Annotated in this window: 58 protein-coding genes, 1 tRNA gene and 1 pseudogene (1 of these 60 cut by a window edge); 17 read left to right on the top strand and 43 right to left on the bottom strand. The window is 50.5% G+C overall.

Annotated elements, in window-relative coordinates:
• The 3 genes in view from bioH to bioB are tightly spaced (at most 13 nt apart) and all read right to left on the bottom strand, a layout consistent with a single transcriptional unit that may run on beyond the window.
• Positions 1–654: the 5' portion of a pimeloyl-ACP methyl ester esterase BioH gene (bioH, locus tag L3J94_05355; protein ID MCF6218180.1), read on the bottom strand. It extends 120 nt beyond the left edge of the window; 654 of the gene's 774 nt are visible here — the first part of the coding sequence; the start codon lies at positions 652–654; the stop codon falls past the left edge of the window.
• The gene (bioF, locus tag L3J94_05350; protein ID MCF6218179.1) at positions 651–1802 is read right to left on the bottom strand and encodes an 8-amino-7-oxononanoate synthase; all 1152 of its coding nucleotides are present in this window, start codon (positions 1800–1802) and stop codon (positions 651–653) included. Before bioF ends, bioH begins: the two co-directional genes overlap by 4 nt.
• A gap of 13 nt (positions 1803–1815) precedes the next feature.
• Positions 1816–2850, bottom strand: coding sequence for a biotin synthase BioB (bioB, locus tag L3J94_05345; protein MCF6218178.1), 1035 nt, complete (start codon positions 2848–2850; stop codon positions 1816–1818).
• Between the two features lie 92 nt (positions 2851–2942).
• Between bioB and L3J94_05340 the strand changes: the two genes are divergently transcribed.
• Positions 2943–3644, top strand: a complete 702-nt coding sequence (locus L3J94_05340) for a ComF family protein (protein ID MCF6218177.1) — start codon at positions 2943–2945, stop codon at positions 3642–3644.
• Between the two features lie 43 nt (positions 3645–3687).
• Positions 3688–4047: a hypothetical protein gene (locus tag L3J94_05335; protein ID MCF6218176.1), complete on the top strand. Its 360-nt coding sequence runs from the start codon at positions 3688–3690 to the stop codon at positions 4045–4047.
• A gap of 101 nt (positions 4048–4148) precedes the next feature.
• Here the strand turns inward: L3J94_05335 and L3J94_05330 are convergent, their stop codons facing one another.
• From L3J94_05330 to rpmB, 12 genes are all read right to left on the bottom strand, one after another.
• Positions 4149–5081 (bottom strand): AgmX/PglI C-terminal domain-containing protein, encoded by a 933-nt coding sequence (locus L3J94_05330; protein MCF6218175.1) that lies wholly within the window; start codon positions 5079–5081, stop codon positions 4149–4151.
• Between the two features lie 6 nt (positions 5082–5087).
• Entirely contained in the window at positions 5088–5594 is a 507-nt protein-coding gene (locus L3J94_05325; GenBank protein MCF6218174.1) for a biopolymer transporter ExbD, read from the bottom strand.
• Positions 5595–5605: 11 nt separating this feature from the next.
• On the bottom strand, positions 5606–6118 hold the full coding sequence (locus tag L3J94_05320; protein MCF6218173.1) for a biopolymer transporter ExbD: 513 nt from the start codon (positions 6116–6118) through the stop codon (positions 5606–5608).
• A 2-nt stretch (positions 6119–6120) separates the two neighbouring features.
• Positions 6121–6762, bottom strand: coding sequence for a MotA/TolQ/ExbB proton channel family protein (locus L3J94_05315; GenBank protein ID MCF6218172.1), 642 nt, complete (start codon positions 6760–6762; stop codon positions 6121–6123).
• Between the two features lie 52 nt (positions 6763–6814).
• On the bottom strand, positions 6815–7102 hold the full coding sequence (locus L3J94_05310) for a hypothetical protein (GenBank protein ID MCF6218171.1): 288 nt from the start codon (positions 7100–7102) through the stop codon (positions 6815–6817).
• A 4-nt stretch (positions 7103–7106) separates the two neighbouring features.
• Entirely contained in the window at positions 7107–7721 is a 615-nt protein-coding gene (locus L3J94_05305) for a tetratricopeptide repeat protein (protein ID MCF6218170.1), read from the bottom strand.
• Positions 7705–10536, bottom strand: coding sequence for a tetratricopeptide repeat protein (locus L3J94_05300; GenBank protein ID MCF6218169.1), 2832 nt, complete (start codon positions 10534–10536; stop codon positions 7705–7707). The genes L3J94_05305 and L3J94_05300 overlap by 17 nt, the downstream gene beginning before the upstream one ends.
• A 3-nt stretch (positions 10537–10539) precedes the next feature.
• Positions 10540–12312 carry a hypothetical protein gene (locus tag L3J94_05295; protein MCF6218168.1) on the bottom strand — a complete coding sequence of 591 codons (1773 nt, stop codon included), beginning with the start codon at positions 12310–12312 and terminating at the stop codon, positions 10540–10542.
• 93 nt (positions 12313–12405) lie between these two features.
• Complete coding sequence (locus L3J94_05290; GenBank protein ID MCF6218167.1) at positions 12406–12954, bottom strand: AraC family transcriptional regulator; 549 nt, start codon at positions 12952–12954, stop codon at positions 12406–12408.
• 21 nt (positions 12955–12975) lie between these two features.
• Positions 12976–13536 carry a YfaZ family protein gene (locus tag L3J94_05285; GenBank protein ID MCF6218166.1) on the bottom strand — a complete coding sequence of 187 codons (561 nt, stop codon included), beginning with the start codon at positions 13534–13536 and terminating at the stop codon, positions 12976–12978.
• A 159-nt stretch (positions 13537–13695) separates the two neighbouring features.
• On the bottom strand, positions 13696–13863 hold the full coding sequence (gene rpmG, locus L3J94_05280; GenBank protein MCF6218165.1) for a 50S ribosomal protein L33: 168 nt from the start codon (positions 13861–13863) through the stop codon (positions 13696–13698).
• 11 nt (positions 13864–13874) lie between these two features.
• The gene (gene rpmB, locus L3J94_05275; protein ID MCF6218164.1) at positions 13875–14111 is read right to left on the bottom strand and encodes a 50S ribosomal protein L28; all 237 of its coding nucleotides are present in this window, start codon (positions 14109–14111) and stop codon (positions 13875–13877) included.
• 282 nt (positions 14112–14393) lie between these two features.
• Between rpmB and rph the strand changes: the two genes are divergently transcribed.
• The 4 genes from rph to L3J94_05255 all read left to right on the top strand — a co-directional run bounded on the left by rph (position 14394) and on the right by L3J94_05255 (position 17738).
• A complete protein-coding gene (rph, locus tag L3J94_05270; protein MCF6218163.1) occupies positions 14394–15110 on the top strand; it encodes a ribonuclease PH in 717 nt (238 codons plus the stop codon).
• 2 nt (positions 15111–15112) lie between these two features.
• Positions 15113–15718, top strand: a complete 606-nt coding sequence (rdgB, locus tag L3J94_05265; protein ID MCF6218162.1) for an RdgB/HAM1 family non-canonical purine NTP pyrophosphatase — start codon at positions 15113–15115, stop codon at positions 15716–15718.
• A 98-nt stretch (positions 15719–15816) separates the two neighbouring features.
• Entirely contained in the window at positions 15817–16974 is a 1158-nt protein-coding gene (gene hemW, locus L3J94_05260; protein ID MCF6218161.1) for a radical SAM family heme chaperone HemW, read from the top strand.
• A gap of 89 nt (positions 16975–17063) precedes the next feature.
• Positions 17064–17738, top strand: coding sequence for an FKBP-type peptidyl-prolyl cis-trans isomerase (locus L3J94_05255; GenBank protein MCF6218160.1), 675 nt, complete (start codon positions 17064–17066; stop codon positions 17736–17738).
• 56 nt (positions 17739–17794) lie between these two features.
• On the opposite strand, the gene L3J94_05250 is transcribed toward L3J94_05255, so the two are convergent.
• Positions 17795–18625: a hypothetical protein gene (locus tag L3J94_05250; GenBank protein MCF6218159.1), complete on the bottom strand. Its 831-nt coding sequence runs from the start codon at positions 18623–18625 to the stop codon at positions 17795–17797.
• A gap of 261 nt (positions 18626–18886) precedes the next feature.
• Here L3J94_05250 and moaC point away from each other — a divergent pair, with 261 nt between their 5' ends.
• From moaC to L3J94_05235, 3 genes are read left to right on the top strand one after another with little or no spacing between them, the layout of a single operon-like run.
• Complete coding sequence (moaC, locus tag L3J94_05245) at positions 18887–19378, top strand: cyclic pyranopterin monophosphate synthase MoaC (protein ID MCF6218158.1); 492 nt, start codon at positions 18887–18889, stop codon at positions 19376–19378.
• Positions 19368–19604 carry a MoaD/ThiS family protein gene (locus tag L3J94_05240; GenBank protein ID MCF6218157.1) on the top strand — a complete coding sequence of 79 codons (237 nt, stop codon included), beginning with the start codon at positions 19368–19370 and terminating at the stop codon, positions 19602–19604. The genes moaC and L3J94_05240 overlap by 11 nt, the downstream gene beginning before the upstream one ends.
• Position 19605: 1 nt before the next feature.
• Entirely contained in the window at positions 19606–20055 is a 450-nt protein-coding gene (locus L3J94_05235) for a molybdenum cofactor biosynthesis protein MoaE (GenBank protein ID MCF6218156.1), read from the top strand.
• 21 nt (positions 20056–20076) lie between these two features.
• Here L3J94_05235 and L3J94_05230 read toward each other — a convergent pair whose 3' ends face one another.
• From L3J94_05230 to L3J94_05220, 3 genes are all read right to left on the bottom strand, one after another.
• Positions 20077–21111 (bottom strand): carotenoid 1,2-hydratase, encoded by a 1035-nt coding sequence (locus L3J94_05230; GenBank protein ID MCF6218155.1) that lies wholly within the window; start codon positions 21109–21111, stop codon positions 20077–20079.
• Positions 21112–21128: 17 nt separating this feature from the next.
• Positions 21129–22451 carry a YihY/virulence factor BrkB family protein gene (locus tag L3J94_05225; protein MCF6218154.1) on the bottom strand — a complete coding sequence of 441 codons (1323 nt, stop codon included), beginning with the start codon at positions 22449–22451 and terminating at the stop codon, positions 21129–21131.
• Positions 22452–22613: 162 nt separating this feature from the next.
• A complete protein-coding gene (locus tag L3J94_05220; protein MCF6218153.1) occupies positions 22614–23060 on the bottom strand; it encodes a DUF721 domain-containing protein in 447 nt (148 codons plus the stop codon).
• A gap of 83 nt (positions 23061–23143) precedes the next feature.
• Here L3J94_05220 and L3J94_05215 point away from each other — a divergent pair, with 83 nt between their 5' ends.
• Positions 23144–24073, top strand: a complete 930-nt coding sequence (locus L3J94_05215; protein ID MCF6218152.1) for a M23 family metallopeptidase — start codon at positions 23144–23146, stop codon at positions 24071–24073.
• Between the two features lie 71 nt (positions 24074–24144).
• Positions 24145–26892, top strand: coding sequence for a preprotein translocase subunit SecA (gene secA, locus L3J94_05210; GenBank protein MCF6218151.1), 2748 nt, complete (start codon positions 24145–24147; stop codon positions 26890–26892).
• Between the two features lie 39 nt (positions 26893–26931).
• Here secA and L3J94_05205 read toward each other — a convergent pair whose 3' ends face one another.
• From L3J94_05205 to L3J94_05195, 3 genes are all read right to left on the bottom strand, one after another.
• Complete coding sequence (locus L3J94_05205; GenBank protein MCF6218150.1) at positions 26932–27243, bottom strand: hypothetical protein; 312 nt, start codon at positions 27241–27243, stop codon at positions 26932–26934.
• Between the two features lie 187 nt (positions 27244–27430).
• A complete protein-coding gene (locus L3J94_05200) occupies positions 27431–28780 on the bottom strand; it encodes a sigma-54 dependent transcriptional regulator (protein ID MCF6218149.1) in 1350 nt (449 codons plus the stop codon).
• A 1-nt stretch (position 28781) separates the two neighbouring features.
• Positions 28782–29894 carry an ATP-binding protein gene (locus tag L3J94_05195; protein MCF6218148.1) on the bottom strand — a complete coding sequence of 371 codons (1113 nt, stop codon included), beginning with the start codon at positions 29892–29894 and terminating at the stop codon, positions 28782–28784.
• 331 nt (positions 29895–30225) lie between these two features.
• Here L3J94_05195 and argJ point away from each other — a divergent pair, with 331 nt between their 5' ends.
• Together argJ and L3J94_05185 are read left to right on the top strand one after the other, a co-directional pair.
• Positions 30226–31446, top strand: a complete 1221-nt coding sequence (gene argJ / locus L3J94_05190; protein MCF6218147.1) for a bifunctional glutamate N-acetyltransferase/amino-acid acetyltransferase ArgJ — start codon at positions 30226–30228, stop codon at positions 31444–31446.
• Positions 31427–32404, top strand: coding sequence for a Nudix family hydrolase (locus tag L3J94_05185; protein MCF6218146.1), 978 nt, complete (start codon positions 31427–31429; stop codon positions 32402–32404). The genes argJ and L3J94_05185 overlap by 20 nt, the downstream gene beginning before the upstream one ends.
• On the opposite strand, the gene yacG is transcribed toward L3J94_05185, so the two are convergent.
• From yacG to L3J94_05095, 18 genes are all read right to left on the bottom strand, one after another.
• Entirely contained in the window at positions 32405–32587 is a 183-nt protein-coding gene (yacG, locus tag L3J94_05180; GenBank protein MCF6218145.1) for a DNA gyrase inhibitor YacG, read from the bottom strand.
• Entirely contained in the window at positions 32584–33342 is a 759-nt protein-coding gene (gene zapD, locus L3J94_05175; protein MCF6218144.1) for a cell division protein ZapD, read from the bottom strand. The genes yacG and zapD overlap by 4 nt, the downstream gene beginning before the upstream one ends.
• Before the next feature lie 45 nt (positions 33343–33387).
• The gene (coaE, locus tag L3J94_05170) at positions 33388–34014 is read right to left on the bottom strand and encodes a dephospho-CoA kinase (protein ID MCF6218143.1); all 627 of its coding nucleotides are present in this window, start codon (positions 34012–34014) and stop codon (positions 33388–33390) included.
• Between the two features lie 19 nt (positions 34015–34033).
• A complete protein-coding gene (locus L3J94_05165) occupies positions 34034–34912 on the bottom strand; it encodes an A24 family peptidase (GenBank protein ID MCF6218142.1) in 879 nt (292 codons plus the stop codon).
• A gap of 2 nt (positions 34913–34914) precedes the next feature.
• A complete protein-coding gene (locus L3J94_05160; GenBank protein ID MCF6218141.1) occupies positions 34915–36144 on the bottom strand; it encodes a type II secretion system F family protein in 1230 nt (409 codons plus the stop codon).
• 5 nt (positions 36145–36149) lie between these two features.
• On the bottom strand, positions 36150–37868 hold the full coding sequence (gene pilB / locus L3J94_05155; protein ID MCF6218140.1) for a type IV-A pilus assembly ATPase PilB: 1719 nt from the start codon (positions 37866–37868) through the stop codon (positions 36150–36152).
• 167 nt (positions 37869–38035) lie between these two features.
• Complete coding sequence (locus tag L3J94_05150; protein MCF6218139.1) at positions 38036–38923, bottom strand: flippase-like domain-containing protein; 888 nt, start codon at positions 38921–38923, stop codon at positions 38036–38038.
• Positions 38924–38998: 75 nt separating this feature from the next.
• Positions 38999–40117: a polysaccharide pyruvyl transferase family protein gene (locus L3J94_05145; GenBank protein MCF6218138.1), complete on the bottom strand. Its 1119-nt coding sequence runs from the start codon at positions 40115–40117 to the stop codon at positions 38999–39001.
• Positions 40083–41030 (bottom strand): FkbM family methyltransferase, encoded by a 948-nt coding sequence (locus tag L3J94_05140; protein MCF6218137.1) that lies wholly within the window; start codon positions 41028–41030, stop codon positions 40083–40085. The genes L3J94_05145 and L3J94_05140 overlap by 35 nt, the downstream gene beginning before the upstream one ends.
• Positions 41031–41037: 7 nt before the next feature.
• Positions 41038–42093, bottom strand: a complete 1056-nt coding sequence (locus tag L3J94_05135; protein ID MCF6218136.1) for a glycosyltransferase family 9 protein — start codon at positions 42091–42093, stop codon at positions 41038–41040.
• Complete coding sequence (locus L3J94_05130) at positions 42090–43271, bottom strand: hypothetical protein (GenBank protein ID MCF6218135.1); 1182 nt, start codon at positions 43269–43271, stop codon at positions 42090–42092. The genes L3J94_05135 and L3J94_05130 overlap by 4 nt, the downstream gene beginning before the upstream one ends.
• The gene (gene asnB, locus L3J94_05125; protein MCF6218134.1) at positions 43261–45111 is read right to left on the bottom strand and encodes an asparagine synthase (glutamine-hydrolyzing); all 1851 of its coding nucleotides are present in this window, start codon (positions 45109–45111) and stop codon (positions 43261–43263) included. The genes L3J94_05130 and asnB overlap by 11 nt, the downstream gene beginning before the upstream one ends.
• A 1-nt stretch (position 45112) precedes the next feature.
• Positions 45113–46177, bottom strand: coding sequence for a DUF354 domain-containing protein (locus tag L3J94_05120; GenBank protein MCF6218133.1), 1065 nt, complete (start codon positions 46175–46177; stop codon positions 45113–45115).
• Positions 46174–47049 carry a glycosyltransferase family 2 protein gene (locus tag L3J94_05115; GenBank protein ID MCF6218132.1) on the bottom strand — a complete coding sequence of 292 codons (876 nt, stop codon included), beginning with the start codon at positions 47047–47049 and terminating at the stop codon, positions 46174–46176. The genes L3J94_05120 and L3J94_05115 overlap by 4 nt, the downstream gene beginning before the upstream one ends.
• Positions 47050–47245: 196 nt before the next feature.
• On the bottom strand, positions 47246–47680 hold the full coding sequence (locus tag L3J94_05110) for a pilin (protein MCF6218131.1): 435 nt from the start codon (positions 47678–47680) through the stop codon (positions 47246–47248).
• Between the two features lie 342 nt (positions 47681–48022).
• Positions 48023–49402, bottom strand: coding sequence for a sigma-54 dependent transcriptional regulator (locus L3J94_05105; protein ID MCF6218130.1), 1380 nt, complete (start codon positions 49400–49402; stop codon positions 48023–48025).
• A complete protein-coding gene (locus L3J94_05100; GenBank protein ID MCF6218129.1) occupies positions 49399–50997 on the bottom strand; it encodes a PAS domain-containing sensor histidine kinase in 1599 nt (532 codons plus the stop codon). The genes L3J94_05105 and L3J94_05100 overlap by 4 nt, the downstream gene beginning before the upstream one ends.
• On the bottom strand, positions 50997–51998 hold the full coding sequence (locus tag L3J94_05095) for a polyprenyl synthetase family protein (GenBank protein MCF6218128.1): 1002 nt from the start codon (positions 51996–51998) through the stop codon (positions 50997–50999). Before L3J94_05095 ends, L3J94_05100 begins: the two co-directional genes overlap by 1 nt.
• Positions 51999–52248: 250 nt before the next feature.
• Here L3J94_05095 and rplU point away from each other — a divergent pair, with 250 nt between their 5' ends.
• From rplU to proB, 4 genes are all read left to right on the top strand, one after another.
• Complete coding sequence (gene rplU, locus L3J94_05090) at positions 52249–52560, top strand: 50S ribosomal protein L21 (GenBank protein MCF6218127.1); 312 nt, start codon at positions 52249–52251, stop codon at positions 52558–52560.
• Positions 52561–52582: 22 nt separating this feature from the next.
• The gene (gene rpmA, locus L3J94_05085; protein MCF6218126.1) at positions 52583–52840 is read left to right on the top strand and encodes a 50S ribosomal protein L27; all 258 of its coding nucleotides are present in this window, start codon (positions 52583–52585) and stop codon (positions 52838–52840) included.
• A gap of 125 nt (positions 52841–52965) precedes the next feature.
• A complete protein-coding gene (gene obgE / locus L3J94_05080) occupies positions 52966–54015 on the top strand; it encodes a GTPase ObgE (protein ID MCF6218125.1) in 1050 nt (349 codons plus the stop codon).
• Positions 54002–55129, top strand: a complete 1128-nt coding sequence (proB, locus tag L3J94_05075; protein ID MCF6218124.1) for a glutamate 5-kinase — start codon at positions 54002–54004, stop codon at positions 55127–55129. The genes obgE and proB overlap by 14 nt, the downstream gene beginning before the upstream one ends.
• 143 nt (positions 55130–55272) lie before the next feature.
• Here proB and rpsT read toward each other — a convergent pair whose 3' ends face one another.
• From rpsT to L3J94_05060, 3 genes and pseudogenes are all read right to left on the bottom strand, one after another.
• The gene (gene rpsT, locus L3J94_05070) at positions 55273–55536 is read right to left on the bottom strand and encodes a 30S ribosomal protein S20 (GenBank protein MCF6218123.1); all 264 of its coding nucleotides are present in this window, start codon (positions 55534–55536) and stop codon (positions 55273–55275) included.
• A 285-nt stretch (positions 55537–55821) separates the two neighbouring features.
• Positions 55822–55944: pseudogene (locus L3J94_05065) on the bottom strand (IS4 family transposase).
• A 387-nt stretch (positions 55945–56331) separates the two neighbouring features.
• Positions 56332–56418 (bottom strand) — tRNA-Leu (locus L3J94_05060).
• Positions 56419–56521: the final 103 nt, after the last annotated feature.

Here is a 56521-nt window from a genome sequence, read left to right as displayed (position 1 = left end):
TAACAGGCCGGCGATACGGGCGGGTGCGAGCGTGTCTCGGCTACCTAATATGAGCTTTATCGGGCAGTGCAGTTCGGCAAGTGACTGACGCAAGTCGCTCTGCTGCAACAGGCGCAGCCCACCTTGCAGTGCTTTGTGGTGTGGGTTTCCATGGCGTAGTATTCGTTCGCGAAGTGTGCAGATTTCGGATTTTGCATGAGCACTCCCCATCGCTTGAATGGCGATGAAGCGCTTGAGCGTGGCCTGATAATCATCTTTCAGGTCACGGGCAAATTTATCAAAGATCGCGGCGTCTACCCCGTAGGGCCAGTTACTGGCTTGCACAAACCGAGGTGAGCTGGCAACCATTACCACGGCCTGAATTTGCTCTGGATATTGATGTGCTATCTGTAATGCAATTAAGCCCCCGAGTGACCAGCCAACCAGAATAGCGGCTTGGGGTATTACCTCGATTAACTCTTCTGCCAGCTGCTCAAGTTGATAGCTGTGCTGGGTGAGTGTGCTGCGACCATGCCCTGGCAGGTCGATCAGGGTAACCGCATAGTGCTGGCTCAGTTGGGGTGAAATATCTTCCCAGACATCGCTGTTCATGCCCCAGCCATGCAAAAATACTAATGGTGGTCCCAGGCCTTCGCTCTGAATATGCAGGTTCATAAGAGTCTTTCCAGTGCTGTCAGGAGTTGCGCTACCTGCTGCTCTGTGTGATTAGCCGAGAGGGTGATGCGTAGTCGAGCGCTGTTTGCGGGCACTGTGGGCGGGCGAATGGCGGTGACTAAAATACCACTAGCCAACAACTGCTGGCTCACAGCGGTTGCTTGGGCGCTATCACCTATCAGCAGGGGTTGAATCGGGGTATCAGAGGGCATCAGGGGTAAGCCCAGTTGGGCCGCACCGGTTTTAAAGTTGCTGATGAGCTGCTGTAGCTTCTCCCGTCGCCATGACTCTGTTTGTAGAAGGGTTAAGCTGGTGCGGGTCGCCTCTGCAATAGCGGCCGGCATGGCGGTGGTGTAAATGTAGCTGCGTGCTTGTTGGATTAACGCCTCAATCAGCAGTTCGTCACCCGCCACAAAGGCACCAAAGGTGCCCAGTCCTTTGCCTAACGTTCCCATTAAAATGGGAGCTTGTTTGGCATCCAATCCAAAATGAGACAGAGTGCCCGCGCCGTTGTGGCCCAAAACCCCGAGCCCATGTGCATCATCAACCATTAACCAGGCATCGTGTTGCTGGGCAATCTGGGCGAGCTGTGGCAGCTCGGCAAGGTCACCATCCATACTGAAAACCGCATCGGTTGCGATCATTTTAGGCGTGTTTGCAGTGCACTTTGCGAGCAGGTTCTTACTGTCGAGGTGGCTGTAGCGCTGTTGCCGTGCCCCTGACAGCTTGCCGGCATCCAGTAGTGAAGCGTGATTGAGCCGATCTTGATAGAGGTGATCACCGGTACCACAGAGTGTGTTGATGACGCCCAGATTAGCCATGTAGCCGGTAGAGAAGAGCAGGGCGCGTTGTCGCCCTGTAAAATCAGCCAGCTCCTCTTCCAGTGCGTGGTGTGCGTGAGCGTGCCCGTTGATGAGGTGTGCCGCCCCGGAGCCGACACCATAGTGGTCACTGGCTTTTTTAAAGGCCTTGATCACTGCGGGGTGGTTGGCCAGACCAAGGTAGTCGTTGCTGCAAAAACAGAGGCAAGGCTTACCCGAGATCATCATCTTGGGTGAGCTGGGTGAGTCACTGATTTTACGCTGTCGATAGAGCGCTTGACGGCGGCGATCATCCAGTGCCGCCGCAAGTGGTTGCCATTTATCCATGGTTTCGTGCGGACTAGGCGGCGTTAATCGGGATGATTTTGCGTGATTTCTGGGTATCACCACGGATATTTAATTTCAGGTCATTCAGCATCTTTAAATCATCATCAACGCTGCGCCCTGATGTGGTCAGGTAGTCACCGACCATAATACCGGAAGCACCGGCAAAGAAGATCATCGACTGCATATCGCGCAGGTGTTGGCGGCCCCCGGCAATACGAATTTCAGCTTTTGGCAGCAGGTAACGATAAGTGGCGATACTCAGCAGGATCTCATGGGGCCGCATGGCTGGAATATCTTGCATCGGTGTTCCCTCCGCTGGGCTGAGGAAGTTCATCGGTACAGATTCTACGCCAATTTTACGCAGCGTGTCCGCCAGCTCAATGCGTTGATCAAGGCTCTCACCCATGCCCAGAATACCACCAGCACAAACGCGCAGCCCGGCATCGGCGGCATGTTTGATGGTATCGATATTTTCTTGATAGGTGTGTGTGCTACAGACGTTATCGAAGAAGCTCTCTGCCGCTTCCAGGTTGTGATGATAGTTCTCAAGGCCTGCCTTTTTTAGCTTGAGGGCGCTCTCTCGGGTCAAGACGCCGAGACTTGCACAGCGGCCAATATCGCTCTCTTCTGAGAGTGTTTCGAAATATTTAGCCAGCTGTTGCTGCTCTTTGTCGTTACGCACTCCCCAGCCCTTGGAGACAATGCCGAAATCACTCACGCCCCACTCACGGGCGCGCAGCGCTTGAGCCTTGAGTTCATCACTTGAAATATAGTCATAAACCGGAGCTTCTGTTTTATGGTGGGCGCTTTGTGAGCAGAAGCTGCAATCCTCAGAGCAGTTACCTGAACGAACATTTGAGATGGCACAGGACTCGATTTCATCGCCACGAAAAGTCCGACGCAGGCGATCAGCACCCGCCATTACCCAAGGTAGATAGCGATGGTCGAGGGCGATCATCCAGCGGCCTTCATCCGCACTCATCTCTCCGCCATTAAGCACCCGCTGGGTAATTTCATCAATGCGGTCATAGGTTTCGTTCTGTACCATGGGTAATCCTCTTGCAGATTGACATCTGTCGACATTTCGATGCACTGTAGTTCGCTATTATAAAGGATTTCTGTCAACCGAAAAGGATTGTTATGGTTAACGGCTGGTTAAATTATCTGCATCGCGCCTCTCTTTCGTCACGTTGCGTGCTCTGCGGTGGTGCAGGTGAGCCAGCACTTGACCTCTGTATTGGCTGTCAGGGTGACCTTGTTCGCATTAACAATCCATGTCGTCAGTGTGGCTTACCGTTGACAGGTGATTTGCGGATGCAGTGCGGGAGGTGTTTGAAGCAACCGCCTGCCTTCGACCGGGTGATTTCAGCTTATCTTTACCAAAAACCGTTCTCGACGCTGGTGCAAGCACTTAAATTTAATGCCCGCCTGCACTACTCTCGGGTAATATCACACCTTATGCTTGAGCAGATTGGCCACCCATTAGCATCATTGCCTGAACTGCTTATTCCGGTGCCCCTGCATGTGACACGCACGCGGGAACGAGGCTTTAATCAGGCGCTGGAGCTGGCTCGGGATATTTCCCGACAACTTAAAATCGAGCTGGACTTTAAATCCTGTCAGCGGTTGCAGCGTACCCAGGCACAAAGTGATTTGGATGCCGTAGAGCGCCTGGCCAATATGAAAAATGCTTTTAGCCAGAAAAATTCACTTACCGCACGTCATGTTGCTATTATTGATGATGTTATGACCACCGGCAGCACAGTGAATGCCCTTGCCATCCTTCTGAAAAATTCAGGTGTTGAATATGTGGAGGTATGGGTAGCGGCACGAACCGTGTGATTAGGGTATTATTGGGTTTGATCATATATTTGACGGGGATGTTATGGAACGGGGTATTCACAATGCAGGGGTGATTGATGAAGTCGCCTTTGATCATGATAGCGATGAACTTGCGCTGATAATGTATGCCACAAAAGAGTGGGGTGATATTGATACTCGAATTGCCGAGCTGCAAGATAAAATGAGTAAGTATGTCGAGTTTGCCGCCGGAGGCCAGTTGGCCGAAGAGTTTCCTGATCGTGCTGATAGTAAGGTGCGCTTTCAGTTGAATTGTGACTACCTGCCTAATGAGAAGATGATGCTGTTTCTGGAGCGTATCAATACGGTTCTCATGAAGGGTGGTATGCGGTTAGTGGTGAACTGTACTGAAGCGAAAGATGTGAGCCCCGAAAAAGATAAATAAGCGGTGTTTCTTCAAGCGCTTATGGCCTGAAATCCGTGCTTAATAAAAAAGGCGAGCTTCAACTGAAGCTCGCCTTCTCTATTTTTGCATGCCACTTTAGATCAGGATGGGTAGAAGTCGATGGGTACGGTGACAATCATGACTTCAGCATCTTTTTTGGCTCCGAACTTAAACATCTTGATTCGGGTTGAGAGTTTTTTCTCCAAGCCTTCATTTTTGAGGTCACTTGAGAGCACGGTGACGATACGTACTTTTCCGGTCGGCTCAATGGTGATTTCGAAAACAACTTGACCACGCAGTGTAGGATCCTCACGCAGTGCCCGTTGGTAGATGGCCAGCAGACGACTCTTATAGCGGTCGATAACCAGCGCAATCTCCTCATGGCTGCGTATTGACTTCCTATTGTCATCTTCAGCTATGACAGCTTCCACGGGCGCTTCAACCTTGGTAACACTGCGTTCGGCCAGTTGCGTGGCTCCCCCAGTGCTCCGACTAAGGCTGGCGGTGTTGATGCCACCACTGCCTCGCATGGCATTTGAGGTGATCAGTGAGCGCTCTTTCGACATTGCACTCTCTACTGGAGTGTTGAGCAGGGTGTTGTCGGTATCCAGCCCCTCGAACAGTGAATCATCACGCAGGTCTGCAAGGTCATCCATCATGGCCAAAATGCCGGTACTTTGAACCTTTTTACGGATCTCTTCTTCAGTACGCTTTTTAGGCTCCTCTTTTTTCGGCTCAGGTTTTTTCTCCTCTTTCTTAGGCTCCTCTTTCGGCTTCTCCTCTTCCTTTGGTTTTTCCTCTTCCTTCTTCTCCTCTTTAGGAGGAGGTGGCGGCGGGGTGCGCTTCTCCAGCATCATTTTAGTGATGCGGGGAGGGAGCTCATTGGCTGCTTTACGATCAATTTCAGGGGTTGGCATAAGGTTAAAGCTGATGTTGGCTATCAGAAAAATGGCGATAATTATGGCCGCAATAACCTTAAGGCGCTGATCGCTGTAGTCATAAAAAAGTTTGGGGTTCAGGGGCTGTTTGTTCATCTCACGCTACCCCTCGCCTTCAGTTTTTTTCAACACGGCAAGTGAAATATTGCTGTAATTGCTTTTGGAGCTGGTGAACATGATTTTTTTCAACAATTGATAGGGGATCTCTTTGTGTCCCATGATAGTGATGGGACGCCCTATCTCACGCAGCTCACTTTCAGAGAGTTGCCTGCGGCTATTATCCGACTGGAATTGCAGCTCCTCTTTGAGTGCGGGAATAATGTTACCTTTCATCGCCATGATCTCATCGACAGTAGCCACTAGGCGGCCTTGCACTAACACCTGGTCACCGCTGACCATGATCACCAATGTTTCGTTGGGCAGCTGGTTTGCTTTGGATTCAGGTAGCTGAACCTTTTCACTTTGTGTGAGTTGTACATCGGATGAGTTAACCAGTAGGAAGAAGACCAAGATGGTAAATATATCCATCAATGAGACCATGTTTAGCGAAGCACCTTTGTTCCGCTTATGGCTCTTCTCCATACGTTTTGCTCGACGTGACATCTTCATTAAGTACGCCTTTACTTACCTTTGCCAAGTATGGGTGCGTCACCGATTGACATGTCGGGGAACAGTTCAGCCTGTATCAGGCCACCATCCTCTTTCATTTCAAACAGGCGCACAGTGTCCATCACTTGCACGAGGGTATCGTAGTTAATTTCGGGCTCTACCAGGATCATAGAGGTGGTCTCTTCTGCATAACGGGTTTTGAGCTTTTGCAGGTAGGTGGATATTTCTGCGTAGTCAAATTGCCCATCGCTCATCTTGTAGCGTTGTAGCAGTCCCGCTTTACCGCCATGTATTTCAATGGTTGAGGCACGAATAACAATCTCTAGATCAAGCTTCTCTTTTTTATCCTCATTATTCTGTTGAGGATCATCAGAGGGGGGCGGCATATTGAGTTCGATCACTGTTATCTGAGTGAAGACGGCGCTAACCAGTAGAAACGGAATCAATACCACCATCAGGTTGAGGAAGGCGGTGATATCGAGCTCCGGAACCTCTTGCTTATGACGGCGATTGCGAATGCTCATGGTTATGCATTTCCATTCTTGCTGTTTTCACCGCTAATTAAATTAACGATTTTGACAGAGGCCATCTCGAGGCTATCAACCACTTCGGTGGTTTTAGTTTGCAGCAGTGCAAACATTAGCAGTAATGGAATGGCAGCGATCAAGCCATAAGCGGTGGTGTTCATGGCGACCGAGATAGAAGCAGAGAGTAAATTGGCTTTTTCAGCTGGATCAGCATTGGCTACCGCAGTAAAGGCCTGAATCAGGCCGATGATGGTGCCCAGTAGGCCCATTAAGGTGGCGATGTTGGCATAGGTTGCGACGTAGTGAGTGCGCTTTTCGAGTTTGGGTAGTACCTCCATTAGCCCCTCTTCCATCGCAGTTTCAATATCTTCGCGGTGTTTTGAGGTTTTGCGCTGGTTGAGGCCATAAGCAACCACATGTCCAATGTGGGATTTGGTCTTTTCAACCACTTTAGTTGCTGCCGCAATGTCGCCTTGATTAATCAGCGGAATAAGTTGATTCCAAGTCTTATTGTTTTTCGATTTTGCACTACTCAGGAAGAGGTAGCGCTCCAGAGCGATCGCCATGCCCAGTGCCAAGATAAGGGTGATTGGGTACATGAAAACCCCCCCCTCCTGGAAAAAACGAATAATAGTGTCCATAGTATGCTCCTCACTCAAATAGCATTAATTTCTAAATTTTTTAAAACGGGAATTATTGTTTATTATTTTCAGCGCCAAACAGTAGCTCGTAATAGCTGATTTGGCGCTGAAACACATCACGATCTAGCGGGATCATCCGATTATCATGGTTGCTCTCAAGCGACTGCTCGAGAATATCGCCTTCAGGGGCATCACGCCAAGCGATCAAATAGACAATCCGCGGTAATTCGCGGTTGCCAATGATTGACGTGGCATCAAGGTCTAGTCGCACTTCGGCGTGGCCAATGCTGGCGACCAATACGAGACTAAACATTAATAGTGAGATGCTCTTTTTCAACATGGGACTATCTTACTGGATTTGTTCGGTTTGTTAAATCGATGATCCACTTATGTATGGGGTCTTTTTCGGCTGGGGCTGCCAGTTCTTTATATTTTATGTAGTGGGTTAGCGCATTTGTGAGGTCCATCAAATAAAGGTCGTAAAGAATGCCAAGGTTACGGTGTGCATCGGCGTAGTTAGGGTCGAGTTCAATGGCTTTTTTGTAGGCGGTTTCTGCTTCTTTAAAGCGGCCATGCTCGCGGTGCAGCAGGCCCAGCTGATTGTAGACTTGAGGGAAGTTCTCTTTTCGCTCAAGTGCTGCTTTAAAAGACTTTTGTGCCTCTTCATCTTCGCCCAGATTCATCTGCGCGATGCCAAGGTTGGCATATATTCCTGCATATTCAGGATATTGGCGCGCAAGACTAGTCAGAATATTGCGTGCTTTTTGATACTCTTTTTCGTTGAGCTCTTTCAGTGCCTGGGAAAATGCTTTACCCGCGGTATCAAGCCGCAGTTGCTCCTCTTTGTTGGCATCATCTGAGAGTGTAATAACCGCTTTTGGGGTCGGTTTTCCGGCGCAACCGGATAGCAGTACCAAGATGAATACGATTGCCAAATAGTTGCTAGTTGAATATTTCAATGTAGCCTACCTCTTTTTCTGACTTATCATAGCGCCCTGGAATGATCTCACTGAGTATGCCCAGGCTATTTTCAACCCATTGATCAAAGACACCCTCGTTAATGCGGTGGTAATTTTTCTCGTGCAGTTCGATCGCTTTCTCTTCGAACGGGAAGGCTTGCTCTTCAAGCATGATGTCATACATCTCCAGCTCATCATCATCCAGCCCTTTTGGCCGCTCTGATGTCATCAGGGCGTAGGAAAAATCACGATAGATCTCAGCAATTTTGAAGGTTGCATTGGTAATGAGCTCGGCGATAGCGTATTCAGAGACCTTGCCATAACCCTTGATAACGGACTGCATCTGATCTTTCTTGCGCTTCAGGTTTTTCTTGATCGGCTCAACCAGTTTGATGCTCTTATACTCCTCATAGGCGAGATCTGCCAGCGCCAGTGAAGAGATGCCTGCGAGATACTTGGTACGCGAGGTACGCTGATCCAGTGCTTTGGCATCGTGTTTAATAACATCCTTAAGGCGTGCGATATGAAGGCGCTCGTTGTTTTGTTGTTGATGGAGCTGTGCCAGCTTGTAGCGCGCTTCAATGTTGGCATCAACTGGGCTGGGGTAGCGCTTTACATAATCTTCAAATGCTTTAATCGTTGCTACGATATTGCCCTCTTTTTCATAAAGCTCGGCAGCACGCCAGACGGCCTCTCGTTGAACGTCATAACTGGGTGCGAGTAGCGCCAATGTTTCAAGCTCTGCGGCGGCATTTTGGTTTTGATCGGTTTCCAAATAGGCAACGGTTAGTTTTTGGGTGATGTCCATGGCGTGCTTTTTGCCGAATGCGCTATTTCTCATTTTTACCAAGATATCGATAGCACTCTGCCACTGTTTGAGCTGTAGGTGCGCGGTTGCCATGTCAAACTCAGTGGTTTCACGGATTTTGCTGCGTGGAGTGACGATGACCAGTCGCTGGTACTCACGTATGGCCGCTTGCAGGTTGCCATTTGTTTGCTGGTGCTCGGCTTGTTTGTAAATGGCCGCTGCAATTCGCTCATAGGTGCCGTCGTAATCCTTATCATTTTTCTCCATCAAACGTAGGGCAGCGTGATAGGCATTTTCAGAGCGCGGATAATCTCCCTTTTCAAAATAGGAGTGGCCAATAACAAGTTGAGCACTACGCTCTTTTTGCGGGGTAAGCCCCTTCAGGTTCAGGATGATGCTGGCGGCTTTGATTGCGGTGTCGTAGGCACCCACTTCAAACAGATCTTGAGCTGTTTTGGTGATGATGCTGGGGACTCGCTCATCATCACTGAATACCTTTGCAAAGTGCAACGCATTTTCAAGTGACTGTCTGCGCCATATGTTTAGTGCTTCTCCCTCTAGCCCAGCCCGCTGCTTGTCAAAAGCCAGAATGGCGGCATAACCCGCCTCGCGGGACTCGTCATGGTAACCGTAGTCATAAGCGGTTTTGTTGTACTCGGCTGCTGCTGCCTTATAGTCGCCCGTCTCATATAATAGCTCTGCCAGCAGGAAGTTTATGTGAGCGGCTTCACTATCCTTGGAGAAGGATTGAAGATAGGTGCGGTACCAATGTAGTGCCTGCTGCTTGTTTGTCGCGTCAGGTTTTTTCTGCAGCGCGGCATGGTATCGAAGGGCAAACATGGAGAGGTATTGACGAAGATAGGGTTCTAGTTGCTGCTTGAGCCGGGTGGTTTTGTCCGCTGTCCAGAAGCGGGTCTGATAGCCAAAGTTATTGGAGAAGTCGCGAATGCCTTCATCTTGAAGTGCGCTAAACCGCCCTTTTCGGTAGGTCTCAATGGCCATGATTTGGAAAAAAGGTGCTTGAGGATGTAAGTTAAATCGCTGGGCAAAGGCTGCGAATGTTTGTCCTGCATCCTGATAGAGCTCTTGGTAGTAATACATATCCCCCAGCGCCTGATATAACATGAACTCGTATGGGCGTGGTTCGCTTAGGGTTGTCAGGTAATTTTGCAGATAAGGCAGAGGCTCTTCTTGGTGGGTTATTGCGATACTCATTACCCGTAACGAGTCCTTGATCATCTCTCGTTCGCCAATGGTGTATTGGGGGAGTTCTGCCAGCATATCGTCGAGGCTAGCATCAAGCGTCATGTGGTCGAGCAGTTCGATAAACTGGTCAAGGGACTCTTTGTAGCTTTTGTTTTTGAACAGCGCCCAGCCCGATTTATACATTGCAACACGGTAGAACTGGTTTTCCACGCCCAGGCGAGTCAGCTCGCTGTAGTATTTTGTTGCCTGGGGGAATTTTTGTGTTAAAAAACTGAGCTCGGCAGCACGAAAGTGTGCTTCGTCGATGTAGTCAGAGTCACTATGGTTTTGAATCAGCTGCTGCAATGCCCAGATGGCTTGCTTAGGTTCGCCATTAGCCTCATAGGCGCGTGCCAACTGATAGTATATGTGCTCATTACCCGGGAAGTCAGGGTAATTGTTCACTGCTTCATTGTAGTGCTGAATCACTTTTTCGTAGCTGGCATCCTCGAATATAGTCTCTTCATCCGGCATTACCTCGCCCGAGACCATGCGATCTTCATCTTCTTCCAACTGCTGTTGCATCCGGTCAGCGACACGGCGCAAAGCTTCCCGGCGCATTGCACCACCGAGCGGCGAGTCAAGAAATTGCTGATAACCTTGAGTGGAGCGTTTGAGGGCTTGATCAGGGCGAGCATCTTTCTCCATCACATAGCTGCGCTCTCGTAGGTCTTTCAACGTCAATTCATTTGCCGGGGTTTTGGCAGCGAGAGGTGAGAGGGTTAGCAGCAGTAGCCCAGTGAGGATAATTCGCAATATCATCGGTTAGCGCTTCCCATCGTAAGAGACACCAACAGAGAATGATACCTGTGCAATAAAGGCTTCCAGCTGGGTTCGGCGCTCTTCCAGGGCGAAGACAGCAATATTGATCAAGTGTGCCTCGGTCTCTCCTATGGCGTCGGCTATTTTAGGCTGCAAGGTGTTTATTTTTCCGTTGACACGGCTTATTTTTCCATCAAATGTGCGGGCGTGAGTAACCGCATCCTGAGCCAGCGTTGTGAGTGCCTGGTGTCGTTGTGTCGCTTGTGTAATTGTATTGACAACCTCGTCAAGATCCAGCTTTGCCTTGCGCAGACGTGAGCTGAATTTGCTGTGAATGCCCCAGAGAATCTGCCGCTCCAGCAAGCTGAGTTGGCGGCGTTGTTGTTGGGCACTGGGGTTGCTGCGGGCACCCAGTTCCAGTGAGGCTTTTAGTTCAACTACCTTGGCCAGTTGTCGCTGCTCCTTGCTGCTGGCGAGCGCCATAGCATCCCGGTTGGCCTCAATTACGGCCAGTTGTGCCATGAACTGTGTACGGGTATCTTTGAGCTTCTGAGATGTTTTTGTAAACTGCTGCTGGCTAAACCCTTTGGCACGATTCAAGAGGTTATCTATCCAGTAGTGGTTTGTATCATCAAATGTCGCCAGATCGCGCCGCCATTCGGTAAGTTTGTTTTGCAGATAGCGGAGGTCACGGTAGTTTTTCAGCGCCTCTTGGTAATCGTGGCGTGCCAACATTTGGGTGAAGTAGTAACTTTCACTGCTTTTTGGCAGCGTGTAGACATCCCCGTTCCAGCCTTTTTCGCCCTCACTGATGTCGGTTAGAAGCTTGTCGAAAAAAGCACCTCTCTTGACAGATTTGATGGTGCTTTCAATGCTTTTAATCTCGCGGTTGAACGCCTGTAGGGCGAGATTGTAGAGATCAGCTGAGCGTGCGAAGCTTTCATTTTTTGCCAGCGTAAAAGGGACTGCAATCATCGCTTCTTGTACGTTTGGATCTGAGGTGTTGCGGGTGGTCAGCTCTGACCAGGCAACCAATGCAGGCTCATATTGATCGAGGGCATAGTGCGCCCAGCCCAGTCCAAGAAGCGCTTCATTGGACTCCACTCCAAAGAGGTGAACTTTCTCAAAATAGCTAATCGCCTTTTCAGGATCCTCCTCTTCGAGCAGCTGATAATAACCAAGATAGATATTCGCTCTGTCATGCAGATACTTCTCTTGCTCTGTACTGAACTCCATTTCGGAGACCTGTTGCAGTGCGGCCAGTGCCTCTTCCATCTCTTCATTTTGCACCAGGCTGACTGCACTATTGAAGCGCGCAAAAGGGACCGCGCCCGTATTGCCTTTTATCTGCCCAAGTACTTTGCTGGCGGGCGAAAACTCGCCCCTATCCATTAGCAATAGTGCCATGAATAGCTGTAAATCTTGCTCAAGCTCCCAAGGAAGAGCGCCACTAATTTGTGACAAGGCACTCTCAGCCATGGCGAAATAGCCACGCTGGTAGCGAATTTTTGCAATATAGAACCAGATGTGGTTGCTAATATCTTTGTTTACACCGCCTCGCTTCTGTAGCGTAACCATGTCGCTGGCTGCTTCACGGTGTAGCCCATATGAGAGGTTGAGCATGGTAAGTACCAGCTCGGCTTCTTTTTTTTGTAGTTTGACCCGACCCAGTTGCTGGTCGGCAGAGAGCTGGATAATGCCGCTGAAGTTTTGGTCCTGGTATAGGTGAAAGAGCGCATCTCCCAGAATAGGGTCTTCGACGTTTTTCCATTTCACCTCGGTACCAGCACTTAAAGTGCTGCAGTAACAGAGGCCAATGAAAGTCAGGCTGATAAATCGGTTAACAGTAGTCATAATAAAAACAGCCGACTAGCTCCACTGTTTCACGTTAATTGTCGGCTCTTTTGCTTGGCCAGATTTGCCGAGCTGTTTCCCGCTGATATTGAGCTCAATAAAGATTGGTTTATCACCCTTCTCGAACTCATGGGTATTGGTCAGTCGCGTCATGCGAGAGCCAACTTTACCCATGTAGGTGATGCTAAGGGTGTGTTTGCCGGTTTTTAAGTTACCTTTGTGTAGCTGGTGGACGGCGCCATTTGTCAGTGCATTCAACTCACTGACATCATACATGTAGTTGTTAACTACATTGCCATCCAGTTTAACGATGACGGTAATTAATTTATAGCTCTCATCAGTATCCATGGAGAGGTAGAGGCCATACTGGGTGCTGGCTGGGAAGAGCAGCTCCTCCTCCAGTATCGCAATCTCTTTGCCGAGTTCTACAGCGGAGCGTTTGAGATTTTGAATTCGATTATCCAGGCTTTTAAATTGCTCCTGGGTGTCAAGCGTCTCTTCGGCCCAGCAGAGGCTGACAGAGAGTGACAGAATTAAGGCGAAAATGAGTTGTTTATAATTCACGTTCAATATCCCTTGCTAGGGTTAAAAAGTTATGCGCAGCCCGATGTGGCCACTGTCATCCAGTTCAAACGAGAGGTTTTGATCTTCGATGTCAAATTTTCGGTAACCAATGTAGACATCAGCCTGGGGTAGTAGCGAGTACTCGATGGCGAACCCATATTCGCTTAGTCGATCACTGTCCATATAGCTGGTTATGCTGGGTGCGTGGTGGCCGTGAATAACAAAGTTGACTCGTTTCAGTTGCGGTGCGCGGTAGCTGATAATGCCGCCCAAGGCGAGCGCAAGGCCATCATGATTGGTTAGGTGAGAGTAGTAGGCCTGAAAGCCCACGCCAATCTGTAGGCCGGGTGTTTTGCTGCCCACTACATCGATCATGTGCAGGCCGGCACTCACCACACTGTCATTTTCGGTATTGTAAAATATACTGGTATTCATGAGGGTGCGCCCCTCTGAAAAGCCACCCACAAAAGAGCTGAGTGCAAAGCGTGCACTTTCATCGCTGAGTGCAACATCGACGGTGGCAGCCTGGGCATGCCCTGTGACAACAAAAAAAATTGCAGCAGTGAGTGCGCGCAGTTTCATAATGGTACCTATATGGTATAAAGAAAGCCCTACAGTTGATGTTACTCTCTTTAGGGAGGCGTTAAAAAGTTGTTATCTTGAATGCTGGCGCAGAATAAATCAAGTGCGGAGAGGCTGAATAATCAAAAGCCCAGTATCTAACTGGGCTTTTGTGATTAATTACTTAATCTTCGCTTCTTTGTAGGTGACATGACGACGAATGGTAGGGTCGTATTTGTTACATTCCATTTTTTCAGGATTGTTGCGCTTGTTTTTGGTCGTGGTGTAGAAGTGACCGGTACCGGCACTTGAAACCAAGCGTATTTTTTCACGTACAGACTTAGCCATGGTTTAGCTCCTTATACTTTAATGCCGCGTGAACGGATATCTTTTAGTACTGAGTCAATACCATTCTTGTCGATAATACGCATGCCTTTGGTTGAGGTGCGTAGACGAACCCAGCGGTTCTCACTGCTAACCCAAAAGCGATGCGTTTGCAGGTTTGGCAGAAAACGACGGCGGGTTTTGTTGTGGGCGTGAGAAACATTGTTCCCCGCCATAGGGCGCTTGCCTGTTACCTGGCATACACGTGACATTGTTGAGCCTCCGAAAAATCTTATAATCTGAATATCTGTTCGCCCAGACTGCGGGTCGAGGCGCGAATTTATACCATAGCGTTGTTGCAATGTACAGTTCGGGTGCAAGATAAATTATTTCTCCTGCCTCTAGCAAGATGCCGCTATAATTCCCGCCATCGATTAAACGATACCCTAAAGAAGCTCTGAATAAGTCATGAATTTTTATACTGGCTGAAATGGCCTAAATTGATCCAGACTTAAATCAGAGCCGCCCTAAATTAATTAAAAGTGAGGTTTTCCATGCGTCCCAGTGGCCGTAATCCCGACCAGATGCGCGAAGTTTGTCTGACCCGTCACTATACCAAACATGCTGAAGGTTCGGTGCTGGTAGAGTTTGGCGATACTAAAGTGATCTGTACGGCTTCTATTGAAGATCGTGTGCCGCGCTGGTTGAAAGGTAAGGGCAAGGGTTGGGTGACAGCGGAATATGGAATGTTGCCTCGCTCTACCGGCTCCCGCATGCAGCGCGAGGCTGCGCGTGGTGGCCAGGGCGGTCGCACCATGGAGATTCAGCGTTTAATTGCCCGTTCACTGCGTGCTGTGGTCGATTTAGAGGCGCTGGGCGAGCGTATTATTACGGTGGATTGCGATGTGATTCAGGCGGATGGCGGCACCCGTACAGCGTCCATTACGGGTGCTTATGTTGCGATGGTTGATGCGATTGATTACCTGATAAAAAACGGTAAGCTGAAAAAGTCGCCTATTCATGGACATGTGGCTTCGGTTTCGGTTGGTATTTTCGAGGGCGTGCCGGTGCTGGATTTGGATTACGACGAAGACTCCAATGCAGAAACCGATATGAATGTGGTAATGAATGAAGCGGGCGCTTTTATTGAGGTGCAGGGTACGGCAGAGGGGCACGCTTTTCGTAAGGATGAACTTGATGCGATGTTGACACTGGCGACGAGTGGAATTGAGCACTTAATTGTCAAGCAAGTCGATGCGCTGGGTAGCTGATTATGCGGCAGCGTATTGTGTTGGCAACAGGTAATCAGGGGAAGGTTTTCGAACTGAACGGAATGTTGGAGAGTGTCGGTATTAATGTGATCGCCCAAACTGAGCTTGCAGTGTCCGAAATAGTGGAGAATGGCCTCACCTTTGTGGAAAATGCCTTACTTAAGGCACGCAATGCCGCTAAATGCACCGGTTTGCCTGCTATTGCAGATGACTCTGGATTGGAGGTTGATGCACTAAAAGGGGCGCCGGGCATCTACTCGGCACGCTTTGCTGGCCCAGATGCGGGCGATGTGGATAACAATATGAAGTTACTGGCTGAGCTTGAGGGTGTTGCAGATGCACAGCGCAGCGCACGGTTTCAGTGTGTTCTGGTCTACTTGCGCCATGAGCATGATCCTGTGCCTCTGATCTGCCAAGGTAGCTGGGAGGGTTCGATTCTTCACACCCCACAAGGTGAAAACGGCTTTGGCTATGATCCTCTTTTTTACATAAAGGCGTCGGGGCGTAGTGCGGCTCAGTTATCTGCGGAACAGAAAAGCCGGCTCAGTCATCGTGGCCAGGCGCTACGCCAATTGGTTGATGTGCTAGAGTTGCAAGAGAAGCGCTGAGCGCGCCAGGATTGTTTTAGGTTGCTGGAAATTACTCTTATTTATCTCAGGCTATGCGGCCGAGCTAATCACTTTATTATTGGGTATCAGAATACAGAATGTTTAATTTTACCACCCTGCCCCCGCTCTCCCTCTATATACATATTCCTTGGTGTGTCAAAAAGTGCCCCTATTGTGATTTTAACTCACACGAAATGGGCGCGGGCCTATTACAAGGCGACTATATAGAGGCGCTGCTGAGCGATCTGGAACAAGAGCTGCCACGAATTTGGGGGCGTAAAGTGGTCTCAATCTTTATTGGTGGCGGTACGCCCAGTCTCTTCTCACCCGAGTCGTTGGATCTGCTGCTATCGGGAGTACGTGCACGGGTTAATCTGTTGGCTGATTGTGAGATCACCCTGGAGGCGAACCCTGGTACCGTTGAAGCGGGTAAATTTTCCGAGTTTCGCAGCGTGGGCATCAACCGGCTCTCCATTGGCATTCAAAGCTTCAATGATGATATGTTGCGTCGCCTGGGGCGCATTCATGGCCGCAGAGAGGCGATAGCGGCGGCTGAGCAGGCCCATGATGCAGGCTTTGAGTGCTTTAATTTCGATCTGATGTTTGGCTTGCCGGGGCAAAATATCAAAATAGCAGCGCAAGATATCGCAACTGCGATTGACCTGCAGCCCGCACACCTCTCATATTACCAACTGACCCTAGAGCCAAATACGCTATTTCATCACCAACCTCCAGTGCTGCCGGTAGATGATGCCGTCTGGGCGATGCAGCAGCAAGGCCAGCAGGCCCTAGCGCAAGGGGGCTTTGGTCAATATGAGGTGTCGGCTTATGCACAAAACGGTATGCAGTGCCGCCATAATAGTAACTACTGGCAGTTTGGCGATTACCTGGGTATTGGTGCAGGTGCCCACGCTAAAATATCTGATGCAAACCAGCAAAGCATCACTCGAAGTTGGAAGATAAAGCAACCCGCAATGTACCTGGGGGTTGCCAGCTCTCCTGCGGTACTGGGTGGTGAGCAGGTGCTTGGCCGGGCTGATGCAGGCTTAGAGTTTATGATGAACGCTCTGCGTCTTAAGGCTGGTTTTAATACAGAGCTGTTTGCACAGCACACCGGCTTGCCCATCACACAGGTTGAAGGGGCGCTCAAGCGACTGGAGCAAAAAGGGTTGATTGAATGGGGTCTAAATACAATTAAAACCACTGAGCACGGCTGGCGATATCTGGATAGTGTTGTTGGAGAGTTTCTCGAATAGGGAGCGGCAGAGAGAGGAGTGCGGAACAATTGAGGTACTTAAGGGTCTCTCTGCGGTACGTCATCGAAAATATTTTGGAGTAATCACTGATGAAAAGTAGGGTTTTTATAGCGATATCGCTACTGCTTGCGTTGCCACTACAGGCGGAGATAGCGCTGGATACTCAAGATAAAAAAATCAGCTACACGGTGGGGCAGCAGATTGGGCAGCAACTGCTTATGGAAAAAATACCGGTTGATCGTGAGGCACTGTTTAAGGGGATTGCTGATTTTCTCGACAGCAATGAACCGCAGCTGGGCTTCTCAATACAGCAGCAAACGGTGGCTGAGTTTAGGGAAAGAAAAGAGCGTTTGATAGAAGAGGAGCGTCGGAGAAACCTATTACAGGGGCAAGCTTATATGAAGGCCAACGCTACGAAACGTGGTGTTGAGATAACAGAGAGTGGCCTGCAGTACCGTATTATTACGCCTGGCTCGGGGCCGAGGCCGCATGCTAAAGATCGTATCAGCGTGCACTATGAAGGGCGGCTTATTGATGGCACTGTGTTTGACAACAGCTACTCGCGTGGTAATCCGCTGGTGATGCAGGTTGAACAAAACATGCCGGGCTGGCAAGAGGTGTTGCCCTTGATGTCTGCGGGTAGTAAGTGGCAGGTGACTATTCCGGCGCACCTTGCCTATGGAGAGGAGGGCTTTGATGAGCAAATCCCACCTAACGCGGTATTGGTTTTTGATATTGAGCTTTTTGAAGTGCTAGCTCAGTAGCGCACGGGGTGGTGGCCGGGCTGAGCCTCTCAGCCCGGCTTTCATCTATATTATTTTCAGGCGGTGTTTTTTCTGGCTCGACCACTGGCGATCAGTCCCAACAGACCCGCCATGAGCAACATTAACGGAGCGGGAACTGGAACAGCGCTTGCTGGAATGTCCAGTTGCAACCAGTCGTTGTTGCAGTTCGCAGTCCAGTGAATAGAGAAGCCATCATCCATAAGATTAGCGCCACCCAGTAGGTTAAGATCGATAACCGCAGAGATGAAGTAGTGTTCATCATTTGCCCAATTACCGTATCCGCTACCTATTGAGTCGTAGGAGAAGCTGGTGGCAGTACCGATAAGGCTACCTGAAGCGACACTGGTGGGGTGGCTGGTGTCAACCAGTGGGCTGTTGGCCCCTACATAGTTACCAGCACTATCCCAAATGCCATTATTCCAGCTGCTGACAGCGTATAAATCAGCCGCTAAGCCTATGCCTGCAGTGGCGGGATTGTCGCCCGTGGCACTGGAGGTGACCATGCCAAATTCATAGCTGCCGTTAGAGCCAATGTCGATTGCGATATCACCTGGCGCCCAGCCATCACCTGGGTTTTGCTCGCGGCCTGTCATGACACCGATATAGAGGTAATTGCTGTCCCATGTGGTGTAAATTGCTTCTGCATCATAGTCTTGCCCGCCATAGCCTGGATCTAGGAAATCGGCGTGTTGATCTTCCGTAATATAGTTAACGGCGCTATTGCCGCTGGAGAGATTTGAGCTATTAATTTGCCAATCACTAAAGTTGGTAATGGTTGCAGCGCTTGCTGAGCTGATAGCCAGCAGCGCAACACTGAAAGCAGACGCGACTAGCGGGTTAAGAAATTTTGATTGGTGCCCTATCATAATTTATATCCTATTAATTATTAAGTGATACATCGAGCTGCGATTACCGCAATTAAAAAGAGACATTGCAATGGGCGTGCCATTTGTTATTTAATTTATTTAACAGTGAGTTGTGCGGGATGGTTTGTTTTTACATTTTTATTTGTAAGGTTTTTCGACGGTATTTATGGGTTGGTTAGCCGTGCAAAGGCCACAAGTTGTGTAAGCTCCTTGGGGTACCCTGTATACTGTCTGCCACACTCACTAAATGAAAACAGCCCCATGCCTCAAAAACTTACACACTTCAATAATCAGGGCGATGCCCATATGGTGGATATCGGTGCCAAGGCGGTCACCCAGCGTATTGCTGTTGCCGAAGGGTCGATTATCATGCGGCCGAAAACCCTTGCCATGATTCAACAGCAAGGGCATAAAAAGGGTGATGTTTTAGCGATTGCTCGTATTGCCGGAATTATGGCTGCCAAAAAGACCCCTGAGTTGATCCCGCTGGCCCATCCCATTGCCCTGTGTGGGATTAAAGTAGAGTTTGAGGCACGAGGTGAGGGCGCAGTGCACTGTCTTGCTACTGTAAAATGTAGCGGCCAGACAGGGGTAGAAATTGAGGCCCTGAATACCGTGCAGGTGGCGCTGCTGACTATCTATGATATGTGTAAGTCTGTGGATAAAGGTATGGAGATTAGTGGGGTTAAGCTGCTCTCTAAAGCGGGCGGAAAGTCGGCTGACTGGTCGCGAGAGTGTGAAAATGCAGATTAATGTGAAGTATTTTGCCAGCATGCGCGAGCGTATGGGCTGTGCTGAGCAGCAAGTTCAGGTGAGTGAGTCATTACTGACGGTAGAGGGGTTGTGGGGAGTCTATCTTGCGAATGAACCGTTGCCAGCTAATACCTTGGTAGCGGTAAATATGGCGTATTGTGACTTGGCAACACGGCTGGCTGAAGGTGATGAAGTCGCTTTTTTCCCACCAGTAACCGGTGGTTAATATGTCGGTTGTTATTAAACCCCACTGCTTTGACCCCTATGCAGCTCTGGTTGAATATCAAAAGGGGCTGCGTGCCGGTAGCTATGGCGCGGTGGTGAGTTTTGTGGGGGTGATGCGGGATTTCAATGATGGGGGTGAAGTCTCAACCATGACCCTTGAATATTACCCCGGCATGACCGAAAAGCAGATCGAATGCAGCTGCCAGAAGGCGTTGGAGCAATATTCGGTGGATGATGCTCTGGTGATTCACCGGGTGGGTGAGATCACCCCCGATGAGCCGATTGTGCTGGTGGCGGTCTGGTCGGCCCATCGCAGCGCCGCGTTTGATGGTTGCCGTAGCATTATCAATGATCTAAAACAGTACGCACCCTTTTGGAAAAGTGAGCAGGGTGAGCAAGGTACGCGCTGGGTGACAACCAACACGCCTGATATCATAAAAGAGGGCGCTTAACCTCTTTATTGCGACTACTCACTATTTTTTACAGTAACCATTTAATTCGACATAGGCTTTGCCCTTACTGTCACCGTTACTGCTGGCTACGCTGCTGGCACCCTCCCAGTATTTAGGGCCAACCCAGAAGTGGTGCTCAGCCTGAAGTTCTTGGTCTTTTACCAGTGGCTCAATAATCCACTCCTCACTACCAATCTTGACTCGCCAGCCGCTTGGATAGGTACAGCCGGTGCTGGGGCTTGTCCAGTGGTCGAGAATAGTCATTGTAAACTCGTCCGGCCCTAGGTTTCGGGTTTTGCCCTTCGCATCGGTAACCGATGCATAGCTTTCGACTCTATTTTGTTGACCGTTGATGTCGTAGAGCATGATCTGCCGGCTGTCATCCAGCTCAATAGCAAACCACTGCCACCCTTGTTCGATTGCCTGGTAGAGCTCGCCATATTGACGATCAAACCAGCTACTGCCCGTGACTTTGTAGGATTTACCTTTGATTGTAATGGTGCCGGTTGTTTTCATCGATTCCCGTGAGTAGTAATAGGTAAAGCCGCCAAAACGATAGGGGTGGGGCCCGCCGCCGTAGTGGATCACCGGCTCTTTGTCGGCTTTCAGCTGCAAATCCAGCACATAATCCCCCACCTCGCTATGCAGGGTGTCGTTACCACCACCACCCATGGCGGTTACTTTGTTGTCCCCTCCAGAGCTGAGGTTGAATGCGTTGGGGACTCTTTTAGGTAGCGAAAGGGTTCTGACATGCTCCTCAAAGTGGAAACTATTATTATTTATGTCGGTGACTGCCGCTTGAATTAATTGATCTTTGAAGATGAAAAAGCTGTCGAAAGTGAAAAAGACCACCTCAAAGCCGAATGTCATTCCCTCTTCACTCTCAAGGTGGCCGGTCCAATACCACCACTGCACATTTTCATCAGGTAAAAAGGCATCATCGTGGGGAAGCTGCACTGGGCCGATAAGTCCCTTTGTTGGGGTGAATGCCATATAGAGCACCAACAGCAGCATAAGCAGCCAGGGAACCCAACACCGGGTGATTTTCTTCAGCATTGCGGTATGTTCCTTATTTATTGCTTGCCCTTTGGGTCGCTGGATTGAGCTGCCAGCTGTTTTAGTGTGAGATCGAACAGCGGGTTGGTATTAAGCAGTTCCAACGGGTAGCGGCTGGAATGTTTTTTCTTGAGTGAAATGGCGTGGCCGTGACTGCGCAATGCGCGTAAAACATCGCTTACCATAACCTCATCGAAAGGGCGTGCGGGTAGTAAGTGCTCACCCTCATCATTGCTGCACTCAGCAATGATGCCGGACTGCTGTAGTGCGGATAGCAGTGCCGATACCAGCGGTATCGGTACTCCCAGTTCATAGCTAATGGATTCGCTGCAATAGGCGGGGAGTTGGAGATAATGGCGCTGACTGATCAACTGTATAATCAACAAGCCGAGTTGTTCGCGGTCCTGGATGCTTATGGTGGCAATGTTTGCTTGCTCTGCTTGAGCTACTGGGTGTTGAAGGTGGAAAGCGATTGAGCTTCCCACCAGTAAAATCAGCCAGCTAAGGTAGATCCAGATAATAAAGAGGATCAGCGCGGCAAAGGTGGAGTATATTGCGGCATGCGAGGCAGAATTTGCCACAAACGAGGCAAATAGCCAGCCACAGCTTTGCCACAACAGGGCCGCTATTAACCCACCGAATAGTGCCGACTTAACCTCTACCCGGGTATTTGGAATAAACAGGTAGATCAGTGTAAATGCAGCACTAATCAGTAGAAAGGGGAGTAGTAGCTGGAGATGCTGCACTAGCCAGCCAATGCCGGGTTGATTGATCAGCTGTTGCATCAAGGTGGTGCTAAGCATTGAAGCGGTTATGCCCAAGGCACTAAAGAGCAGTACCGGCCCAACAATAATCACACTTAAATAGTGGCTGAAGCGTTGGATAAAGGGGCGTTGCTTAGTGATGTGCCAAGTATGATTGAACGCCTGCTCGGTCTTTTTCATCAATGAAATAACGGTGAAGATCAGCAGTGCCAATCCAAGTGACCCGAGCGCCATGGCTCGGGTGTTATTAACAAATTCGATGATGCGACTGCTGATTAGCTCCCCTTGTGGGCCCAGCGGTGCCAGCAGGTTAATCAGCAGTGGCTCCAGCTGGTTATGTACGCCAAAGCCTTTGAGTAGTGAAAAACTCACAGCCAGTAGAGGTACCAGTGACAGCAGCGTGGTATAAACCAAGCTCATGGCGCGCAGATTTAACAGCCCACTGTGAAGCTCATTTATTACCTGGTAGGCGACGCGGAGTGCTCGAATCACACCCGCTTTGGCAGTGGGTAGCGGCTCAATTTCTGGTTGCCAAAGCCATGCTAGGAAACGCTTGTAATGTTTGTCGCTCCACATTCGCAATCTACTCTCTTAGCTACCCACCCTTTGAGTCTGTGTGACACATGCTGTAATTGCAAGGCTACGGCAGAGCTCATTGTGTGTGGCACCCCTCTGTTTGGTGTGTGGGGTGGGGTGAGCTGTTCAGGATTTTTTCGGAATGGACGCTACAGAAGGGTGTTATTTTCCATGTTTGGATAGGCGCAGTAGCGCCGTTTGCAGCGCTGGGTTGTTGACGCTCTCTGCGAAGCTGTGTAGTAGCTTCCCCGTTGCCGCAGACATCACAGCGGGCTGTGGTTTTATTTTGCGTGTTAGGTGGTGGGATGGGTCGGCCTTAAATTCGACTCGGCTGATTGCCAAACCCTGGCGGGTTAAGAGTTGCCGGATGATGGGAGCCAGATACCTTACTTTTCCAAGCCAGCTCGATGAGTCAACCACGATAGTTGCAACGCCATTTTGAATGTTGGCAAGTGCGATGTGACTGGCAATGGGTTCGCTCAGCGATTGGCGCAGCAGCTTGCTTTGCTGGTGCAAATAGTCAGCGTAGCCAAGGAGTGGTTGCAGAGAGGTACCCCCTTGTTTATTGAGAATTTTGGTTGCTAACTTGGGGCGGATCGATTTTCTCATTTGTATGCTGTTGTTGCCTCTTAGGGGTGAACACAGTTAAAATCATGGCAGAATTTTAGTCAAAAAATATGAAGTAGCTACTTATGGATATCATTTTACTAACAAAAGGCTTAAGACAGAAGGGTTCATTGAGTCTGCGTCGATGGCATGTGGTGAGCTTGGGGTTGCTGGCCTTCTTGATGGTGCCGCTCGTAGCACTCTATGGTGGGTATTTGCTGGGGCAGGGGGAGAGCGTTTCGACACTTCACCCCATTCAGCTTGAGTGGCAACAGGGCCAACAACAGCAGCAGTTGGCGCTGGCTGAGGAAAAGCAAAAGGCACAAGAGAATCTCAATGTGTTGGCAATAAAAGTAGGCCAACTGCAAGCGCACATCATGCGAATTGATGCGCTGGGTGAGCGCTTGACGGAGATGGCAAAGATTGACGGAGATGAATTTGATTTCTCAGTTGCTCCCGCTCAGGGTGGCCCAGAACGGGGTGCAATGATGCGTGACACTACAGTGGATGACTTTATTCGCTCTCTAGACGCGTTATCCCTGAAGCTGGAGCATAGAAGCCAGCAGATGAATGTACTGGAAGGTTTGCTGATGAGTCGTAGCCTCCAGGGCGAGGTCTCGCCCCAGGGTCGCCCTGTTATCAAGGGGTGGCTTTCATCTCATTTCGGTGAGCGCACTGATCCCTTTACAGGCAAGCTGGCGCAGCATAATGGCGTTGATTTTGCAGGGAGAGAGGGGAGTCATGTGATCTCGGTGGCGGCGGGTGTGGTTACGGCTGCGGAAAAACGCTACGGTTACGGTAATTTGGTCGAAGTTAACCACGGCAATGGTTACGTGACCCGCTACGGACATAACAAATCGTTGCAGGTCAGTGTGGGTCAGGTTGTTAAAAAGGGTGAGGTGTTGGCACTTATGGGTTCAACCGGGCGTTCAACTGGCCCCCATGTCCATTTTGAGGTGCTGCAAAACGGTAATCCTGTTGATCCTGCCAAGTATATTTACACTGCACGCAAATAGTCTCTGACAACCCCCCTTTTTTTTGCTCTAATATGTTCCCATCCTCTAGTGGCGGTTAATGGTTTTATTCAATGATTGGTAAAATACTCAATAAAGTTTTCGGTAGTCGCAATGATCGCGTACTGAAACAGTTAAAAAAACGTGTCGAGCAGATAAATGCGCTGGAATCCAAAGTTGGTGATTTAAGCGATGATGAGCTAGGCCAGAAGAGTGTCGAGTTTAGATCTCGCCTGGAGCAGGGGGAGACGCCTGAGCAAATCTTGCCGGAAGCCTTCGCTGTGGTGCGTGAATCCAGCAAGCGTGTCTTCAAAATGCGCCACTTTGATGTGCAGTTGATCGGTGGCATTGTACTCAATGAGGGTAAGATATCGGAGATGCGTACCGGAGAGGGTAAGACCCTGATGGCAACGCTTCCCGTCTACCTCAATGCACTGACAGGCAAAGGCGTTCACATCGTTACCGTGAATGACTACTTGGCCAAGCGAGATGCTGAGTGGATGGGACGCTTGTACACCTTTCTGGGGTTGAGCACCGGTGTAATCTATTCGGGACAAAGTGCTGAAGAGAAACGAGCTGCCTACCAGGCCGATATCACCTACGGCACCAATAATGAGTATGGCTTTGATTACCTGCGCGACAACATGGCGTTCTCTATCGAGAATAAAGTGCAGCGTGGTTTGGGTTTTGCCGTAGTCGATGAGGTGGACTCAATCCTCATCGATGAGGCACGTACTCCCTTGATTATCTCTGGCCCGGTTGAGGGAAGCCCGGATATCTACGTTAAAATCAACAGCCTTATTCCATCACTGGTGAAACAGGAGATGGAGGAGCCTGAAGATGAGGCGGATATCAAAGATTTCACGGTTGATGAAAAAAGCCGTCAGATTTTTCTGACAGAGCTGGGCCACCAAAAAGCGGAAGATCTTTTGGCCGAAGCCGGAATTTTACCCGAGGGTGAAAGCCTCTATGATGTTGGAAACATCGGGCTGGTTCATCAGCTGAATGCCTGCCTGCGCGCACACTACCTCTATCAGCGTAATGTGCATTACATTGTGCGTGACAATGAGGCCATTATTGTAGATGAATTTACCGGGCGAACCATGTCTGGCCGCCGCTGGTCTGAAGGGTTGCATCAGGCGATTGAGGCGAAAGAGGGGTTGCCTATTCAGGCAGAGAATCAAACGCTGGCATCGATCACCTTTCAGAACTACTTCCGTCTTTATAGCAAACTCTCTGGTATGACCGGTACTGCAGATACCGAGGCGTTTGAACTTCAGGATATCTACGGCTTGGAAGTGGTTGTTATTCCAACCAATCGCACCATACGGCGTACTGATCATGGTGATGTGGTCTTTTTATCAAAAGAAGAGAAATACCAAGCGGCGGTTGAAGAGATTAAAAAATGCCAATCTGCTGGTCAGCCAGTGCTGGTTGGTAGCTCGTCGATAGAGGCTTCAGAGACACTGGACGCACTGTTGAGCAAGGCGGGAATTAAGCATGAAGTATTGAATGCTAAGCAACATGCCCGTGAAGCACAGATCATTGCTGAGGCAGGTCGCCCGGGTGCAGTAACCATCGCAACACATATGGCAGGTCGCGGTACCGATATTGTGTTGGGCGGTAATTTTGAAGTAGAGATGCAGATGCGGGGTGATGATATTACTGATCAGCAACGTGAAGAGCTCTACCAGGATTGGCAGCAACGCCACGATGCGGTTATTGCCAGTGGTGGCTTGCACGTTATAGGCACAGAGCGGAATGAATCCCGCCGTGTTGATAATCAGTTGCGCGGTCGCTCAGGGCGGCAGGGTGATCCTGGCTCCAGTCGTTTTTATATCTCCATGGAAGATGATTTGATGCGTATTTTTGCATCAGACCGTATAGCCAACATGATGCAAAAGCTGGGGATGAAGGAGGGTGAGTCTATTGAGCATCCCTGGGTCTCCCGTGCCATTGAAAACTCTCAGCGCAAGGTGGAAGGCCATAACTTTGATATTCGCAAGCAGCTGCTTGAGTATGATGATGTGGCCAATGATCAGCGTAAGGTTATCTACGAACAGCGCGATGAACTAATGGCGGCAGAGGATATCTCTGAGACAATTTTCGAGATGCGTGTCTCGGTTATAAATGATGTTATCAGTCGCTTTATTCCGCCGCAAAGCCTTGAAGAGCAGTGGGATGTCCCCGCTCTGGAGGAGGTGTTTAAGGAAGAGTACGCAACTGAGCTGGCGATTCAAGACTGGCTGGCAGAGGATGATGATCTACATGAGGAGCCGCTACGCGAGAAAATTGTCGATGAGATGACCACAATTTACGCTCACAAAGAGGAGCAGGCGGGAAGTGATGTGATGCGTCGCTTCGAAAAAGAGGTGATGCTGAATGTGTTGGATCACCTTTGGAAGGAGCACCTGGCGGCAATGGACTATCTTCGCCAAGGTATCGGGTTGCGTAGCTATGCGGCGAAAAATCCGAAACAAGAGTATAAGCGTGAGGCGTTTGCACTCTTTAGCTCACTGCTGGAGAATATTCAGCTGGATGTTATCAAGGTACTCAGTCGCGTTAAGTTCTTATCGAATGAGGATGTGGAGCGGGTTGAACAAGAGCGCAGGCAGCGTGATGAGGTCGAGTATAAGCACGACCAGGTAACGGCGATGCAGAGCCAGGCAGAAGAGGCCGGTTCTGCTGCTTTTGCCAAGCCAGAAAAGCGCGTTGAAGAGGCTCAGCCCTATGTGCGCGAAGGCCAAAAAGTGGGTCGAAATGACCCTTGCCCCTGTGGTTCAGGGAAAAAATATAAACGTTGCCATGGTGAGCTGAATTAGTCGGCTAAGCAACGCAACGGTAGGGTCTTCAGGTTTTACTTACAGTTTAGGTGTATCCGCTACATCTGTGAGCGAATATGTTTTTAGGTACTTTAAAAGGCGTGTTTTATCCTGAGTTGTGAGTTGTGGTTGCATCTTTTGATGATCTTTATCCAGCGCTCGCTCGATTAAGGTGAGTAGGCGCTCCCATTGATAATTATAGTGCAGCTCAGGTGCGACCGGTTCATGACAGCTGCCGCAGCGTGTCTGATAAAATGAAAATTCATCTGAGAGGGTGGAAGGCGGTGGCGGCCTGAAGCTGCACGCCGTAACCATCGTGGCCATTATTGCAAGTGTAACTACCCTTTTCATCTATCACTCCTCCAGGGAATACTCCCCGCTGTATCGGCTGCGTAACGACTCAGCGTATTGATCTTTTGCCTCATCTCTTGGTTATTTTCGTACTCAATTCGGTCACATACCTCCATATGCGCCCTCTTTTCGTGCGAAAATGCCTCGATTTTAGGAAAAAATCTAAACACGCTGAATAGTGACTCGGCTATTTTATTTTGTATTTTTCTAGGCGGTAATCGAGGGTGTGCCGGCTAATCCCCAATAGCCGTGCTGCCTGGCTCTTGTTGCCTTGTGTTCGGGCGAGTGCCTGCTCAATTAATTGACGCTCCAGTTCGGCCAAATTAACCCCTTCAGGGGGTAGCTCCCAGCTGCTTGATTGCGTGTTACTGCTGAGATCGGCTTGTAGCGTCTCGGAGTTTAGCTCTTTGTTTGCGTAGAGCAGCACCCAGCGTTCACAGAGGTTTTTCAGTTGGCGTACATTACCTGGCCAGCCAAAGTTTTCAATCAGTTTGGCACCTGCGGGGGTGAATGATGCGGGCTGCCGGTTGTGGCTGGCGGCAGACTGTTCGAGAAACATATTGGCCAGCGGCATAATGTCTTCTCTGCGTTCGCGCAGGGCGGGCAGATGCAAGGTGATAACGCTGAGGCGGTAGTAGAGATCCTCCCTGAATGACCCCTCCTTCATCATCGCGTGCAGATCTTTGTGGGTTGCGGCAATAACCCGTACATCGACATGGCGTGGGGCATCGGCTCCAATGGCTTGAATCTCTCCCTCCTGTAGAAAACGCAGCAGTTTCACTTGTGCACTGAGAGGCAGGTCACCAATTTCATCAAGCAGTAGCGTGCCATTATCAGCCGCCGCAATGCGCCCATCCCGCGCTTGGCTTGCGCCGGTAAAAGCCCCTTTGGTATGCCCAAACAGCTCTGCCTCCACCAGTTGTTCGGGTAGTGCGCCACAATTAACCACTATCCAAGCACTGCCTGCACGATGTGAATGGCGGTGAATGCTTTGTGCAAGATGCTCTTTGCCGGTGCCGGTCTCCCCGTTGATCAAGACATTGGCATCTGTATCGGCAATGCTGTGTGCCTGTTGATAGACCAGTTGCATTTTATCAGAGCGACTCTGTAGCTCTCCGTCCTGAGTCGCCTGGAGTGCTTTCCGCAGGCGCTTGTTCTCCCCTTTTAGTTTGGCGACCTGAATGCCGCGCTCCAGAATGGAGAGTACCTCCTCCTCCTTGAATGGTTTTACCAAAAAATCAAAAGCGCCGGTTTTCATAATATCAACAGCGGCTTCTACGCTGGCGTAGGCCGTCATGACAATAACCGTGGCAAAGGGGTCAATTTCGAGTACCGATTGCAGCAGTGCATGGCCATCTTGTATTGGCATTCGCAGGTCGGTGAGTAGCAGGTCAGGCTGTTGCTCTTGGTAGATTTTAAACGCTTCGGCACCATGGCACGCTTGTAGGACCTGGTAGCCCGCATCTTCCAACTGAAAGGCCAGTACCTCACGAATGCCGGGATCATCATCTGCAATAAGAATAAGGGGTGCTGACATGTTATGCCTTTGGGATGGTTAATATGAAGCGGGTTACCCCATCGTTGCTCTGGCAGACGAGTGTACCATTATGTGACTCGACAATTCTCGCACCAATTGCCAAGCCAAGGCCCGTGCCTTCAGCGCGGGTGGTGAAAAAGGGTTCGAAGATATGCCTTCGGTCATCTTCACTAATGGCAGGCCCATGGTTGCTGATGATAAGGTGCCAATTATTTTCATCCAGTGATGAGTTCATGCTAACTGTGGTGTGCGGATCCGAGAACTGTAAGGCGTTGAGAACTAGATTGAGTATGACCCGTTGTAGTTGATCTCGATCACCGTGAATTTTTGTATTGGCTGAGTGCGCCTGGGTAAACTTGAGTGAGAGACCTTGGCTTTTGGCCTGTGGCTTGGCGGTCTCCAACACATCATTGCATAAATCGAGGGGGTTGATGGGTTCGAGAGAGGCCTTGGGTGGGCGGGCATATTGCAGTACATGCTGGGTAATATCATCCAGGCGAGTAATCTCTTTCTCGAGCCGGCTAAGCAGAGTGGTGGCTCTTTCCGGGTTGCTGGAAATGCTGCGTTTAAGCAGGTCAACCGCACCCTGCATACTGGTAAGGGGGTTGCGTACTTCATGGGCAATGCCGGCTGCCATCTGCCCGAGTGCAGCAAGTTGTTCGGCGCGCCGGGCGCGCTCATAGCTTAGAGTTAGCTCTTGTAGGGCTTGGTCACGCTGTTGTGCTGTGCGGCGGTGACGTTCCAACTCATCTTTGATTCGATCACTCAGCCAGCCGGTTGTGAGGCCAACCACCACCAGCAGCACCATATCACTGACGACGGGGATGCTGAACATATACTCTGTATGCAGGTGTGGCAGCAGGTAGTGGGGGTAGAGTACGGCGGCTACGATGGCCACCAGGGTTCCGCCCAGTACGCCGGAGATAAAGCCGGCAAGAATAACCGGAATGAAGAACAGCTTTTGGGTGACCACCATCAGCAGTGACATGTCAGGAATCTGCATGCTGTTATGCGCAATGGCGATGCTGGTCAGTAGAAGTATGATGATACCCCACTGCACTTTTGGTGAAAAATCAAAAAAAAGGTAAGTGAGTGAATGGAGATGTTTTCTCATATTGCTCGCTTCTGGCATGGATAAGAGTTCTCCATTCAGTGTATCATTTGTTGTTGTTGAAGGAGACGCTGATCAAGCCACGGCTGCTTTATGCTGAGCATAAAATATTCATGACCTGTTCAGGGTTAGGAGGCTGTCGGACTGAGGTGATCGTAGCGAGGGAAAGCCATTTTGAGTCCATTTTTTTGATTGTTTGAGGCGAGTGTTGGGCATATTCAACGAAAAGGATCGAAGAAATGGGCCGGAATGGCTTTTCCACAGTAGGTTCACCCTCAGCCCGACAGCCTCCTAGCTTAACGATAATTTAATGGGCGTTTTTAAGGAGTTGACAATGGCGGTTGGCAGCACAGAATTACCCACTATGTTACCCATTGCTGGCGTGCGTTTAGCCTCAGTGAGTGCGGGGATTAAAAAGCCGGGTCGAGATGATGTAGTTTTGATTGAACTAGCCGAATCGACACGCTGTGCGGCGGCTTTTACACAGAATGCCTTTTGTGCGGCGCCAGTCGTTATCGCTAAGCAGCACCTGAATGCGGGGGCTCCCCGTTATCTGTTGATTAATACCGGAAACGCCAATGCGGGCACCGGTAATGCGGGCTTGCAGGCCGCACAGCAAAGTTGCCACTCGTTGGCTCAAGTTGCCGGCTGTCGGGATAATCAGGTTTTACCGTTTTCAACCGGGGTGATTGGTGAGGCGCTGCCGGTCGAAAAGATTGAAGCGGTGCTGCCTGAGGCGGTTGCAAAACTTGATGAGCAGGGCTGGAAAGAGGCCGCCTGGGGTATTCTGACAACCGATACGGTGGCCAAAGGGGCCTCTTTTGAAGTTGAAGTTGATGGGCATGCGGTAACCATTACTGGAGTATCAAAAGGCTCGGGTATGATCCGCCCGGACATGGCCACTATGTTGGCCTATATTGCCACTGATGCGGCGATTGCCCCGCCGCTGTTGGCCCAATGCCTGAAACAGCTGCTTGATCGTTCATTCAATCGAATTACTGTCGATGGAGATACCTCTACCAATGATGCATGCCTATTGATCGCTACGGGTAGCAGCACTCTTCCTGAATTGAGTGACGAAAATGATCCTCGATATAAAACACTGCTTTCAGCTTTGAGTGCGGTGTTTGAGACCTTGGCGCAAAAAATTGTCCGTGATGGCGAGGGGGCGACCAAGTTAATTACCGTTGATGTACTCGAGGCGGCAAGCGATGCGGAAGCGCAGGCGGTCGCCTATACGGTGGCGCACTCACCGCTGGTTAAAACCGCTTTTTTTGCTAGTGATCCTAACTGGGGGCGTATCTTGGCTGCCGTAGGTCGAGCGGGTGTTGAGGCGTTGGTTTTGGAGAGAGTCGAGATCTATCTTGGTGATCTTTGCATCGTGAAGGGTGGGGGCAGGGCCGAGTCGTACCGTGAAGCGCTTGGACAGCAGGTGATGAAAGCAGATGAGATTACCATCACCATTAAGCTGGCACGGGGTGCTGTGAATTGCACTGTCTGGACCTGTGATTTTAGCTACGACTATGTGAAAATAAATGCAGAATACAGAACCTGAGCAAAGTAGAAGGAAAAAGCACATTCATGTGGCGGTGGGTGTTGTCAGTAATGATAAAGGCGAAATACTGATAGCTCAACGCCTTGCACATCAACCCCAAGGAGGGTGTTGGGAGTTTCCGGGAGGCAAGCTTGAGCTAAATGAGAGCGTAAAGCAGGCGCTCTGCCGGGAGCTGCATGAGGAGCTGTCGATAGAGGTGGGGCAGGCGGTGCCCCTCATCACCATCCCATTTGAGTACCCAGAGTACTCTGTCGTATTAGATGTTTGGCGGGTGACCGCCTATGCCGGCGTGCCGTATGGACGTGAGGGTCAGGCGGTTGCCTGGGTCAGCGTGGATCAGCTGGATATGTTCACCTTCCCAGAGGCTAACCGGGCAATTATCAGCGCAATACGACTCCCTTCACGCTACCTAATTACCGGTAGACCGGCGGATGATCCTGAGTTGTTTATGCAAAGGCTTGAAAAATCGCTGCAACGAGGGGTTACACTGGTTCAGTTGCGCACAAAAACATTGAGTGACGAGGCGTTTCTCTCTTTGGCCAAACGTGTGCTTTCGCGGTGTCATCACGCGGGTGCAAAAGTGTTGTTGAATGGAGTCCCTTCACTGATGGCAGCGTTGCCGGAGGCGGATGGGATTCAACTCTCCAGCCACCATAGTCGTGGGTTCAGTGAGCGGCCAATTGCGGCAGATAAACTATTGGGAGTCTCCTGCCACACGCTGGGCCAACTTCAGCATGCGGTGAAAATGGGTGCGGATTTTGCGCTGCTTTCACCCGTACTGAAAACCGCAACCCACCCAGATGCGGAGCCACTTGGTTGGCGCCAGTTTGCAGCACTGGTTGCGCAGGTACCACTGCCCGTCTACGCACTGGGTGGTATGGATACTTCCCTAGAAGGTAAAGCGCATCGATGTGGTGGACAGGGGATTGCGGCAATTAGTGCTTTATGGGGTGTGTGATTACGACTCACTATCCAGTGGGTTGACAGGGGTCGGTTCACCCTTGATTCGGTGTCCTTCGCTTGCCCACTCACCCAGGTCAATTAGTTTGCAGCGCTCGCTACAAAAGGGACGCCAGCGAGACTCAGCTTCCCATTTGACACTCTTTTGACAGGTGGGGCATTTTACTTTGATGATGTTCATAATCCGCTCAGTGTAAGTTGAAAATTAACGGGTTTGTTTGCCTGTTGAGGGCGCGAGGTGATCGATGCCTCCATAAAACGAACCGTAAAACGGTGGCGGCCACCACTCACCTCAGGAAAGGTATTATCTTCTGCACTGACACCAATTCTAATCATTTGGTAGTGGTGGCTGCTATCCAGTGTCTGTTGGAAAAAGCCATTATCAGCAAATTTTTGCTGCGGCGACGAGCTTTCACGGATAAGCTTGATGAGCAGATCATTGGCGTGGCGTACCGGGCGTAGCAGTTGATGCCATAATTTAAGGTCGTATTGGCGGTTTTCAACCGATTGTTCCAGCCAGAAATGGAGCATCGGCAAGTCAAAGTCACAGGTGCCCCCCGCAATAGCTGAACGCTGCTTGATATTGTTGATCAGCTCATTTTGACGTAACGCCTGCCCCAGTACGCCGCTGATGCCAATGAGCTGATCGGAGTAGCGCTCTAGCTGCTGGAGAATGGTATCCAATTGTTTTTTGTCGACTTCTGGTCGCTCTTTTAGCTGAGCCAAGGCGTTGCTTTGGCGCTCCATCTCTTTAATATATTCAGTTTTCAAATCTGCACGGTTAAGTACCTCGAGAATATCGATCAGCGCGCTGAGAGCACCGCGGCTATCCCAGCAGGTCTGGCCTGCAAGAAAGTGATCACTTTGCTGAAAGAGTAACTCCAGGCGCAACAAAGTGCGCACTCGTTCATTGAGAGGTTGTTCGTAGTAGACCATTTTTTGCACAAATATATCCGATGGTGAAGCGATTTGTGCGATTGTCTAACACTTTGGAGCTTCTGACAAATGCTTGTCAGCCAGTTTCAAGTATTTCAGGTGCAGTTGTTGTATTTTTTCTTGCAGATCATTGATGCTGCCACTGTTCTCAATGGTGTCGTCGGCAGCTTGTAGGCGCTCTTGCCGATTGACTTGTGAATCAAGAATGGCGCTGGCTGATTTTTCATCAATATGGTCTCTCTGCATTGTGCGTTGCAGTTGTTGCTGTTCTGGAGTATCAACCACTAAAATCCGATCCAGCCTGTTTTTCCAGTTGCTCTCTAGTAGTAGTGGGATGCTCAAAATGCAGTAGGGTACATTGCGGCATACGCTATTGCTCCTCTCCAGCATTCGCTGTCGAATGAGCGGGTGCAAAATGGCCTCCAGTTGCTTACGTTTTTCCGGGCTGGAGAAGATGATCTCACGCAGCTCTCGGCGCTTCAGCTGGCCACGGTTGTCGACTACCTGCTTACCAAACAGCGTGCTTATTTCTTGCAGTGCAGGTTGCCCGGGGGCAGTGATCTCCCGCGCAATGAGATCGGCATCAATAATGGGTATGCCCAGTGAGGAGAAGTGTTTTGTTACCGTGGTTTTCCCTGAGCCAATACCACCGGTTAAGCCTATTTTTAGCATACGATTTATATTTTGCAGGCTAGGCTAGCCCTGCAAACTCCAGGTAAGCCTGGTTGATTTCAGCTCCCCAGATAAGCGTTATCCAGCCAGCCGCAGCTAGGTATGGGCCAAATGGAATGGGGATATTGCGATCCCGGCCACGGGCGAGGATCAGCGTAATGCCAACGACAGCACCCACAATACTGGAGAGTAGAATAATCACCGGCAGTAGTTGCCAGCCCATCCAGGCACCCAGCACGGCCAACAACTTGAAGTCGCCGTAGCCCATTCCCTCTTTTCCGGTGAGTAGCTTGAAGAGCCAGTAGACTGACCAGAGAACCAGATAGCCGGCGGCAGCACCGATTAGGCTGGCGTGGCTATCGACAAATACCCCACCTAGGCTAATGAGCAGCCCAAGCCAGAGCAGTGGCAGGGTGATGTTGTCGGGTAGCAGCTGATGGTCAAAATCGATCATGGTCAGGGCAATTAAAGACCAGCTGAAAATCATTGCTGCAAGTGCTTGCCAGCCTGCACCAAAATGCCATGCAACGATAGCGGTCATGATAGCGCAGACCAACTCAACGGTCGGGTAGCGAATGGATATTGGATTTTGGCACGAGCTGCACTTGCCACGCAGTAGCAGATAGCTGATTAGCGGGATATTCTCCCACGGGCGAATCTTGTGATTGCAGTGTGGGCAGCGTGATGCTGGAGTGGCGAGGTTGAATGGTGTAGCGGCTTTCTGCTCTGTATCGGGTTCTAGCAGTGTGAGGCATTGGCTGCGCCACTCGATCTCCATTATTTTGGGCAGGCGGTGGATAACTACATTTAAAAAGCTACCCACCAATAGCCCTAACACGGCACTCAGCGCGGTAAAAAGGCCGGGGCTTTGCTGTAGTTGCTCTATCAAAAAATTCATCGTTAGACAACGGAACCCATTTTGAAAATAGGCAGGTACATGGCGATAACCAATCCACCAATGATGATGCCGAGAAAAGCCATGATGAGCGGCTCCAGTAGGCTGGTGAGGCCATCAACCGCATCATCAACTTCTGCTTCATAGAAATCGGCAATCTTCTCCAGCATGCCATCTAACGCGCCGGTCTCTTCGCCAATGGAGACCATCTGCAACACCATATTGGGGAAAAGCTCGGCCTGTCGCATACAAATGGTCAGCTGTTGGCCAGTGGCGACCTCATCACGCATCACCGCAATCGCTTCTCCATAAAGGCTGTTGCCAACAGTGCCGGATACGGTATCCATCGCCTCTACCAGCGGCACACCGGCTGCAAACATGGTTGAGAGGGTACGGGCAAAACGTGCAATGATCGATTTCTCCAAAATGGTGCCGATGATAGGGAGCTTCAGAACAATCCGATCGAGCAAGCGATTAAACTGTTTGGAGCTGGCTTTTAGTTTTTTTAAGATAATGGCAATGACCACGATGACGCCAAAGACAAGATACCACGTCTCCTGAAGAATTTCGGAGAGGTCTACTACAAACTGGGTCAATGCCGGGAGTTCGCCCCCAAAGTTTTCAAACATTGACTGGAACTGGGGTACCACAAAAATCAGTAGAATCGCGGTAACTACAAAGGCGATGACTATCACTGCGATGGGATAGAACATGGCGCTTTTTACTTTTGACTTGATCGCCTCACTTTTTTCCATGTAGGTGGCGAGTCGGTGTAGCAAGCCTTCAAGAATACCCGCCTGCTCGCCCGCCGCCACCAGATTGCAAAATAGCGTGTCAAACTGTTTGGGGTGTTTCGCTAGCGCCTCGCCCAAGGATAAGCCCCCTTCAATATCACTTTTCACCACCAGCAGCAGTGCTTGCATGGTGGGGTTGTCATGTCCCTTGGCAACAATTTCGAATGACTGTACCAGCGGCACACCGGCAGACATCATGGTGGCCAGTTGTCGGGCAAAGATGGTGATATCTTTGGTGGTTATTTTTCTCTTTCCCCCAGCGCCGCCAAAGAGAGGTTTTGGCTTCTTTTTTACCTTGGTGGGTTTTATCCCCTGGCGGCGAAGCTCCGCTTTAATCAGTGCAATGGATGCGCCGTCCATTATCCCTTTAACGGGGTGGCCATTTTTGTTAATGCCTTCCCAGGTAAAAGATCCCGATGGTTTTTTAGCATCTTTGGCCATGATGATTAGTCCTTGGTTACACGGTTGATTTCTTCAAGGCTGGTTTTACCCTGTAAAACTTTTTTCAGGCCGGACTCTCTGAGATCGGGGATCTTCTCGGCCCTGGCCTGGTCAGCAATTTGGATGGCGTTTCCCCCTTCCATTATGATGCGGCCTATCTGATCTGAAATAGGCATGACCTGGTAGATGCCCACACGCCCTTTATAGCCGTCACTGCAGTGATCACAGCCCACCTGCTTATAAAGGGTAATCTCTTTGGTTTGTACTTTGCTTACCTGCTCAGTTGTAAAGCCTTCAGCGAGTAGCGTTTCGGAAGGAATGTCAGCCGGTTGTTTGCATTTTTCGCAAATACGCCGAGCCAGACGCTGGGCAATAATAAGCGTGACCGCAGAGGCAATATTGAAGGGTGCGATGCCCATATTCATCATGCGGGAGAGTGTTTGCGGGGCATCATTGGTATGCAGAGTGGAGAGCACCAGGTGACCGGTTTGAGCCGCTTTGATAGCGATTCCGGCGGTTTCAAGGTCACGTATCTCACCCACCATGATCACATCGGGATCCTGGCGTAGAAATGCTCTGAGTGCTACCGAGAAGGTGAGCCCCACTTTTTCATGCACATTAACCTGGTTGATGCCATAGAGGTTAATTTCAGCCGGGTCTTCAGCGGTGGAAATATTGCGATCCTCGGTGTTTAAAATATTGAGGCCGGTGTAGAGAGAGACCGTTTTACCGCTGCCGGTGGGGCCGGTGACCAGAATCATCCCATAGGGCTTGGCCAGCGCATTTAGGTAGAGCTGTTTCTGCTCCGGTTCGTAGCCGAGGGCATCGATGCCGAGGCTGGCACTGCTCGGATCGAGAATTCGCATGACAATTTTTTCGCCAAACAGTGTTGGGCAGGTGTTAACACGAAAGTCGATCGCACGTTTTTTGGAAAGCTTCATTTTAATGCGGCCATCTTGAGGAATGCGCCGCTCGGAGACATCCAGTGATGCCATGACTTTTATGCGAGCCGATACCCGTCCCGCCAGGGCGATGGGGGGTTGAGCCAGCTCATGCAGCATGCCGTCGATGCGTAGACGAACACGAAACTGTTTCTCATAGGGTTCAAAGTGAATATCAGAAGCTTCTCTGTTGATGGCATCAAGCAGTACTTTATGGACAAAACGCACCACCGGGGCGTCATCAATATCGACATCGGTACTGGTATCAGGCTCTTCATTGCCAGAGCTGATGTCGAGATTATCCAGATCGCTATCACCGAAATCGGCCAGCGAGGTGTCAGAGGCTTCGAGCATCTCATCGATGCGTTGCTGCAATTTGTCATCTTCAACCAAGATCGATTCAATGGCCAGTCCGGTATTGAATTTTATCTCATCGATCGCCTGGGTGTCGGTGGGGTCGGAGACCGCAACAAAGAGATAATTACCACGCTTGCTAATGGGCAGGCCGCGGTGTTGGCTAATTAACTTGGGGTCAACCAGCTTGATGATATCAATATTGATATCAACCTCATTGATATCCAGTAGCGGCATGCCAAATTCATTCGATGCCAGCTGGGCTAAGTTCAGGCTGGAGACGATCTCTTCCACGGCAAGATGGTTTACCAGCGTCCGCTTTGCTTCCTGCGCATCGTGTTGTGCTTTTTTCGCGACGGCTTCATCGATGAAACCGTCCATTACCAATCGACGAGCCAGTCCGCTGAGTCTTATCTGTTCACTGCCCATATATACTTCTATGTGAGGTTTTAGATGATAGTTTTTCAGTATACTTGCTGGGGCTGCATATTACACCCTCGGCGTACCCCGCAGCATATAGCTTGCCGCTGCTCTGTCTACTGGTTGGGAAGGTTATCGGCGCTTGCGGAAAAAAGTAAACGCTCTCTGCGCTTCGATTAACCTATATTTCTCTTTGCGCTGTTGCGGGAGAAAATGACAACCATAGCGGCACTCAGGAGTGAGACCAACAGCGCCACCCCGCGAGCAGTGAGTGCAGCGGCTACACCCGCTTCAAAATTTCCATGTAGCAGTGAGGTAAAAAAGCCGCTGAGCAACTCTGAAATCCCCATATTTCCAGGGATTATATTGATAACCAGCGAGATAAACTTGAGTGATGTGTAGAGCATTATAAGCTCGGTACTCACGGGAACATTGAAGGTTGTAAACAGAATGGCAAACAACAGTGCGTTGCTGAGAAGAATTGAAAGATTAATGAGTGAACTTGAGACTAACAGGCGGCGGTTACGGGCTAACTGAAAAAAGGCAGTGGCTAATGATTTGAGCCATGGCTGGCTCACTCTTGCAACAAGGTGCTGTTGAAAGTGCCAAGCCAGGGTCAGCAAGATAGGCAGCACTAGGAGTATTATGAGTGGGTAGGGTAGATAGTCAGAACTCTGTTTATAGAGGTAAACAGAGAGTGCAATCAGTGCAATCAGAGTGAAGCAGCTGAGGCGGATTATAAGCTGAAACCCAGCAATGGCAACGGTGTCGCTGTAGTCGATGTTGTGCTGCTTTTTGAGGTAGAGACTTTTGAGCGCGGTGCCCCCTTGTGCGGGGAGCAACATATTGGCGGTGCCGCTAAGAATGCCCACGGGAAGCCAGGTTCGCCATGATAATTGAGTGCCAAGACAAGAGAGCATGAGGGGTAGTAATACAGTCTGCAAGCCGAGCTGAATGACGGTGAGCAGGAGCAGTGCCGCAATGGTTGACGCGGGCAGCTCGATAACCGGTTGGAATAGCTCGCGAATACTCCAGGCGTAGCCGAGGATTGCGAGCCACAGCACGATACTGACTATCTTTGTTGTCGTGGGTGTGAGAGAAAACGCCACCTTCTTCAAGGAGCCTCTGAATAGACCCATTTACATTTCGACGCGAGTTCGGAGCTGCTTTAAAGATTCCATTTGAGTCAAATAGTACCTGAATGCCAGCTGTTTTTGGTCAAGAATTGCTTGGGAGTGTGCTGCAATATCCATACTCTCAAGCCACTTTATGGCGCACGCTCCTCCTTCTCTGTTATCAACCGGAAGTTGCTTCAAAGTTGACATTCGCAAGCCGTGCCACAGTTGAAATGTAGGTAGCCCCAAGGAGCAGGCGGCGACGCAGCCATGCAGCCGGGTGGAGAGTATGGCATCAAACTGTTGGTATGTTTCGAGCAGTGATTCACCACTGCTAATGGTGTTGATTTTTGTGTCGGCAGCGACTGTTTTTAAATATTCAGCATCTTTTTTTGAGTGGCAAATCAGCTCGACATTGGCAAAATGCTGTCGAACTTTATGAAAAGTGTTTATGGCATATTCGAAGCCCGATCTATTCATGCGAATCAGATTGCTGTGGGGGGCTTGTAGTGTGATACCAATTTTGTTGAGCGAGTGGCGTGGTGCTGTTTGGTCTGAGCAGAAGAAGGCAGGGCAAGGGGCCTGCTGGGGTTGATATGGCGTAAAGCAGCTTGCAGTCTGCTGATCTCGCACGATAAAGAGCTCAGTGAGCTGGCGCAGAATCTGGTCAATTTTTTGTGTGGCGACGGGGGGTTTGGAGCTACCAACACCCAAAAATGCGCAATGAATGCGCTGCTTTATAATGTAGCGTAGTAGCGGGTCATTGCTACGATCGGTTTGCCGCAGTCGCAGTATTCGGGCCAAAAAACGGGCGCTATAGGGGCCTTTTAACAGATCACCCAGGCTTGGGAATTCTGAGCACCACTCAGGCGTACCTGCAAAAATAACGTAGTCAATGGCTTGTGGGTGGGCACTACTCAGGGCATCTATGCGCTGTTGTTTATGGGCAGGGTTGCGGTCGTAAACTCTCTTCTGATAGCGGATGCCAGCGGCCGCCAGTAGTCGCTCGATGCCCATCAGAATCACCTCATCTCCGGGGTTAAATTGCTGTGTGGTTGAGAACAGAATAGTGGGTAATTTAGGCATGGAGTGGCTATGATCATTCGAGTTAAGGTTGTTTCTTTTGCACCGAGAAGTAGACATTGGCACCCTCTCCCACATCGCTAGCGAAGTGGCCACTGCATCGCGTACTGCCATCACTCTCAATGATCTGGTAATGGTAACCGAAATCCTTGAGTAAAGCCCAAAGTTGTTCTGGCGTGTAGTCAAAGCGCGCTGTCCAGAGTGGATTAACCTCGAGTAGTAGTTCTGGCTGGTGTGATTTAAGCAGCTTGCGGGCACCTTTTAATACCAACATTTCCGCACCCTCTACATCACATTTGATCAGATCAATTGAGGTGATGGCGTGGTGCTCTATATAGTGGTCGAGGGTGGTGGCCGCTACCGGGGTTCCTTTTGCTGGCGAGCTATGCTTGGATCGAATGATATGGTTGAGTGGGTGCCCAAGTTGCTGGGTGCTGAATATCTCGCTGCCACAGCGGTCGCTTACTACCCGCTGGTTTAGTTTGACGTGTGATTTGAACCGGTTACGCTCAATGTTTTTGTCTATATTGCTGTAGGCGAAGGCACCCGGCTCAAAAGCGTGAATGCTGATGCCGGGATAGCGATGGGCCGCGTGAAGTGTGAACCAACCAATATTGGCTCCAATATCAATGAAGGTGCTGCTGTTGTTGAGCTGTTCAAGTAGTCGCTGTGTGATTTCGGGTTCATACTCACCGCGGTAGATGCAAGGCTCAACCCCGGCGCCGGGGATTTCCGTGATATATCGTATCTCCAGCCCATTGGGTAGTGTCACCCACGCTTCACCCGCCTCGAAGATGACCCTTTTGAATGCCTGCTTATGGCTGATGTTACACCCCCGCTTCATCCACTCGGTGAGTTCAAACTGCCGGCTTCTTTCAGCGTCGAACAGTGCAGCATAGAGTTTTCGCAGCGGCGTGAACTGTTTTAGTTGGTTTGCCAGCATGTGCAGTAGTGATCTAAATCTATATTTCATCGGTTGTTCAATACCCCTTCAGCGGCGGAAGGTGATTATATACCTGTTGAGGGGTAATGTGCTCGAGGCACTCTCTATCGGGGCAGTGTATGGCTTTTTCTGGGTTCATTTGGTTGTCGAAGCAGGGGCGGCAGGCTAGTTTGCTCTCCAGCGCGATGGCACCGTTGAGTGCCGGGCCAGTGAGCAAGGCGGAGGTTGGCCCATAGAGACAGAGTGTTGGGGTTTTCATGACGGTGGATAAATTGGCAATGCCGCTATCATTGCCAACAACGGCGTGTGCTTGAGAGATGAGTGCGAGCGCATCGGGCATTGAGGTTTTATCGACCAAGTTTTTAACACGCTGTTGTTGGGTGGTATGGCGAAGAATAGATTGAGCCTGCGCTTGGTCATCGTCACCACCGCCCAGTATGACCCATTGAAAATGAGCACCCAGATTGATCAATTCGGCGTAGTGGTGGGCAGGCCAAAAGCGCCACTGGGCATTTCGCCCGCCCCCCGCACCCAGAACAATGTAGGGGCGGTTAATATCATACTGTTGTAGTAACTGGGTGACCTCATCCGCGCTGTTGCTAGCAATAAAGGGCGGAGGGGTGAGCGATTGGTATTGTGGTTCTGCGGCATAGAGCTGGTGTAGGGTAAGGCGGTTCTGCTCGTCGCCCGCATCAACAGGATTATTGATGGCTGACTTTTGCAGCCAGTTGGGTTGTGTGTGAATGCCTACTCTTTTGTGGCAGCCAGACAAGCGGGCGAGCAGCAACATATCAGGCTGGTTGGATAAAAAACTGATTACGATGGCCTGATAATGCTCTTGTCTGATCGCCTGAAGGCGATTTAGCCAGCGAAACAGGTAACGGATCAGGCCAATGCCACCAAGTTGGCGCTTTAAATAGTGAACATCGCCAATCAGTTGGTTGTGTGAAAGTAGCTGATTGCCTGCATTGGGGTAGGGGATAACCAGGTCAATTTTCTCTGCACCGTATTTAGCCAGCAGTGCGGTTAGCGAGGGGTAGATAAAGCACCAGTCGCCAATGCCAGAAGGGCCAAGGTAGAGGATTTTTTTCATAAATTCAGTTGCTTGTTGTACTGCTGATTACCCAGTGCTCGCGCCATCCAACCATTACACCAGCGCAACAGGGTAAAGCGTTTGGTGAAGTGCTTGGTCTGCTGGTAATAGAAGCGCCCCTCGGGGTGGTACATGTTATCCAGCGTCCAACGGGTGATCTTTTCCGCCAGCCCTGGGTACTGTTGCGGGTGGCGCGAGAAGGTGAGAATCCCCTGGGCGGCACCATGAATGTCGTGGGGGAAATCCACATCGTGCATCCAGCGGGGCGAACCGTCGGGGTTGAAGAGCTTTTCGGCGTAAAACGCTAGGCCGTTATCGTAGTTTTGTTGCCACTGATAATCGGCTGTTGCATCCATATAGCGTTGCAGCGCATCGAGAATGAAACCGGTGTGGTAGTTGTCGTGGCTGATGCGCGAGTCGGTGGGTGGGTCGGTATACCACCAGGCGTGATAATCGGTCTGCTGGTTGATCACATAGCGCACCAGACGTTCGGCAGTTTGTTGGTGTTTACTTTCGTTGCTAAGGGCATTGTGTTGGGCGATGACGGTGCCGATCAAGATGCTGACATCCATGACCCGCATACTCATGGGCATTGGCATATAACCTAGGCAGAGTTCATTTTTTTGATCTTTGAGTGGGGTTAAATCATTGAGTAAAAACTGCAGGGTGCTGGCGACGATCTCCAAGTAACGAGGGTTTTGGCTGCATCGATACCCCTCTAAAAATGCTTCGCAGACAAAGCAGCTGACGACCGCGTTGGGGGTGTTAGTGGGTGCGTAAAAGCCAGGGTCCTGCCACGGGTAGTGGTAGCCCCAACAGCTTCCCGACCAGTTGCCGGGTGAGCGGTTTTGTTCTATCAGTGTGAGTAGCTGTTCAGCTTCAGCAAGGTGTTGTGACTGGTTAGAGACACGGTAGCGATCAAACAAGCCCATGGCAAAAAGTGCCAGCCCCTTGGGGTTGTACACCTTGGGGTTAAGCAGTAGTGGGCGCAGGTTAAGCGGTGAGCGCATCACCCCCTGAATGGCAACCAGCCGTGGCCATTTTGACCAGCCCAGGCTGGCTTTTAGCAGTGGGCTATTCAGGCCATCATGTTTGTTATAGCCGCGCCATGTTTGCTGGCGGCTGTAGTTATAGAGCTGGTCGAGGACCGCCTCTATCTCACTGTTTTCAACTGGCATCTTTACCTTCAAATTGCATCATCCACATATGGGTCAATAACATAAGGTAAAGCATGAAGTAATGCCAGCGCAGTCCGGTGCGAGGGGGGTGTTTTTGTACCCAATCGATAAATGTGTAGTTGAACAGCCCATGCCGCTCAGTGATCTCCTGATTTAACCAACGCTCGGCAATGGGTTTGAGCTGCTGATGAAAGAAGTGCGGTGAGTCCAGTTGAAAGCCGCTTTTAGGGCGTTGCAGAATTTCAGCAGGTAACAGCTCCTTTATGACCTGGCGCAGATACCCTTTAGCGCCCCCGCTCATTAGCTGCTCCGGGCGGAATTGCTGCATATGGGCAATCAAGGGAGCATCTACAAACGGGGTACGTACTTCAACTCCGACCGCCATGCTGACGCGATCTTCCTGCCAAAGCAGGTCGTTGACCATCTTGTTATGCAGCTCAAATTGCGCCATTGAGGCGATGGGAGATGCTGTTTTAGGCCAGCGCCGTTCGAGCAGTTCAAAGCTATTGTCGAGTGGCTGATCCAGCATTCTCGGGCCGTAGATCTGCCGGCGCATTTTGGGGTTATCCCATACATTGCGTAACAGGCCATAGAGCTGAGGCCAGTTGCCCAGCTGTTGCAACATCTGCATCGCCCGCTGGGGTTCGCTCCAGGGGGTGCGTTGCAGGGTGCTTATTAGCTGGTTGCCCAGCGCCCCCAGTGGCTGGCTGGCCAACCTGGGGAGCCAGCGGCTGAGGTGCTGGCATTGGTTGAATATTTTATGGGCATTGTAGCCGAAAAACAGCTCATCTCCACCCAACCCAGAAAGCACCACTTTAACCTCTTTGCTCGCCAGCTGCGCCAGCTGACTCACTTGCAGGGCGTTGACCTTGGGTGTCTCCAGATGCCAGACCAGACTCAGTAACTGCTGCTCCAGGTCGCCACCAATCTCACCTTGTTGATTTTGAATGTTTAAGAGCTGAGCACTGCTTGCGGCGTTGATCGCTTCGTTTGGGTCATCACCCACCGCCAGGGTAAAGCTGCGCAGCGGCTGTTGTTGCACCGCAATGGCAGCGATGGTGGCGGAATCAATGCCACCGGAGAGGTAGCAGGCCACCTCTACATCGGCGGTGAGGTGTTGCTCTACGCTGTTGCGAAGCTGTGACAGCGTGTCGCCGGTGGTTGTGGCGGTAGGTTGAATCAAGTGCTGTTGCAGTACACCGCTGGGTTGCCAGCTTAATACCGTAGCGGGGGGAAGTTGTGAAACCCCTTTAAACAGGCTGATACTCCCTGGCAGGTAGCGGAAGTTCATTAGCTGGTGCAGTGCATTATGATCTAGCTGGCTCTTTTGTGGCTGGCAGGCGGGCAGTGCTTTGGCCTCTGAAGCAAAGTAGAGCTGCCCCCCCTGATGCTGAATAAACAGCGGCTTGATACCCTGTGGATCACGCACCAGAAAGCCCTGCTTAAGCTGATTGTCCCACAGGGCGAAGCTGAACATACCGCGTAGCCGCGAAAACCCCTGCCAGCCATCGGCACGGTAGAGCTCGAGAATTACCTCGGTATCGGAGTGGTGCTGAAAGGTGTGGCCTCGCTCGGCTAATGTTTTGCGCAGTGCTTGATAGTTGTATATTTCACCGTTAAAAATGATGCAGTAACGTCCATCGTGGCTGTGCATCGGTTGCTGACCACCATTGGGGTCGATAATAGCAAGGCGGCAGTGGCCTAATGCCGCGTGGTCAAACAGTTTTATACCCTCACCATCTGGGCCGCGATGGATAAGGGTGCGGATCATCGACCTGAGTGATGTCTCTGCATCGGCGCTGATCGGGGCAGCGGAAAACCAGCCGGCAATGCCACACATGTTACGACTCCAGTGAGGCTTGGTAGTGTTGCAGCGGCGCTGGAAAGGTGGTGATACAGTGCGTGACAAACCGTGCAACGTCGATGGTTTCGTTCAGTAGTTGCTGGCGAGCCTGCTGCCAATGGCTTTCGGGGTGGGCTAACAGCTCATCAATACTCTTTTCAAGCGCAGACCACTCAATGGTGTGCAGGTTTTTTACCAAGCCAAACTGCTGCTCCTGTTGGGTGGTGTAGCCGCGTCCGGTCTCAGCCGCGTAGAGTGCCGGTACACCTAATACGGCACACTCTGAGGCCATGGTGGCGCTTTCGCCAATAAATAGCCGGCTATACGCCATCACATGATGAACTTGATTTATATTGCCCTGATAACGGTAGCGATCCATCGCCGGACTGAGTGGAGCCTCTGAGGAGATTAACACCTTACCCAGGGGGCTGAGTTTGTTAATTAACTTTTCCAGTAGTGCCTCACTCCAGCCATTTTCACCCACATCATGGTTGGCTTGCCAAGAGACCAGGCGCAGAAAAAAAGTATCCGCTGTATCGCTGAGGCCATTTTCTATCGCAACTTCGCGCTCAGCAGTGAAGTAATGAGGGTGCAGGTAGCTGAGTTCGTGATAGCCGTGATAGCGAATATGCCGCTGCTTGGGGAGCCAGGCGTGGTAGCAGTCGGGCACGATAACAGCAGAAGCGAGTGGGTAGGTGATAGCGTTTTGCAGGGTGGCATTTTCCGTATCGTAAAAAACCAGTGACGGTACGCCGGTCAGCTTACCCACATGGGCGATAAAAACGCCGCCAATGGCCGCCATGATGTCGGGTTTAGTTTTTTTTACCACCTTAAGCAGTGCCATGTCCCGGCAGATCAGCTCCTTGCCGAGGGCAAAGAGGCCGCCTTTGCCTAAAGCTGAAAGTGGGTGGTGCTCCAGCCCCATGCCGTCCAGCAGTGCCAGCGCACACTCCTTATCTCGGCTGGTGATGATGATCTCATGCCCATCGGCCTGTAGCTGCCGGATTGGCTGGTGGAAGAAGTGAACATGAGCGGGGTGGCCAATATCAATTAATACCCTCATTTGCGGTTTTTGTCCTGATAAAGTAGCGCGGTGATCTGCTCTGAAATCAGGCCGATTAGAAAGATAATCACCGCACTGCTTAGCAGCATGGCACTCATATTGGTAAAGCGACCTTCAGTAAAAAAGGTGTAGGCGTAGTAACTTAAGCCAATAGCGCCGTGTAGCAGGCTAATGGGAATAAACAGCTTGAGCGGCGAGTAGAGGGTGCCCACTTTGAAAATGATCAGCAGAAAACGTACGCCATCCCGCCAGATATTAATGTGGCTTTTTCCTTTTCGCTGCTGCACATTAATCGGCAGGTAGGCCACCGCATAACCGGCGCGGAAAAAAGCCATGGTGCTGGTGGTGGGGTAAGAGAAGCCGTTGGGTAGCAGGTGGAGGAACTCACGAAACTTGTCGGCGCGTACCACACGAAAACCGGAGGTGAGATCTTTTACGGTATGCCCAGTCATCCAGCTGGCCAATCTGTTGTAAACACCGTTTGCCAAGAGCCGCCCAATACCCGCCTGCCCTTTACGGTCACGGGCACCCACCACCATATCGTACCCCTGATCCAGCTTGTCCAGTAGTGGCTGAATCTCTTTTGGCTGGTGCTGCCCATCCGCATCCATAAACAGCAAAATATCGCCACTGGCGGCACGTGCACCGGATTTTATCGCCGCACCGTTGCCTATGGAGTAGGGGTGGGTGATTACCTTTACGTTGTGTTGAGAGCATATCTCTGTGGTGTTGTCGCTTGAGCCATCGTTGATAATAATAATTTCAGCGTCAGGATGGGCTTTTAGGAGTAACGGAAGAAGGTGCTGTAGCGAGGCGGCTTCATTTTTGGCGGGGATGATGATAGAGAGCTTATTGGACAGTGTGCTTATCATGGGAATGATCTTGGCAGTGGTAAAAGAGTGGCTGATGTTAACACCCTAATCCCCAGCGAGGAACAGCGTCGTCACAATATCAGCCAGTAAGCGGGTAAGGCCCTATTTTTAAAGCAGCTGCAGATACAAAAAAAGCCCCCTCAAGTTATTGAGGGGGCTTTCTGTCGGGTGGGTTTAAATCAAACCCTGTGCGGCATTAACGACATGTGGCAGGACGGTATTTCACATCATTGGTGCTGTTAGTAGCGCAATCCCACTCAATTGAGCCACCGGCAGGAATGGTGCCTGCAACCAGTGCAGCCCCCCCTGTTTCTGGAGTAAGTACGATGGTGTTACCACCCGCTGCTGCGGTATAGGATATGGTGATTTGGCCATTCGCTCCGTCAATGGCGAGACCAGCTACCGCATCAGTGACAGCGGGGGCGGTCCAGCCTTCGCTTAGTGGATTTACGGCTTGCGCGGCATTTTCAGCAACGGCGATTTTGGCACCTGCGGCAAGACTAAGCCCTTCGGTTACTTTGGCGCGTACGGTATAATCTTGATAGGCAGGCAGTGCTACTGCTGCCAGAATGCCGATGATCGCTACAACGATCATGAGTTCGATGAGGGTGAAGCCTTGTTGTTTTTGTATGATCATGATGTGTTCTCCACGGTGATGATTAATTCAAAGTTGCTACTTACCCTTAGAGACTGCTTGTGCCCTTCGGGTGGCAGTGACTTCGGAATCGGCTGATTGCCTTGCTTGTGTAAGCTGCACTCAGTGTGCCAAGTTGTCTTTTTGAAATCAAATGTTTTATTTTGTTTTGAGAACTCTTTCCTTTTCAGGGTGTTGCGCTGGTTTTATTGTCTGATTTCGGTTGCGATCTGTCTGTATTGATGTTAGATAGTGTGACAATTTTTGTCAGCTTCCGCCCCGCTGTGGCGATACCTTGTGGCGTAGTGACCCTCTATTTTATTGTATTTATTGTGGTATCTATTCCATGTCGAGTTTTTTGAGGCGATAGCGCAGGGCGCGGAAGGTGATGCCGAGTAGCTCGGCCGCCTTGGTTTTGTTGTGGCGGGTTTTTTCCAGGGCTTTTTGAATCAGCTCCCGCTCGATGGACTCCAGGTGCTCCTCCAGCTGGATGTTGTCATTGGCGGCGATGGCGGTGGTCTGCTGCTGTGGCGGGTTGGTGGTTGTGGTGGTCTCTGTTGGGCTTGGTCTTTCAACTGGCGGCGGTAGTTGCAGGTCGCTGAGGATGACCTCTTCTCCTTCGCAGAGGGTTAAGGCGCGTTCAAGGGTGTTTTCCAGTTCGCGGACATTGCCAGGGAAGTGGTATTGATAGAGTGCGTGCTTTGCTTGTTCAGTGAGTTGTGGCGGGGTGATGTTTGCCTGTTGGGCGAGCTTATTGATAATGTGCTCCGCCAGCTGTGGGATATCCTGCTGACGCTCGCGCAGCGGTGGAACTCGTAGTTCAATCACGTTGAGTCGGTAGAAGAGATCCTGGCGAAACTTTCCACTCTCTACCAGTTTGGCGAGATCTTTGTGGGTGGCGCAGAGAATGCGTACATCGGTGGAGAGCTCTTTGTCACCGCCCACCGGGCGTACCGCTTTCTCTTGGATGGCGCGCAGTAGCTTCACCTGCATGTGAAACGGCAGGTCGGCTACTTCATCCAGAAAAAGTGTGCCGCCATCGGCGGAGAGAAAAAGCCCCGGTTTATCGGCAATAGCACCGGTGAAGCTACCCTTTTTGTGGCCGAAAAATTCGCTCTCCATCAGTTCACCGGGTATTGCGCCGCAGTTAACCGGGATGAAGGGGCCTTCGCTTCGTGGTCCTTTATCGTGTATCAGCCGGGCGACCAGCTCTTTGCCAGTGCCGGATTCACCGCTGACATAAACCGGCGCCTGGCTGCGCGAGAGCTTGGCAATCATTGAGCGGGTGGTGCGCATGACATCTGACTCGCCGAGCAGAGTATCTCGTGAGCGCCGATCTTTATCTGGCGTGTTATTTAGTTTGAGTGCTGATTTAACCAGGTTGCGTAAAATGGGTAGCTCAATCGGCTTTGAGACAAAGTCGAATGCGCCGTATTTGAGTGCCTGTACCGCTGACTCGACGTTGCCGTGTGCGGTGATTACCGCGCACGGCATCTCGGGCGCTTTGAGTTGCAGGTGTTCTACCAGGGTGAGCCCATTGCCGTCCGGCAGCCGCATATCGGTGAGGCAGATATGGAATTTGTGCTTCTGCAGCAGGCTGTAAGCCTCTTTGAGTGTGGCAGCGGTGAAGGATTCGATACCCATGCGCCCTAGGGTCAGCATCATCAGTTCGCGAATGTCGGGTTCATCATCAACAATTAAGGCCAGGTGGTTGCTCATAGTCTCTGCTGTGTAGTATCCAGGTTGCTGAAGGTGATTCGGAAGCGAGCGCCACGACTACTCTCTATATAGTCCAGTGTCGCGTGGTTGCATTCGCACAATTCTCTCGCAATGTAGAGGCCGAGTCCAGTGCCGCTGTTTTCGGTGGTGTAGAAGGGTTCGAAGATATGTTCCGCATCTGCCGGGCTAATGCCGGGGCCATGATCTTCTATATCGAGATAGGGGTGCTGGTGGGTTGGTGAGGTGCCATAGTGGAGCTCTACTTTCGGGGTGTCTGGGCAGTGACGGCTATGGTGTATGGCATTGTTGCAGAGGTTAGAGACGATTTGGTAGAGGTGGGTGGGGTCCATAGCAATGGTTTCATTGCTGTTGATGTGAATCGCTATATCATCTATGTCGATCGGGTTGCTGCTGATGAGTTCATCTAAAAAGGTCTCGAGCCACTCATCGACGACAATGGTTGTTGGCTTAAACTCTTCACGCCGGCTCAGTTGTAAAATGCTCTCAATGATGGTGTTCATGCGGCTGGAGTGGTTGCTGATGATTTCGATCAGGCGTTTATCTTCTTGCTCCAGTGCCGGGGATTCATCGAGCAGCTGTGCAGCATGGCTTATCGCTCCCAGCGGGTTGCGGATTTCGTGAGCAATGCTGGCAGTCAGTTGGCCGAGGGAGGCGAGCTTAAGGTGTTGTACTCGCTGGGAGAGGGCGGAGCTATCTTCTAGGAAAATAATAGTCCCCTGCTCTGCTTGGCTGCCCAGTAGTTTGAAGTGAGCGCTGATTTTACTGCCCTTTTGTGGTGTTTTAAAATGGCTATCGGGTTGCTGTTTTGTCTCTGCCCAGTGTTGGTAGTGTTGTTGTAGTGTGGCCGGCAGTTGGTTGAGGTGGACGCTCTTGTCTGGCAGCCCTAAAAGTTGCAGAGCCGTTTGGTTGACGAGGCGAATGCGTTGATTTTTGTCGATCACCAGCACGCCCGATTGTAGCAGCTGTATGACATGTTGATTTAGCTGGGCAAGGTTGGCCAGGTCAATGCCCCGCTGCTCGGCCAGCTGCTCACTTTCTTTTAGTCGGCGGTTAAGGGCGGTGCTGAGCAGCGCCACAGCAAAAAAAGTAGCTCCCAGCAGACCGGCCTGGGTGTAGTTAACGCTGAGCTGGTCAATTAATTGGCTGTAGCCTCGTTCGCCCAGTAATGCCAGTGTAGCGAAGGAGGCGATGAGGATGGCGCCGCGCTCGGGCAGTAGCAGCGCGGTACCGATGATGGTGATGATCAGCAGTATCTCTAAAGAACCTTCGCCGCTGTTAAGGGCGTGGGTGAGCGTGGTGATGGCGATGATGTCGATAATGGCGTAGAGGTAGACCTGGGTGCCGAAGCGGGGCTGCTGTTTGTGGGTGGTGATTAAACTGACCACTGAAAAAAGTAGAAACAGCAAGCTGGCATTCTGAAAAAGTGCCGAATGTGCTGTCTGCACGACGCTGTTGGTTGTGGGCAGTAGTGTGAGTCCGAAAAGTGTTGTTGCCAGAATGATGCGGAAGATGTTGAATAGGCGCAGGGTGCGCCAAGGATGAGCTTGCGATGACGCTACCGCCGGGTGTTGCACTAGTAGCGACGCTCCACACAAAAATTAAGCAGCTCATGGAGTGCATTGCGAAACGGCGAGTCGGGTAGGTGGCTGAGTGACTCTCTGGCAATTTCAGCTTGGCGCTGGGCAATTTCAGCGGTGTAGTCGATAGATCCGGTCGCAGTGATTGCTTCACTGACCTGGTCAATTAAACTACGATCGCCGTTAATGATGGCGTTGCGAATGGTCTCCCGTTGCTGCTCGGTGCCGGTACGCATGGCGTATATTAGGGGAAGGGTCGGCTTGCCTTCGGCCAGGTCATCGCCTACATTCTTGCCCATCTCCTCAGCGGTGGCACTGTAATCCAGTACGTCATCTATTAATTGGTAAGCAATGCCCAGATGCAAGCCAAAGTTAGCCATCGCTTTCTCTTGTGCTTGGCTGCTGTTGCTGATGACCGCGCCGAGTTGTGTGGCGGCTTCAAATAGTTTGGCTGTTTTGCAGCGATTGGCTGCCATGTAGCTCTCTTCGCTGGTATCCGGGTTGCGACTGTTGAGTAGCTGCATCACCTCACCTTCCGCAATGGTGTTGGTGGTGTGGGACATGATCCCCATAATCCGCATGCTGTCGAGTGCTACCATCATCTCAAAGGCACGCGAGTAGAGGAAATCACCCACCAAGACGCTGGCCTGGTCACCCCAGATGGCATTGGCCGTTTCTGATCCACGACGTAGCAGTGAGTTGTCCACCACATCGTCGTGCAGCAGGGTTGCGGTGTGAATAAACTCGACAATGGTGGCAAGATTGATGTGGTCACTGCCCTGATAGTCAAAGGCGCGTGCCGTCAGCAGCAGCAGCATTGGGCGTAGGCGTTTGCCACCACTATTTATAATGTGATGACCCATCTGGTTGATGAGTGCGACATCGGAGTGCAGGCTCTCAGTGATCAGTTGATCGACCGAATGGCGCTCCTCTTCGATTAGCGCCTGTATTTCAGCCAACTCATGATCGCGCTGTTTTGTGGTAAGTGTGTCAGACATTAAAATATTCAGAATCTGGCTGTTGTTTGAGTCGATAAATCTACCTTGCCCAATCTCAGGATGCAAACGCTATCTCATTTTATTCTGTGATTTTGAATAGGGTTTTATCTGGGTGGCGAATTAATAGCGTAAACCATTTGACGGCTGTGGTAGATGTGGTTAAACTTTGCCGCCTCGAAACGTATGGTTTATAAGTTTACGCATTGCGCAGCCTAATCAGGTGGTGCGGGTGCAGAGTTGGAGATTTAACATGTACGCTGTAATCAAGACCGGCGGAAAGCAATATAAAGTATCTGAAGGCGAAACCCTGAAGATTGAAAAACTGACTGCTGAAGTAGGTGGTGCAGTGGCATTTGACGATGTTTTACTGGTTGCTGACGGTGAGGATATCAAAGTCGGCACTCCTCGGGTAGAGGGTGGCAAGGTTAGCGCTACCGTGCTCTCCCATGGTCGTGGCAAGAAAGTGATGATTATCAAGTTCAAGCGCCGTAAACACTATCGTAAGCAGGCGGGTCATCGCCAAGCATATACTGAGGTCCAGATTACTGGGATTTCGGCTTAACTAATTTGTAAGGGGTTTAGCAATGGCACATAAGAAAGCGGGTGGTAGTACTCGTAACGGTCGCGATTCTGTCTCCAAACGCTTGGGTGTTAAGCGTTTTGGCGGTCAAGAAGTAGTTGCTGGTAATATTCTGATCCGCCAGCGCGGCACTCATTTCCATCCTGGCTTGAATGTCGGCATTGGTAAAGATGATACACTGTTTGCAAAAGCAGATGGTCGTGTTGTCTTTGAGGTGAAGGGCCCTAAGAATCGTAAGTTTGTGAGCGTATTGGCAGCTTAAGCAGACGAGCCTGACTCTGTGTTGAAGAAGCTCTGCCTTTTCTGGTAGGGCTTTTTTTGTTATTTAAGATCTGAATGATGTCTGGTTGAACCCATTGGGGTGTTGGCCCCTTGGCGGTGTGAGTTATGAAGTTTGTTGATGAAGTGGTCATTGTGGTTGAAGCGGGTAATGGCGGTAACGGCTGTGCCAGCTTTCGTCGTGAAAAATATATCCCCAAAGGGGGTCCCAATGGGGGCGATGGCGGGCATGGTGGCAGTGTCTACCTGACAGCCGATGAGGGGTTGAATACGTTGGTGGATTTTCGTCATGTGCGTCGTTATCGTGCAAAGACGGGGCAGACAGGTATGGGTCGCGATATGTATGGCAAGGGGGGTGACGACCTGTATGTTCGTGTGCCAGTAGGGACGGTTGTTACCGATGTCGATACTGAGGAGGTGATGGGTGATTTAACCTCTTCAGGAGATGTGCTGTGTGTCGCCATGGGTGGCCGTGGTGGTCTGGGTAATACCCATTTCAAAAGTAGCACCAATCGAGCACCGCGCCAATTTACATCCGGTAAAGAGGGTGAGCAGCGCGAGTTACGCTTAGAGCTGAAATTGCTGGCAGATGTTGGCCTGCTGGGCCTGCCCAATGCGGGTAAATCGACATTTGTACGTTCGGTATCTGCCGCTCGCCCAAAGGTGGCAGATTACCCCTTTACCACCCTGCATCCTAATCTCGGTGTGGTGAGTATTGAGTCACATCGCAGCTTTGTTATTGCTGATATCCCCGGTTTGATTGAGGGTGCAGCTGAAGGGGCCGGTTTGGGGGTGCGCTTCTTGAAGCATCTGGCGCGCACCCGCCTACTGCTTCACCTGGTTGATGTTTCACCGTTTGGCGATGATCGTCACCCGGTTGCCGATGCGCAGTCGATTATTGTCGAACTGGAAAAATTCAGCCCGGAGTTGGTATCCAAAGAGCGCTGGCTGGTGTTGAATAAACTTGATCTGGTGCCCATAGATGAACGAGAAGCCTGTTGCCAGGCGATTATTGATGGTTTGCAGTGGCGTGGGCCGGTTTATAAAGTGATCGGCTTGAGCGGAGAGGGAACCCGTGATTTGATGTATCACATTATGGAGCGCGTCGAGCGAGCCAAGCAGGCAGAATTAGAGCAGCAAGCAGATGACAATAAGTAGACGGCAACAGCTTATGCGCTATAAGCGCTGGGTGGTGAAAATCGGCAGTGCACTGCTGACCAATGATGGCGAAGGGCTTGATCACCAAGCGATAGCGGAGTGGGCTGCTCAGTTGGTGGCTTTGCGCAGCCAGGGTGTTGAGGTGATATTGGTCTCATCTGGCGCGGTGGCTGAGGGTGTTTCACGCCTTGGTTGGAGCGCGAGGCCGGAGACACTGCACGAACTGCAGGCGGCAGCGGCTGTTGGCCAAGTTGGCCTGGTGCATACTTATGAGAAGGCATTTCAACAGCATGGTTTGCACTCTGCACAGATTCTACTGACCCATGATGATCTTTCCAATCGTACCCGATACCTTAACTCACGCAGCACGCTTAATACGCTGGTGGCATCCAATATTATTCCAGTTGTTAACGAAAATGACACCGTATCAACCGATGAGATCTGTTTTGGTGATAATGACACCTTAGCGGCACTGGTGGTTAATCTGCTTGAGGCCGATCTTCTGGTGATATTGACCGATCAGCAGGGGATGTATGACTGTGACCCTCGTCATAATGAAAATGCACGGTTACTGGATCAGCTCTCGGCAAATGATCCGTCACTTGTTAAAATGGCGGGTGGCGGTGGTGCGCTAGGGCGTGGCGGTATGGTGACCAAGGTGCGTGCTGCGAAGCTGGCAGCGCGCTCTGGTGCGGTAACTGTGATCGCGTCAGGCCGCCAAAAGAGTATATTGCAATCCATTTTTGAGGGTGAGGGGCAAGGTACACTACTTTATCCAGACAGCGAGCCAGTGAGTGCGCGCAAACAGTGGTTGGCGGGGCATCTTCAGAGTTGTGGGTCGCTGTTGTTGGATGAGGGCGCGGCAAGTATATTGAAGCAAAAGGGTGGATCGCTACTGCCGGTTGGTGTTAAGGCAGTGACGGGGGATTTTCGCCGTGGTGAGCTGGTCGTTTGCCTGGATGCGAGTGGATGTGAAGTTGCACGGGGCCTTATAAACTATGCGGATGATGAGGTGGCTAAAATAATTGGCCATCCAACGGATGAAATTGTGGGGCTATTGGGTTATATCGACGATGAGGAGTTGATACATCGGGATAATCTGGTGCTTAGTTAAATCGTAGCTGATCAGCGTATTCATCGCGAAAGCGTCTCGGTTTTAGGGGAAATATAAACACGCTGAATAGTGACGTTAAATCTAGTTATTGACAGACATAAAAAACCCGCAATGCGGGTTTTTTTGTGCAGCTGGTGTCTCTACTAAGCGGCAGATTTGATGCGTGCATTTAGGCGGCTCTTGGTGCGAGCTGCTTTATTTGCATGGATCAGTCCTTTGCGAGCCGCTTTGTCAAGCGCGGGTGCCGCGGCCTTGTAAGCAGCTTCAGCGAGTGCTTTATCACCACCGTCCAGGGCTTTTAGTACTTTCTTGATGGTAGTGCGCATTTCACTGCGTTGAGAAGTGTTCAGTTGACGGCTCTTCTCTGCCTGGCGGGCACGTTTTTTAGCTTGTGCTGAATTTGCCAAAGGTCTACTCCTAAAATTTTCCGTTGAATATTGTTCGATCGATACCGAAGGTCGGCTAATATGCGTTTTTTTTGCTGCTTTGTCAATGTTACCGATGCTTTTTTATTATCATGATTGACAGTGTGGGGATTAGGGTGTGTGTTGTATCGGTTGATGTGGGTTGGATTCTGGCACTGTATGCGCTTTTTTGTCAGTAGTGTCCGGTTAGGTACTTGCATGTAAACCCTCCGGATTTCGAGAATCTACGTCCCCAGGATCTGGTGGTATGACCTGTGATTCTCGGGTTTCATTGAGGGCTTTGGTTCGCAGCTCTCTCACGTGCTTTATAGAAACGCATTTATCATGTTCCTCATGGCAGTAAATAGCTAACAGAAGATAGGTGATCAAGCCGGATAAAATTTGAAAAAGTGAAGAAGGGGTTAAATGCAATATTATCCGCTTAACTGTCCAGCTTGATAAACCAAGCTCTTATCTTCTTTCAATCGGTTCTCCCTTTTTTGTTAGCTCGATGAGGTTCATTGCCGTATAGGTAGTTTATAAATAGTGGTAAAGGCAGGAAAATAGGGCTTCAATTTATGGTTTTGTCTATTTGATGGTCAAGTTTTAGTTGGAGTGTGGCTTTGTGGTCTTGACGGCCAGCTATGAGTAGTGACTCTAAGTGAGTGTTTCAGTTGAAAGCTCGGTATTCACTTGGGTATTGCACAAGTCTGCGCAAAGATCGCGCTCTGCAAATAAAAAGTGCCGATATGCTGGGCGGTTAAAAAATAGCAGAATAATGGGTGTGTTCTGGAAAAATGGTGCCTGGGAGAGGACTTGAACCTCCACGGGGTTGCCCCCACTAGCACCTGAAGCTAGCGTGTCTACCAATTTCACCACCCAGGCATGCGCGATGAACTCGAACAGGGTGTTCGATGAGGGCGAACTATACAGAGGCGTTTTTTTTCTGTCAACACCCTAATTCTAGTGCTAGTCGCTAGGTGGAAAT

The sequence above is a fragment of the Gammaproteobacteria bacterium genome (assembly GCA_021647245.1).
In the GTDB taxonomy this organism is placed as follows: domain Bacteria; phylum Pseudomonadota; class Gammaproteobacteria; order RBG-16-57-12; family RBG-16-57-12; genus JAFLJP01.
This window is presented reverse-complemented; position numbering and strand designations above follow the sequence as displayed.

Coding starts and splice junctions, on each gene's coding strand:
- bioF (MCF6218179.1), bottom strand. CDS start 1,802: ATGGATAAATGGCAACCACTTGCGGCGGCACTGGATGATCGCCGCCGT.
- bioB (MCF6218178.1), bottom strand. CDS start 2,850: ATGGTACAGAACGAAACCTATGACCGCATTGATGAAATTACCCAGCGG.
- L3J94_05340 (MCF6218177.1), top strand. CDS start 2,943: ATGGTTAACGGCTGGTTAAATTATCTGCATCGCGCCTCTCTTTCGTCA.
- L3J94_05335 (MCF6218176.1), top strand. CDS start 3,688: ATGGAACGGGGTATTCACAATGCAGGGGTGATTGATGAAGTCGCCTTT.
- L3J94_05330 (MCF6218175.1), bottom strand. CDS start 5,081: ATGAACAAACAGCCCCTGAACCCCAAACTTTTTTATGACTACAGCGAT.
- L3J94_05325 (MCF6218174.1), bottom strand. CDS start 5,594: ATGAAGATGTCACGTCGAGCAAAACGTATGGAGAAGAGCCATAAGCGG.
- L3J94_05320 (MCF6218173.1), bottom strand. CDS start 6,118: ATGAGCATTCGCAATCGCCGTCATAAGCAAGAGGTTCCGGAGCTCGAT.
- L3J94_05315 (MCF6218172.1), bottom strand. CDS start 6,762: ATGGACACTATTATTCGTTTTTTCCAGGAGGGGGGGGTTTTCATGTAC.
- L3J94_05310 (MCF6218171.1), bottom strand. CDS start 7,102: ATGTTGAAAAAGAGCATCTCACTATTAATGTTTAGTCTCGTATTGGTC.
- L3J94_05300 (MCF6218169.1), bottom strand. CDS start 10,536: ATGATATTGCGAATTATCCTCACTGGGCTACTGCTGCTAACCCTCTCA.
- L3J94_05285 (MCF6218166.1), bottom strand. CDS start 13,536: ATGAAACTGCGCGCACTCACTGCTGCAATTTTTTTTGTTGTCACAGGG.
- rpmG (MCF6218165.1), bottom strand. CDS start 13,863: ATGGCTAAGTCTGTACGTGAAAAAATACGCTTGGTTTCAAGTGCCGGT.
- rpmB (MCF6218164.1), bottom strand. CDS start 14,111: ATGTCACGTGTATGCCAGGTAACAGGCAAGCGCCCTATGGCGGGGAAC.
- rph (MCF6218163.1), top strand. CDS start 14,394: ATGCGTCCCAGTGGCCGTAATCCCGACCAGATGCGCGAAGTTTGTCTG.
- rdgB (MCF6218162.1), top strand. CDS start 15,113: ATGCGGCAGCGTATTGTGTTGGCAACAGGTAATCAGGGGAAGGTTTTC.
- hemW (MCF6218161.1), top strand. CDS start 15,817: ATGTTTAATTTTACCACCCTGCCCCCGCTCTCCCTCTATATACATATT.
- L3J94_05255 (MCF6218160.1), top strand. CDS start 17,064: ATGAAAAGTAGGGTTTTTATAGCGATATCGCTACTGCTTGCGTTGCCA.
- L3J94_05250 (MCF6218159.1), bottom strand. CDS start 18,625: ATGATAGGGCACCAATCAAAATTTCTTAACCCGCTAGTCGCGTCTGCT.
- moaC (MCF6218158.1), top strand. CDS start 18,887: ATGCCTCAAAAACTTACACACTTCAATAATCAGGGCGATGCCCATATG.
- L3J94_05240 (MCF6218157.1), top strand. CDS start 19,368: ATGCAGATTAATGTGAAGTATTTTGCCAGCATGCGCGAGCGTATGGGC.
- L3J94_05235 (MCF6218156.1), top strand. CDS start 19,606: ATGTCGGTTGTTATTAAACCCCACTGCTTTGACCCCTATGCAGCTCTG.
- L3J94_05230 (MCF6218155.1), bottom strand. CDS start 21,111: ATGCTGAAGAAAATCACCCGGTGTTGGGTTCCCTGGCTGCTTATGCTG.
- L3J94_05225 (MCF6218154.1), bottom strand. CDS start 22,451: ATGTGGAGCGACAAACATTACAAGCGTTTCCTAGCATGGCTTTGGCAA.
- L3J94_05220 (MCF6218153.1), bottom strand. CDS start 23,060: ATGAGAAAATCGATCCGCCCCAAGTTAGCAACCAAAATTCTCAATAAA.
- L3J94_05215 (MCF6218152.1), top strand. CDS start 23,144: ATGGATATCATTTTACTAACAAAAGGCTTAAGACAGAAGGGTTCATTG.
- secA (MCF6218151.1), top strand. CDS start 24,145: ATGATTGGTAAAATACTCAATAAAGTTTTCGGTAGTCGCAATGATCGC.
- L3J94_05205 (MCF6218150.1), bottom strand. CDS start 27,243: ATGAAAAGGGTAGTTACACTTGCAATAATGGCCACGATGGTTACGGCG.
- L3J94_05200 (MCF6218149.1), bottom strand. CDS start 28,780: ATGTCAGCACCCCTTATTCTTATTGCAGATGATGATCCCGGCATTCGT.
- L3J94_05195 (MCF6218148.1), bottom strand. CDS start 29,894: ATGAGAAAACATCTCCATTCACTCACTTACCTTTTTTTTGATTTTTCA.
- argJ (MCF6218147.1), top strand. CDS start 30,226: ATGGCGGTTGGCAGCACAGAATTACCCACTATGTTACCCATTGCTGGC.
- L3J94_05185 (MCF6218146.1), top strand. CDS start 31,427: ATGCAGAATACAGAACCTGAGCAAAGTAGAAGGAAAAAGCACATTCAT.
- yacG (MCF6218145.1), bottom strand. CDS start 32,587: ATGAACATCATCAAAGTAAAATGCCCCACCTGTCAAAAGAGTGTCAAA.
- zapD (MCF6218144.1), bottom strand. CDS start 33,342: ATGGTCTACTACGAACAACCTCTCAATGAACGAGTGCGCACTTTGTTG.
- coaE (MCF6218143.1), bottom strand. CDS start 34,014: ATGCTAAAAATAGGCTTAACCGGTGGTATTGGCTCAGGGAAAACCACG.
- L3J94_05165 (MCF6218142.1), bottom strand. CDS start 34,912: ATGAATTTTTTGATAGAGCAACTACAGCAAAGCCCCGGCCTTTTTACC.
- L3J94_05160 (MCF6218141.1), bottom strand. CDS start 36,144: ATGGCCAAAGATGCTAAAAAACCATCGGGATCTTTTACCTGGGAAGGC.
- pilB (MCF6218140.1), bottom strand. CDS start 37,868: ATGGGCAGTGAACAGATAAGACTCAGCGGACTGGCTCGTCGATTGGTA.
- L3J94_05145 (MCF6218138.1), bottom strand. CDS start 40,117: ATGTCTACTTCTCGGTGCAAAAGAAACAACCTTAACTCGAATGATCAT.
- L3J94_05140 (MCF6218137.1), bottom strand. CDS start 41,030: ATGAAATATAGATTTAGATCACTACTGCACATGCTGGCAAACCAACTA.
- L3J94_05135 (MCF6218136.1), bottom strand. CDS start 42,093: ATGAAAAAAATCCTCTACCTTGGCCCTTCTGGCATTGGCGACTGGTGC.
- L3J94_05130 (MCF6218135.1), bottom strand. CDS start 43,271: ATGCCAGTTGAAAACAGTGAGATAGAGGCGGTCCTCGACCAGCTCTAT.
- asnB (MCF6218134.1), bottom strand. CDS start 45,111: ATGTGTGGCATTGCCGGCTGGTTTTCCGCTGCCCCGATCAGCGCCGAT.
- L3J94_05120 (MCF6218133.1), bottom strand. CDS start 46,177: ATGAGGGTATTAATTGATATTGGCCACCCCGCTCATGTTCACTTCTTC.
- L3J94_05115 (MCF6218132.1), bottom strand. CDS start 47,049: ATGATAAGCACACTGTCCAATAAGCTCTCTATCATCATCCCCGCCAAA.
- L3J94_05105 (MCF6218130.1), bottom strand. CDS start 49,402: ATGAGCAACCACCTGGCCTTAATTGTTGATGATGAACCCGACATTCGC.
- L3J94_05095 (MCF6218128.1), bottom strand. CDS start 51,998: ATGTCTGACACACTTACCACAAAACAGCGCGATCATGAGTTGGCTGAA.
- rplU (MCF6218127.1), top strand. CDS start 52,249: ATGTACGCTGTAATCAAGACCGGCGGAAAGCAATATAAAGTATCTGAA.
- rpmA (MCF6218126.1), top strand. CDS start 52,583: ATGGCACATAAGAAAGCGGGTGGTAGTACTCGTAACGGTCGCGATTCT.
- obgE (MCF6218125.1), top strand. CDS start 52,966: ATGAAGTTTGTTGATGAAGTGGTCATTGTGGTTGAAGCGGGTAATGGC.
- proB (MCF6218124.1), top strand. CDS start 54,002: ATGACAATAAGTAGACGGCAACAGCTTATGCGCTATAAGCGCTGGGTG.